Source organism: Bartonella taylorii 8TBB, from assembly GCF_902825155.1.
In the GTDB taxonomy this organism is placed as follows: Bacteria; Pseudomonadota; Alphaproteobacteria; order Rhizobiales; family Rhizobiaceae; genus Bartonella; species Bartonella taylorii_A.
This window is the reverse complement of record NZ_CADEAG010000007.1, coordinates 57,672-108,987: the sequence shown is the minus strand read 5'-3', so window position 1 is coordinate 108,987 and position 51,316 is coordinate 57,672. Positions and strand designations below refer to the sequence as shown.

Sequence of the window (51,316 nt, the reverse complement as noted above, 5' to 3'; positions counted from 1 at the left end):
TTGAAGAAGAGTTTTCTGCCTCATGGGTTTGTATGGAGCGTTTTGGAAGGTCCCCCAGTTTGCAATTTACCGGTTATGGCAATGATGCAAAAACCATTCATGGTGTGTTGTTTCCAGAAGAATTTGGTGATCGGGTAGCCATTGACGCCATCACCAGAACCATTCGCAGAGCCAAACCTGTCCAGATGCTTCGTTGGATCAATGATACCACCTATAGTGTCCTTCTCCATGGACCCGTGGTGATCACCAGTGTCAGTAAAGACCACGACTATATCAGCCGCTCTGGTCAATCCCAGCGCATTCGTTATTCCATTAGTCTTTTGCCCTTTTTTGGTGGGGGAAAACCCCAAGGATATACACAATGAAGATACCAGCAAAGCATGTTGTTGTAGAGTTAGAGGATATGAGTCTCGATCTCATCTGCTTTCACCATGCCATGGCTGTGTTAGGAGACCGTTCTCAAGTTGGGGCACTAAAAGGCTATTTAGAAGCCACCTTGGAAGCCAATCCAGAGATTGCTAAATATGGTGTATTTTTACCACGAGGTTTAAAGGTTACTCTGCCTGAATTTGTGTTGTCTAATCCCCAAAGCATGGTGAAGCGGCTATGGGATTAATGCGCACATACCCTTTTATTGTGGTCAAGGTGGGAGACAAACCTGTTCATGAGGTTTTTTACCAGCGTCTTTTAACCGCAACCATCACCGATCATGCCGGTAATGAAGCCGATACATTTGAAGCAGAATTTGATGATGGTGGCAATGACTTAGAGGTTCCGCAAACGGGCAACGCGCTGCAGGTGATCTTTGGCTATGAGAACAGCATCAGTGCTTTTATGGGGCGTTTTGTTGTGGAGTCGGTTGTAAGTTCAGGGAGCAGTGATGGAGAGATCTTGCGGCTTTGCGGCAAAAGTGCCTCGATGCGTAAAGAACTCAAAGAACAGGCGAGTGAGCATTTTGATCACAAAACTGTTGGGGAGATTGTTGAAACCTTAGCCAAACGCCATGGCTATCAAGCAAAGGTCAGTCCCCAGTTTAGCAAACAGACTTTGCCTTATGTGATTCGTACAGATCAATCAGCTGTTGATTTTTTAACCCGCCTTGCTGACCGCATGCGGGCACGTTTTTTAATCAAAGACAATAAATTTTTATTTTTAAGTGGAGACAATTTACCAGCCCTCGACATTCATAAACATGACTGCTCCAGCTGGGAGTTCACGTTAGAGCCACGTACGCAATATGGCACCATTGAAGCTGCTTATTTTGATCGCTCAAAAGGGCAGCAATGCCAAGTTAAGCATCAGACAGGGGTTAGCGGTCCCGTGCGGCGTCTGCGTGGTTGTTACACTTGTAAAGAAGAAGCACAAGCTGCTGCTGCCTCAGAATCAGACCGACTTTGCCGTGCTGTGGGCAGTGGTTCTTTGACCCTTGCGGGGCGACCAGAAATCATGGCCGACCAACCTCTTTTATTGCAAGGGTTTCGTGGGCAAATCAATGGTCCATGGAAAGCTTCCACTGTCACCCACTGCTATGAGAAGCAAAGCGGATACACCACAGAAATTACACTAGAAGCACCAGACAAGGGAAAAGAAAACAGCGAAGAATAGAGGCTGTTAGGAACAGATCATAAAAGAGGCTTTAAATACCCTTTGAAAGGTCTTTGAAGACCCTTTGAGAACCCCTTAAAAATCCTGTGAAAAAAAATAAATTGGTACAAAACCTAGTGTCAAAATATACAAAACCTGCTGGCAAGCTACAGCCGACAAGCTACAGCTGGCAAGCTACACACGACAAAAGTGCTGTGGCGGAGGGGGTGGGATTCGAACCCACGGTACAGTCTCCTGCACGCCGGTTTTCAAGACCGGTGCCTTAAACCGCTCGGCCACCCCTCCAAACTAAGTATGCCTTTTTACAAAGTTCTTGCAAAAGGTCAATCATTTAAATAGATTTCTGAACGCTTTTAATAGAACCACTTATATCTCAATCGAAATAAGTTCTTTTGAAGATTTTTTCATATCAATAATCACATTATAGTGCGAACAGCTTTTTCAGAAAGAAACAAAATATTTAATGGGATTTTACATCCCATTACTCACTGAAGCAATAGTAATTCTTGGGCAAACTCAATTCTTTTTCCAAAATAGTTTCCTCCTTTTCTATAAGATGGCTATATAATAGCTTCAAATGAACTATTTTCCTTTAAAACCATGAAGAAACATCTCATTCTTAATTATAACGATTCAAGATTCAGGAGGAATTCGATTCGCAGGAAAGTTGTAATATCTTATTCTTTAACCTCAACATTAGCCCTTAATCTTAAAAAAGCAAAGGTAAATACTATAAAGGAGGCAAAGCTAAATGGTGGGCGATGAGAGACTCGAACTCCCGACATCCTCGGTGTAAACGAGGCGCTCTACCAGCTGAGCTAATCGCCCGATGCAATGATCAGCAATTGAGTAGGCACTCTTTAAGGAAAAATTTTTACAAACGCAAGAATAAAGATAGTGTTTGATGATTTTTTTGAAAAAATGTATAAGTCTGCTTGACATAAATGAATGAACACCTTACACGACGGCTTATACCAATAATAAATTGGTTTGAAAAAATGCGCGGGTGTAGCTCAGTTGGTTAGAGTGCTGGCCTGTCACGCCGGAGGTCGCGGGTTCGAGCCCCGTCACTCGCGCCATTTTCTGATACCTTTATGAAATTTCTGTTTTTAAGCATATATATCGTATGTGCGAGGCATATAGCCATGAGAGTACAGACTTTAGTGTGTTTCTTAGAATGTGGCTTTTCCTCCTTTTTAGGTGGTTTATAAGAATAGGGCTTGCGTCTTTGTTTGCTCTGCGTTACCTATGCCGATAAGAAAAGCATCGCTCGATGTGCTTTTCAAGCAGTACGAGCGAATTTAATAGAGCGGTTATATATTTATCTGTTTGATGTAATAATGTGAAGTGATTGCGTTAAATCAGGTCATTTCATTAAGGTGGAAGAGGATTATGACTCATTTATTGAGCTCTTATTTACCGGTTTTGATCTTTATCATTGTTTCTGCAGTTATTGCGGGGGTTCTTTTAATTACGCCTTATATAGTTGCTTATCGTTCCCCCGATCCTGAAAAATTATCAGCTTATGAATGCGGATTTAATTCATTTGATGATGCGCGCATGAAGTTTGATATTCGTTTTTATTTAGTATCGATTTTGTTTATTATCTTTGATCTTGAAGTTGCGTTTCTTTTTCCTTGGGCAGTTTCATTTGGCTCAATAGGTATGTTCGGCTTTTGGTCGATGATTGTGTTTTTAGCGCTTTTGACAATTGGTTTTATATATGAATGGAAAAAAGGAGCTCTTGAATGGGATTAATATCTAACAATTCAACGATTACTGCTCCAAACCCAAAAGGGATTATTAATCCAAATACAGGTGAGTTGATAGGTTCTGACGATAAATTCTTCGGTGATATTAATGCTCAATTATCGGATAAGGGTTTCTTAGTTACCTCAGCAGATGCTTTGATCACTTGGGCACGCACCGGTTCTTTAATGTGGATGAGTTTTGGTTTGGCTTGTTGTGCTGTCGAGATGATGCAGTGTTCAATGCCTCACTATGATAATGAGCGTTTTGGATATGCGCCACGCGCGTCACCTCGCCAATCAGATGTAATGGTGGTAGCGGGCACTCTGACAAATAAAATGGCACCTGCGTTAAGGAAAGTATACGATCAAATGCCGGAGCCGCGTTATGTGATTTCTATGGGGTCATGTGCGAATGGTGGCGGGTATTACCATTATTCTTATTCAGTTGTACGTGGATGCGATCGTATTGTGCCTGTGGATATTTATGTTCCGGGGTGTCCTCCTACGGCGGAGGCATTGCTATACGGTATATTATTGCTGCAGAAAAAAATCCGTCGTACTGGTTCCATAGAGCGATAGGACTTTCATTATTATGGTGAATGAATCATTAGTTGAACTTGCTACCTATTTAAAAAACAAATTAGGAGATAAGCTTGAGGAGACCATTCTTGCATTTGGTGAATTAACGATTGTATCGCGTTTGGATGCAATTACGGATGTCTTAATGTTTGTTCGTGATGATTCTCGCTGTCAGTTTATTAATATTACGGATATTAGTGGTGTTGATTATCCATCTCGTGATAAACGTTTTGATGTCTCTTACCAACTCTTATCTCCTCGCGAGAATTTACGTTTGCGTGTGAAGGTACGTACAGATGAAAATACTCCCGTTGCTTCTGCTTGCTCGGTTTATCCTGGAGCAGAGTGGTATGAGCGTGAGACGTACGATATGTATGGAATTTTATTTTCAGGTCATCCTGATTTAAGGCGGATTTTAACTGATTATGGATTCGAAGGACATCCTTTGCGCAAAGATTTTCCTGTAACAGGGTTTGTTGAATGTCGTTATGACAATGAAGCAAAAAGGGTGATTTATGAACCTGTCGTCTTGAGACAAGAAATGCGTAATTTTGATTTTCTTTCTCCTTGGGAAGGAGGACAATATGTTTTACCGTGTGATAAAGAGTTAAATGTCAAAAAATAATATTGGAGCTTATAAGGCTTGAAATTAGAATAATCGTTTTTTTAAATAATTAAATATTTTTAGTATGATAAGATTCTTTAATAATAACATTTGATGTGAAGTTTTTTTGAAAAAATAAGGGGTTGATTGTGGCTGAGGTCAATGTTCGGAACTTTAATATCAATTTTGGACCGCAGCATCCTGCTGCGCATGGGGTTTTGCGCATGGTTCTGGAATTGGACGGTGAAGTTGTTGAGCGTGTAGATCCGCATATTGGATTATTGCATCGCGGTACCGAAAAATTAATGGAAACAAAAACTTACCTTCAGGCTGCTCCTTATCTAGATCGTTTAGATTATGTTGCTCCTATGAATCAGGAGCATGCTTTCGTACTTGCTATTGAAAAATTATTGGGTGTTGAGGTTCCCAAGCGAGGGCAGTTAATACGTGTTTTGTTTTCTGAAATTGGGCGCATACTTAATCATTTGCTTAATGTAACAACGCAGGCAATGGATGTTGGTGCTTTGACTCCACCACTTTGGGGATTCGAGCAACGTGAAAGATTGATGATTTTTTATGAGCGTGCATGTGGTGCACGCCTTCATGCAAATTATTTTCGTCCTGGTGGTGTGCATCAAGACTTACCAGAATCTTTAATTGAAGATATTGGTAATTTTATTGATCCGTTTCTTATTGCTCTTAGTAAACTGGATGCACTTGTGACGCCAAATCGAATTTTTAAGCAGCGTAACGTGGATATTGGCGTAGTGAGTATTGATGAAGCTTGGGCACGTGGTTTTTCCGGGGTTATGATTCGCGGGGCCGGTATGCCATGGGATTTGCGTAAAAGTCAACCTTATGAATGTTATGATGAAATGGATTTTGATATTCCTGTAGGTAAAAACAGTGACTGTTATGATCGTTATCTGATTCGTATGGAAGAAATGCGCCAATCAGCAAAAATTATGCGCCAATGTGTGAATCGTTTACTGAGTACTGAAAAAAATGGACCGGTTTCGAGCTTAGATCGCAAAATCGTTCCCCCAAAGCGGTGCGAAATGAAAAGTTCAATGGAAGCGCTTATTCATCATTTTAAACTTTATACGGAAGGTTTTCATACTCCTCCTGGTGAGGTATATGTTGCTGTAGAAGCTCCTAAGGGTGAGTTTGGAGTTTATCTTGTTTCTGATGGAACGAACAAGCCTTATCGTGTCAAGTTGCGTGCTCCTGGCTTTGCTCATCTTCAAGCCATGGATTTTTTAACCCGAGGTCATATGCTGGCAGATGCTACAGCTATTTTGGGATCGATTGATATTGTTTTTGGGGAGGTTGATCGCTAATGTCCGTGCGCCGTCTTGCAGATGATATTTACCAACCCGCTGAGTTTTCTTTCACAAGAGAAAATCAGATATGGGTCAAAAATACCATAGAAAAGTATCCTGTAGGGCGTGAGCAGTCTGCTGTAATTCCATTATTAATGCGTGCTCAAGAGCAAGATGGTTGGGTGACACGTGCCGCGATTGAACATATTGCTCAGATTCTTTCTATGGCTTATATTCGTGTTCTAGAGGTTGCGACTTTTTACACTCAGTTTCAGCTCCAGCCAGTCGGAACAAAGGCACATATTCAGGTTTGTGGTACAACTCCTTGTATGTTACGTGGTTCTGGTGAATTGATTAAAGTTTGCCAGAAAAAAATTCATCATGAGCCTTTTGTTACTAATCGAGATGGAACATTATCGTGGGAAGAAGTGGAATGCCTTGGTGCTTGTGTGAATGCTCCAATGGTTATGATTTTTAAAGATACTTATGAAGATCTTACAGCTGAGCGCCTTGAAGAGATTATTGATGCATTTGAAGCAGGTAAAGGTTCTGAGATAGCGGTCGGTCCGCAAAGTAGTCGTAAATCATCGGAACCGATTAGTGGTTTAACTTCTCTTATTGATACGGATGAAGAAAAAAAGAAATCACTCAAATTTCCAAAGAATAAAAAGAGTGATGAGAAAATGGGAAGGTAATAAATATTTTTCTTGAGAGGTTGTTTATTATTCTACCCATTAAAGCAGCATCTGATTAAAATAAAGAGTTTTGAGAAGTTATTTAAAAATTGCGTTTGAGGAAATACTAACAATGTTATGGGCTATAGAAAAGAAGGTGGGGTATGCTGGCGGATAAAGATCGCATTTTCACCAATATTTATGGTTTAAAAGATAAATCATTAAAAGCTGCAATGTCGCGTGGGCATTGGGATGGGACTAGGTCAATTATCGAAAAAGGCCGTGACTGGATCATTGATGAAATGAAGGCATCGGGTTTGCGTGGTCGTGGTGGTGCTGGTTTTCCTACTGGAATGAAGTGGTCTTTTATGCCTAAAGAGAGTGATGGTCGTCCCCATTATTTGGTTGTGAATGCAGATGAATCAGAACCTGGAACATGTAAAGACCGTGATATTTTACGACATGATCCTCATACTTTAATTGAAGGATGTGCACTTGCTACTTTTGCGATGGGAGCAAATGTCGCTTTTATTTATATTCGTGGTGAATATATTCGTGAGCGTGAAGCGCTTCAAGCTGCTGTCGATGAATGTTATGATGCGGGTTTACTTGGCAAAAAAACAAAATATGGGCATGCCTGCGATATCATTATTCATCATGGTGCAGGTGCTTATATTTGTGGTGAAGAAACGGCTCTTCTTGAAAGTCTTGAGGGGAAAAAGGGACAACCTCGGCTTAAGCCGCCATTTCCTGCAAACATGGGAATTTATGGCTGTCCAACAACAGTAAATAATGTAGAATCCATAGCTGTTGTTCCAACGATTTTGCGTCGGGGCGCTTCGTGGTTTTCCTCAATTGGACGTGCAAATAATGTTGGAACAAAATTGTTTATGGTTTCTGGGCATGTTAATGCACCTTGTACATTTGAAGAAGCTCTTGGTGTTTCATTCCGCGAATTAATTGAAAAACATACAGGCGGTATTCGTGGCGGATGGGATAATCTTTTGGCAGTTATTCCAGGAGGGGCTTCTTGTCCAGTCGTTCGTGGTGAGGATATGATCGATGCGATCATGGATTTTGATGGGATGCGAGATGTCGGATCTTCTTTTGGTACAGGTGGTGTGATTGTTATGGATAAATCGACCGATATTATCAAGGCAATTTGGCGTATAGCCGCTTTTTTTAAGCATGAAAGTTGTGGGCAATGTACACCGTGTCGTGAAGGGACGGGGTGGATGATGCGTCTTTTGGGGCGTATGGTTGAAGGAAGAGCGCAAAAACGCGAGATTGATCTTTTGTTTGAAGTATCTCAACAGGTTGAAGGACACACTATTTGCGCACTCGGTGATGCAGCCGCATGGCCTATACAGGGGTTGATACGTAATTTTCGTCCAGAAATCGAGCGTAGAATTGATGATTATACGCGAAATATAGTTCAAAGAAAAAATATTGCTTTGGAAGCAGTTGGGTAGAGAATTTTGTTTTTAGAGCAACAGAATGCAAGTTTTAAGTGGATTATCTGCAGGCTGGATGAAACATGATAAATATCAAAGTTGATGGTAAAGAGATTGAAGTTCCTGATTACTATACGTTGCTTCAGGCAGCTGAGGCAGCGGGCGCGGAAGTACCCCGTTTTTGTTTTCATGAATCTTTATCAATTGCTGGGAATTGTCGCATGTGCTTAGTTGAAGTCAAAGGCGGTCCTCCAAAACCCCAGGCTTCTTGTGCTATGGGAGTCCGTGATTTACGGTTAGGGCCTAATGGTGAAGCGCCAGAAATTTTTACCAACACAGAGATGGTGAAAAAAGCACGTGAAGGTGTTATGGAGTTTCTTCTCATCAATCATCCTTTGGATTGTCCTGTATGTGATCAAGGGGGGGAATGCGATCTTCAGGATCAAGCAATGCTTTATGGGCGTGATTGTTCTCGTTATACAGAAAATAAGCGTGCGGTAGAAGATAAGTATATTGGACCACTTGTGAAAACTGTTATGACACGATGTATTCATTGTACACGTTGTGTTCGTTTTATGACGGAAGTGGCGGGTATTTCTGAGCTTGGTTTGATAGGTCGTGGTGAAGATGCTGAAATTACGACATATCTTGAAAAAGCAATGACATCTGAGTTACAGGGAAATGTTATTGATCTGTGTCCTGTGGGGGCTTTAACTTCAAAACCCTATGCGTTTCATGCACGTCCATGGGAATTGGTGAAAACGGAATCAATTGATGTAATGGATGCACTTGGTAGTGCGATCCGCATTGACAGTCGTGGTCGTGAAGTGATGCGGATTATGCCGCGTACAAATGAAGATATAAATGAGGAGTGGATTTCTGATAAAACGCGTTTTATTTGGGATGGATTACGCACTCAGCGGCTTGATAAGCCGTATGTACGCAAAGATGGAAAGTTTCAACCTGTAAGTTGGACGGAAGCTTTTGCAACGATTAAAATGGTGGTTTCCAAAACCTTGCCAGAAAAAATTGGGGCAGTTGCAGGAGATCTTGCATCCGTTGAGGAAATGTATGCACTTAAAACATTGCTGCTTTCATTGGGATCAAAGTTTTTTGATTGTCGTCAAAGAGGAATGGCCTTATCCTCTGAATTAGGGCGTTCGAGTTACATTTTTAATCCAACAATTGTAGGCATTGAGCAAGCTGATGCATTGCTTATCGTGGGGTCTAATCCACGTCATGAGGCCGCTGTTTTAAATGCACGTATTTTAAAGCGCCAACGAAAGGGACAGTTTCCCATTGCATTAATTGGGGAAAGGGTCGATTTACGTTATCCATATTCTTATCTTGGAGATGGTACTGATGCATTGAGTGCACTTATTCGTGGAGAGGATGCGTTTTTAAATGTGTTAAAAGAGGCGAAAAGGCCACTTATTCTTATTGGAGAGGGAGCTCTTTCAGGTAAAGAAGGTTTATCTGTTTTAAAAAATCTTGCAAAATTAGCTGATAGTATTGGAGCTCTTAACGAAGAATGGAATGGGTTTGGTGTTCTTCACAATGCAGCATCGGCTGTGGGAGGATTGGACATTGGTTTTATTTCTGAATTGGGGGTTGCAAATATTATTAAAACCTGTGAAGTTTTATTTTTGCTTGGTGCGGATGAAATAGAATTAGCCAATACAAAAGCTTTTACAATCTATATTGGGAGTCATGGTGATAATGGTGCACACGCTGCTGATGTTATTTTGCCAGCATCGGCTTACACTGAAAAATCAGGACTTTATGTAAATACAGAAGGACGTGTTCAAATGACAAATCGGGCTGGGTTTGCCCCTGGTGAAGCAAAAGAAGATTGGGCTATTTTGCGTGCTTTATCGGATGTTTTAGGAAGAAGGCTTCCTTTTGATTCGCTTTCTCAATTAAGACAGAGTTTGTTTAATGATTATCCACATCTTTGTTCCATTGATGATATAGAGCCTTCTGGTATAAGCAATCTTAAAGCGCTTGGTTCACAAATGATTGCACTAGAGAGGCAAGCATTTACTTCTATGGTTAAAGACTTTTATTTAACAAATCCGATAGCGCGTGCTTCTGCGGTTATGGCTGAATGTTCATCTTTTGCCAAGAACCGTATTACGCAAGCCGTAGAGTAAGGGCAAAGGAGTAATGATGTATGATTTCTTTATGACTTGGTTATTGCCATTGCTCATTATAGTTGGAAAAACACTTCTCCTTTTAGTTGTTCTTTTGGTCTTAGTTGCGTATCTTCTTTATGCAGACAGGAAAATTTGGGCGGCTGTACAATTGCGTCGTGGACCAAACGTTGTCGGTCCATGGGGTTTATTACAGTCTTTTGCGGATTTAATTAAATTTGTTGTTAAGGAGCCTATTATACCTGCTGGTGCTAATAAGGGTGTTTTTCTTTTGGCACCTTTTGTTTCTGCTACGCTTGCTTTATCAACCTGGGCGGTTATTCCAGTCAATGAAGGCTGGGAAGTTGCAAAAATTAATGTTGGTTTGCTTTATATTTTAGCCATCTCATCTCTTGAAGTTTATGGCGTTATTATGGGAGGGTGGGCATCAAATTCAAAATATCCTTTCTTAGGAGCTCTTCGTTCGGCAGCGCAGATGGTTTCTTATGAGGTTTCCATAGGATTTGTACTTGTAACGGTCATTTTGATAAGTGGTTCACTGGATCTCACAACGATTGTTCATAAACAAAGTCATGGATTTGGGACGACTCTTGGTCTTCCTTTTAGCAGTTTTCTTGATTGGAATTGGCTCGTTCTTTTTCCAATGTTTATTATATTTTTTATTTCTGCACTCGCAGAAACAAACCGCCCTCCCTTTGATTTGGTGGAAGCAGAATCTGAACTTGTTGCAGGTCATATGGTGGAGTATTCTTCAACGCCTTATATGCTCTTTTTTCTTGGAGAGTATGTTGCTATTGTTTTAATGTGCGCATTAACAACCATCTTATTTTTAGGGGGGTGGTTACCTCCTTTGGATGTTTGGTGGCTTAATTGGGTTCCTGGTGTCATTTGGTTTGTTCTAAAAGTTTGCTTTGTATTTTTTTGGTTTGCTATGGTCAAAGCATTTGTTCCACGTTATCGCTATGATCAGCTCATGCGCCTTGGTTGGAAGGTGTTTCTTCCTCTTTCATTGGCGATGGTCGTGATAACTGCTAGTTTTTTAAAATATATTGGTTTTGCTTAAGAGGAGGTTTTACTGTGTCAGGTTTTATTCAAGCAGCAAAATCGCTCCTTCTTTTGGAATTTGTGAGTGCTTTTTTCTTAGCAATGCGTCAGTTTTTCTCACCAAAACCTACGATTAACTATCCTTATGAGAAGGGCTTTGTTTCTCAGCGGTTCCGTGGGGAACACGCACTACGTCGTTATCCGAATGGTGAAGAGCGGTGTATTGCTTGTAAATTATGTGAAGCGATTTGCCCTGCGCAAGCTATTACAATTGAAGCAGGGCCGCGGCGCAATGATGGTACACGTAGAACTGTTCGTTATGATATAGATATGGTTAAGTGTATTTATTGCGGTTTTTGTCAAGAAGCCTGTCCAGTTGAAGCTATTGTAGAAGGTCCAAATTTTGAGTTTGCAACAGAAACGCGTGAGGAACTTTATTATGATAAAGAGAAGCTTTTAATGAATGGAGATCGCTGGGAGCGAGAAATTGCTCGAAATATATTGATGGATGCACCTTATCGTTAAGTGTATCATTGAGTGAGGTGTCGGATAATATTTCCGATAAATTGTAATCTGGTATGAAATTTTATACCAATTTTTTGGTTAATTGAGGAGAAGCCTATGCTAACGGATCTAGCGGCGGCATTTTTCTATTTATTTGCTTTTATTATGCTTGCGAGTGGCTTTATTGTTATTACAGTGCGCAATCCTGTGCATTCAGTTTTGTTTTTAATATTAGCATTTTTTAATGCTGCGGCTTTATTTTTGCTTGCAGGAGCAGAGTTTTTGGGGCTTATTCTGCTTGTTGTTTATGTTGGTGCTGTGGCAGTCTTGTTTTTATTTGTAGTTATGATGCTTGATGTTGATTTTGCTGAGTTAAAAAGTGGTGCACTTCGGTACGCTCCTATTGGAGCTCTTGTTGGTGGTATTGTTGCTGTAGAATTGATTGTTGTTTTTGTGAGTAACCGTTTTTCTCCAGTCGTTAGAACACACATTACGCAACCCATGCCGGACTTACTGCAACGAACAAATACACAGGCATTGGGAGATGTTCTTTATACGGATTATGTTTTTTATTTTCAGATTGCTGGGATAATTTTGTTGACTGCAATGATTGGCGCAATTGTTTTAACACTCCGTCATAAATCAGGTGTCAAGCGACAATCTATTGCAGTGCAGGTTTCTCGAACAGTAGAAGATGCAATTGAAATCAAGCAAGTTGAATCAGGCAAGGGCGTTTAAGGGGGGGGCTATGCACATTGATATCACACATTATCTCATTGTTTCTGCTTTGATGTTTACAATCGGTATTGCTGGAATTTTTCTTAACAGAAAGAATGTGATTATTATCTTGATGTCCATTGAGCTTATATTGCTTTCAGTGAATCTCAATTTTGTTGCATTTTCAGCATTTCTTCATGATCTTGTTGGTCAAATATTCGCTTTGTTTATCTTAACGGTAGCAGCTGCTGAAGCCGCAATTGGTCTAGCAATTCTTGTCGTTTTTTTCCGCAATCGTGGTTCTATTGCTGTTGAAGATGTTAATGTAATGAAAGGCTAACCAGTGATGTATTATACGATTGTCTTTCTTCCACTTTTGGGCTTTTTAATTGCTTCTATAGGTGGGAAAACTATAGGAGATCGTGCGAATGAATTAATAACATGTAGTTTTATGGTAGTTGTTGCCGTATTCTCGTGGGTAGCATTTTTTAATATTGCTTTTGGTCATGCTCCAGTAGTTGATATATTAGTATTACATTGGCTCACTGTCGGTGGTTTAACTTTTGATTGGGCTTTACATATTGATACATTAACAGCTGTTATGCTTATTGTTGTAAATAGTGTTTCAGCATTAGTGCATATTTATTCAGTTGGTTATATGCATCATGATCCATCAAGGTCTCGGTTTTTTTCTTATCTTTCCTTATTTACATTTATGATGCTTATGTTGGTGACATCCAATAACTTGATTCAGATGTTTTTTGGATGGGAAGGTGTGGGTCTTGCTTCTTATTTACTCATTGGCTTTTGGTTTCAGCGAGATTCTGCTAATAAGGCCGCAATGAAAGCTTTTGTGGTTAATCGTGTTGGAGATTTTGGTTTTCTCTTAGGAATCTTTAGTATTTTTGTTTTATTCCAATCGGTTGATTTTGCTTCTATTTTTTTAAAAGCTGCAGACAATAGCTTTGTACAAAATATGACATTTTTAGGTTGGAAGTTTGATGGACAGACAGCAATTACTATTACATGTCTTTTGTTGTTTATTGGTGCGATGGGAAAATCAGCACAATTTCTTTTACATACATGGCTCCCTGATGCAATGGAGGGACCAACGCCTGTATCGGCACTGATTCATGCTGCAACAATGGTAACAGCTGGTGTTTTTATGGTTGCGCGTATGTCTCCAATTTTTGAACTTTCTTCTACTGCTTTGACAGTAATTATTATTGTTGGAGCAACGACTGCGTTTTTTGCAGCAACTGTGGGGTTAGTGCAGAATGATATTAAGCGTGTTATAGCTTATTCTACATGTTCACAACTTGGTTATATGTTTGTTGCATTAGGTGTTGGAGCTTATGGAGCAGCTGTTTTTCACCTTTTTACGCATGCTTTTTTTAAAGCCTTATTGTTTCTTGGCGCTGGCTCTGTAATTCATGCAGTGTCTGATGAACAAGATATGCGAAAAATGGGTGGGTTACGTAAGCATATAAAGGTAACTTATTGGATGATGATAATAGGAACCATTGCATTGACAGGTGTTGGGATTCCAGGAACACTTTTCGGGACCGCTGGTTTTTTCTCCAAGGATGCGATTATAGAATCCGCTTTTGCATCACATAATATTGCTTCAGGATATGCTTTCTATCTTCTTGTTTTTGCTGCTTTATTAACAAGTTTTTACTCATGGCGGCTTATATTTATGACATTTCATGGTAAACCCCGAGCCACTGTTGACGTTATGCATCATGTTCATGAATCTCCTCCAGTTATGTTGATTCCACTCTTTATTTTATCTGTTGGCGCAATGTTTGCTGGTATTGTTTTTCAACCTTACTTTTTTGGTGATTTTTATGACGCTTTTTGGAAGGGAGCGTTATTTACAAGCAGCCACAATCACATTCTTCATGATGCCCACCATGTGTTTAATTGGGTAAAATGGTCGCCATTTATAGCAATGGTTCTTGGATTTATGTTAGCCTATTTATTCTATATTTCTTTTCCTTCTCTTCCCAAAAAGTTGGCTGGAGTTATGCCAAGAGTGTATCATTTTCTTTACCAAAAATGGTATTTTGATCAATTATATCATTTTTTGTTTGTTCGTTCTGCTTTCAAAATTAGTTTCTTTTTTTGGAAGGTGGGTGATGGTAAAATTATTGATGGTCTAGGTCCAAATGGTATTGCAGCGCGTGTTGTTGATATTACAAATAGAGTTGTTCGGATGCAGACAGGCTATCTTTATCACTATGCATTTGCAATGCTTATAGGCGTTGCATTGCTGATCACATGGATGATGATCGGGGGCGTAAACTGATGATTGATTGGCCTATTCTTTCTACGGTTACATTTTTACCGCTTATTGGTGTGCTTCTGATTTTATTTATCAAAGACGATAGCGAAGTAGCACGGCATAATATACGCAATGTAGCATTTTTTACGACCGTATTTGTTTTTATTATTTCCTTAATTATTTGGGCAGGATTTGATAATACAAATCCTAGTTTTCAAATGGTTGAGAAATTTAATTGGTTAGGTAGTGGTATTCACTACCATATGGGCATTGATGGTATTTCTGTTCTTTTTGTGGTTCTTTCAGCTTTTCTTTTGCCTTTCTGTGTTTTAGCAAGTTGGGAAAATATTAAAGATAGATTAAAAGCTTATATGATTGCGTTTCTTCTTCTTGAGGTTGCTGTTATTGGAGTCTTTTGTGCTCTTGATGCGATGCTGTTTTATGTTTTTTTTGAAGGCAGCCTTATTCCAATGTTTATTATTATAGGTGTTTGGGGTGGTACACGTCGTGTTTATGCAAGTATAAAATTTTTCCTATACACTTTACTTGGTTCAGTTCTTATGCTGGTTGCTCTTATGGCTATGTACTGGAAAGTTGGAACACTTGATATACCGACTTTACTAAATTATCAGTTTCCCGCGCATATGCAAATGTGGTTATGGCTTGCTTTTTTTGCTTCTTTTGCGGTTAAAATGCCGATGTGGCCGGTTCACACTTGGCTCCCTGATGCTCATGTAGAAGCACCGACAGCCGGTTCGGTTATTTTGGCTGGTGTCTTACTCAAATTAGGCGGTTATGGTTTTCTTCGTTTTTCTTTACCAATGTTTCCTATTGCCTCAGCTGATTTTGCACCTTTAGTTTTCACATTATCGCTTATCGCTATTATTTATACATCACTGATTGCACTTGTACAAAATGACATAAAAAAACTTATTGCGTATTCCTCAATAGCACATATGGGATACGTGACGATGGGTATTTTTGCTGCAAATGCACAAGGTATCCAAGGTGCTATTTATCAGATGTTATCGCATGGGATTGTTTCAGCAGCTTTATTTCTTTGTGTTGGGGTTATTTACGATCGTTTACATACACGTGAAATTTCAGCTTTTGGCGGTTTAGTAAATAACATGCCCAAATATGCGGTTGTCTTTTTGATCTTCACTATGGCCAATGTAGGCTTACCTGGAAGTTCAGGATTTTTGGGTGAATTTTTAACTTTAATAGGTGTTTTTCAAGTGAATAAATTGGTTGTTGTTTTTGCTACAACTGGCATTATTTTATCGGCTGCCTATGCGCTTTATCTTTATCGGCGTGTAGTTTTTGGTTCCTTGGACAAAGAAAATTTAAAAGTACTCATTGATCTTTCTTCAAGAGAAAAATTCATCCTGTATCCGATGGTTATTCTTACAATATTTTTTGGTATCTATCCAACGCCTATTCTTAAAGCGACGGCGTTTTCTGTAGAAGCCCTCATCAATAAACTGCATTAGATAAGGGAAGAATGCACATGCAAACCGAAATAATAGCCCAATTAGTATTAATTATTCCAGAGATTTTAATAGTATTGGGAGGAATAGTATTGCTTTTGATTGGTGTTTATTCCAATGCACGTTCCTCTTTAACTGTGATTGGTTTGGCCATTGCTCTTCTTGTAGCAGCTATTGTTATTATCGTTGTTTTTCCGAAAAGTGGTGTATTTCAAACCAATGCGCTCATTATAGACTCTTTTGGCCGTTATATGAAAATTTTAACGCTTATTGGTGCACTCTTTGCTCTTATTATGTCTGTTGGTTTTACTTGTGCGCAAAAGCTTGATATATTTGAATTTCCAGTGCTCGTTCTTTTAGCAACCCTTGGCATGATGCTGATGATTTCAGCTGGTAATATGTTATCGCTTTATATGGGATTAGAACTACAATCCTTAGCTTTATACGTTTTAGCTGCAATCAATCGTGATAATATCAAATCTTCTGAAGCAGGTATAAAGTATTTTGTTTTAGGGGCGTTATCTTCAGGATTACTGCTTTATGGCATTTCTTTGCTTTATGGTTTTACCGGTCAAATTGGTTTTCGCGAAATTTCTATTGCTTTAAAAGGTGAAAATTTACAATTGGGAGTTATTTTTGGAATTGTTTTTATTTTAGCGGGTTTGGCTTTCAAAATTTCTGCAGTTCCATTTCATATGTGGACACCTGATGTTTATGAAGGAGCGCCAACACCTATTACAGCATTTTTTGCGGGTGCTCCTAAAGTTGCTGCGATGGCACTCATTATTCGTGTTATTGTTGCGACCTTTATTCCACTAGGTGGTACTGATGGTTCTATGCCTGCATGGCAGCAAATTTTGGTGTTCATGGCGATTGCGTCGATGATACTTGGTGCATTCGCTGCAATTGGCCAGAGCAATATTAAGCGTTTAATGGCTTATTCGTCAATCAGTCATATGGGGTATGCACTTGTTGGTTTAGCTGCTGGAGATATTCTTGGGATAAAAAGTGTTATTCTTTATATGACTATTTATCTTGGCATGACGCTTGGTTCATTTGCTTTTATTCTTGGAATGCGGTCTAGTGTTGGAAATGTTGAAAATATTTATGATCTTTCAGGGTTAATAAAGACTAATCCGTTTATGGCTGTTGTGATGACAATACAACTTTTTTCTTTAGCGAGTATCCCCCCTATGGCTGGTTTTTTTGGGAAATGGTATACATTTTCGGCTGCTGTTCATGCTGGACTTACTTCGCTTGCTATCGTTGGGATGATAGCGTCTGTTGTTGGGGCTTTTTACTATTTGAGAGTTATTAAAATTATGTGGTTTGATGACGCAAAAGCGCATTTTGTTGTTTTATCGAATGAACTTAAATTTTGTCTCGGTCTTTCTGCATTTTTTGTTTTATTTTATACGCTTTTTGGAGTTTGGTTTGCTGAGTTAGCAGAAAAAGCAGCCGCCGCATTGTTTTAATGAATATGGTTTATATTTTATCGGATTTTGCACAAAAACAAGGATACACTGTTGAAGCGTACAAAAGTGTTGATTCAACCAATTTTATTGCGCAAAAAAAAGCGCAAACTGGTCATCGAGGTTATCTTTGGATTGTTGCGCAGGAACAATCACAGGGAAGAGCGAGAAGAGGGAGGACTTGGTCTAGTCCGAAAGGGAACCTTTATTCTAGTCTTTTGTTAACTGATGATATTTTTCATAAAACTGCTGCTCAACTTGGTTTTGTTGCTGGAGTAAGTGTGGCAGAGGCAATAAAACAATTTATAAAGGGTGAAAAGCAAACAGACAGTATTGTTTGTTTAAAATGGCCAAATGATATTTTGCTAGGAGGGGCTAAAAGCTCTGGAGTTTTGCTCGAGATTTTTAAAGTGACACCACAAAAGTACGCATTGATTATTGGTATTGGAATAAATGTAAAGTATCACTATGAAGATGCGCCATATCCTACTTCAAGTTTAAAGAATATTGGTTTGCATATTGAAGTAGAACAGCTATTTACAGTTTTGACGGAGTGTTTTTCTAAAAATTACTTTCTTTGGAAACAACCAAAAGGATGTGAAATAATCCGAAAAAAATGGCTTTTATATTCTGCTCACCTTGGACAGCATGTCAAAGTAGTGAATGATGAAAAAATCATTGAGGGTATTTTTGATGGTCTTGATAGTGATTTTAATTGCATCATAAAGCAAAAAAATGGTCAGGCAGTCATTATAACAGCTGGAGATGTTCATTTTGGTTCGGCTGCTTCTGTTAATGCAGGTCGTTATTAAAAATTTTTATTTCACCATCAGATTACCTTAATGATTTGGGAGATGTTTATGGTTGCAGCCAGTGAGAATGAATTAGTTTTTTTACCTTTAGGAGGAGTCGGTGAAATAGGGATGAATCTGGCTGCTTACGGATTTGGTCCCAAAAATCTTCGTGAATGGTTACTTGTTGATATGGGGGTTAGTTTTGCTGGTCCTGAATTACCGGGAGCAGATCTTATTTTACCTGATATTCGTTTTCTAGAAAGTGAAAAACATAATATATCTGGTCTTGTTTTGACTCATGCTCATGAAGATCATTATGGTGCTGTCCTTGATTTATTACCAAAGCTTAAAGTTCCGCTTTACTGTACTTCTTTCACGGCGGGATTATTGGAGAGTAAAAGACAATCAGATTTTGAATCTCCTAAAATTTCACTCAATATTTTTCAAGCTGGTGATTGCTTTCAGGTTGGTTCTTTTTCAATTGAGGCTATAGCCGTTAATCATTCGATTCCAGAATCTGTATCTTTGGCACTTACAACATCTTTAGGCACTGTGATTCATACTGGTGATTGGAAAATAGACCATACACCTTCGCTTGGTCCTGTAACAGATGAAAAACGGTTTCGTGCTTTAGGGAATCAAGGTGTTTTAGCCTTACTTTGTGATTCCACAAATGCATGTCGGGATGGTATATCACCATCAGAACAGCAAGTTCAGAGAAGCCTTTCTGAAATTATTTCGAAAGCTGAAGGGCGTGTTGCGTTTGCAACTTTTGCCTCTAATATTGGTCGGATACGTTCAATTGCTCTTGCTGCTGAATCTGTTGGTCGCAAAGTTCTTGTCATTGGGCGCTCTCTTAAGCGAAGTATTATGGTTGCGGAAGAGCTTGGTTATATGAAAGGCTTGGCACCATTTATTACGGAAGATGATTATGCACATATTCCGCGGAAAAATATTATTTTAGTTGTGACGGGGAGTCAAGGTGAACCGTGTGCGGCCCTAGCTAAACTATCGCGAAATGGAATGGGAAAGATTATGCTTTCTGCTGGTGATACCGTTATTTATTCATCACGAAGTATACCAGGAAATGAAAAAGCTATTCTTGAAATACAAAATCGTTTCATAGATCTGGGAATTAAAACGATCACAAATGAAGATGCACTTGTTCATGTTTCTGGTCATCCTCGTCGTTCAGAACTTTTACAGATGTATGATTGGATAAAACCAAAGATACTTGTTCCTGTGCATGGTGAGGCAATGCATCTTACTGCTCACGCGACTTTAGCGCGTCAAGCAGGTATTAAAATTGTTAGGGATATTAGAAATGGTAGTATACTACGTCTTGCTCCAGAGCCTGTAGAAGTCATTGATCAAGTTCCTGTTGGTCGCATCTATAAAGATGGTTGCCTTATTGGGAATGAAGATGAATTAGGAATTCGCGAACGTCGCAAACTAAGTTATGCTGGTTACATTGCCATTTCCCTCCATATGAACAGCAAAGATGAGTTATTAGATGATATTGGTTTAATCACATACGGATTACCTGAAAAGAATGGAAAAGAGAAAAGTTTGAGAGATATTCTTTTAGATATTGTAGAAAATACACTTTATAACATTCCTCGCAATAAACGAAAAAACAATGAACTTATTCGGGAAGCGACGCGGCGTGCAGTGAGAGCAGCTGTTAATGAAATTTGGCGAAAAAAACCTATCTGTACGGTTTTTTTACATCGGTCAAAATAAAGCGTTTTAATATTAGGTTATTTTCTTTTTAATGAAAGGAAGAGACAATAAAATTGTCAGATCATTTTATCGCTAAAAATAAGCCCAATAAGGAATAGAGCACATAAATTTTTCAACAATACGATCGTTATGTTTGCAAGCATGCAGAATGTAGTTATAGATAAGCATATATTATATTTAAATTATTCCAATATGATGGGTCTGATTAGGAGTTAATTATTTCAATGCGTCTTTCTCAATATTTCCTTCCACTTTTAAAAGAGAATCCTAAGGAAGCGGAGATTGTTTCTCATCGATTGATGTTGCGTGCAGGTATGATTCGCCAACAAACATCAGGGATTTATTCTTGGCTTCCCTTAGGCAAAAAGGTACTTGATAAAGTTTGTAAGATTATTCGTGAGGAACAAGAACGAGCTGGTGCTATAGAAATATTAATGCCTACAATTCAATCTGCAGAGCTTTGGCGTGAAAGTAATCGTTATGATGATTATGGTTTGGAAATGCTCCGTATTAAAGATCGTCAAAAGCGTGATTTGCTTTATGGTCCGACAAATGAAGAGATGGTAACAGATATTTTCCGTTCTTATGTCCATTCTTACAAAGATCTCCCACTCAATTTGTACCATATTCAATGGAAGTTTCGTGATGAAATCCGTCCACGTTTTGGTGTGATGCGTTCACGAGAGTTTTTAATGAAAGATGCTTATTCGTTTGATCTTGATTATGAAGGTTCTCAAACATCTTATAATCGTATGTTTATTGCTTATTTACGTACTTTTTCTCGTCTTGGCTTAAAAGCAATTCCTATGCGTGCTGATACAGGACCAATTGGCGGTGAACTCAGCCATGAATTTATTATTTTGGCTGAAACGGGAGAGAGTGCTATATTTTGTGATAAACAATTTCTTGAACTTACTGTTCCACACAGTTTGATCGATTTTAATGATAAAACTGTTTTAGCTAATATTGTTAAACAGTGGACATCTTTTTATGCAGCAACAGAGGAAATGCATAATGAAGAAGAGTGGGCTAAAGTTCCTGATAAAAATCGTCTTTCAGCGCGTGGTATTGAAGTAGGGCATATTTTCCACTTTGGCACGAAATATTCTGCTCCGATGAAAGCGAAAGTTATGGGACAAGATGGAAAAGAGCATGTTGTCTCTATGGGATCTTATGGCATTGGACCTTCACGCCTTGTTGCAGCAGCTATTGAAGCTTCTCATGATGAAAATGGTATTATTTGGCCAAGCTCTATGGCACCGTTTGATTTTGCTATAATCAATATGAAACCAGATGATGAGAAATGTACGCATGCGTGTGAAACTCTGTATCAGGGATTAAGACATGCTGGTTTTGACCCATTATTAGATGATAGAAATGAGCGTCCCGGAACCAAATTTGCAACAATGGATTTAATTGGTTTACCAACACAAATAATTGTTGGACCTAAAAGCATTGCACAAAATGAAGTTGAAATGAAAGATCGCAAAACGGGCATTAAAAAGTCTCTAACAGTTGAAGATGTACTCAAACAGTTTTCTGTGATTTGATAGGCAATATTATGAAGAGGTTGAGAAATAAATGGTTTTCATCTTATGAATGGATGATTGCTTTTCGTTATATGATTCCCAATAAAAAACATGTCGTTGCATCTGTTATTTCAATTATTTCTCTCATTGGAATTATGTTAGGGGTGTTTGCTCTCGTTGTTGTTATGGCAGTGATGAATGGTTTTCGTACAGAGCTTCTCAATCGTATTCTTGGCATGAATGGACACCTTATTGTTCAGGCAGTTCATTCTGGTTTTTCTGATTATAAGACACTTATTTCTTCTTTAGAATCTGTGAATGGTATAAAATTTGCTTTACCTGTTATTGAAGGTCAAGCGCTCGTTCAAGGTGAACTTGAAGGAGGGTCTGGTGCATTAGTTCGTGGTATGCGCAAACAAGATTTAGAAAAGCTTAAAGCAGTATCCCAAAATATTAGGTTAGGTTCGCTTGCTCAATTTGATAAAGAGGAAGGTGTTGCAATTGGAAGTGGTTTAGCATCAAAATTAGGCCTTACCGTTGGGAGTGATCTTCGTATTATTACACCAGATGGTGATGAGACTCCTTTTGGAGTTACGCCACGTGTTAAGGCTTATAAAGTGACTGCTATTTTTGAAGTGGGCATGTCTGAATATGATTCAATATTCGTTTTTATGCCTCTCCATGAAGCGCAAATGTTTTTTAATTTAGGAGATCAGGTTAAGTCTTTAGAATTATTTCTAAATAATCCTGATGTTGTTGAGAAAATAAAACCAGTTGTAGAAAAAATTGTTGAACAACAGATCTATTTAATTGATTGGCGTGAACGCAATCAGGCTTTTTTTTCAGCTTTACAGATTGAACGGAATGTTATGTTTTTTATTCTTTCTCTTATTGTTCTTGTTGCTGCTTTAAATATTATTTCAGGGTTAATTATGCTTGTAAAAGATAAAAGCCATGATATTGCAATTTTACGTACGATGGGCGCACAACAAAGTGCAATTCTTCGTATATTTATCGTCACTGGTATGATGATTGGATTTGTTGGAACAATATTGGGTTTAATTTTGGGTGTTATAGCGACCGCGAATATTAATCATATTCAGGATTTTGTATCTTGGTTATTTAATGTTAATGTCTTTAATCCTCAACTTTATTTTTTAACAAAATTGCCTGCGCAAATTGAGTGGGGACAAACAGCTATGGTTGCTGTAATGGCTTTATTTTTGTCATTTCTTGCAGCACTTGTGCCGGCATGGCGGGCTGCTAAACTGGATCCTGTACAAGCTTTAAGGTATGAATAATGACGGCTGTTTTAGAGCTTGTAGAGATTGAGAGACATTTTTTTGAAAGTAATAAACCTCTCATTATTTTAGATAAAGCGAATTTTATCCTTAATCGTGGGGAACTTGTAGCACTTGTAGCACCATCTGGTGCTGGGAAATCTACACTTCTTCATATCGCTGGATTATTAGAAAAACCAACGGCTGGAGATGTGATGTTACGGGGAATTTCTTGTGCAAAGCGCTCTGATAATGAACGAACAGCTATAAGACGAAATGATATTGGTTTTGTCTATCAATTTCATCATCTGCTTCCAGAATTTACGGCTTTAGAAAATGTTATGATCCCGCAAATGATAGCAGGATTTAAAAAATCTATAGCAGAAGATCGTGCACTTAAATTGCTTACATATCTGCGTGTTTCTCATCGCGCTAATCATCGCCCATCAGAATTATCGGGTGGCGAACAACAACGTGTTGCTATTGCACGTGCAGTCGCAAATGGTCCTTCAGTTCTTTTGGCTGATGAGCCTACAGGAAATCTTGATCCTGTAACTTCAGCTTATGTATTTCAAGCCTTATCTGCGCTTGTTCGTCAATCTGGCCTTTCTGCTCTTATTGCAACACATAATTACGCTTTGGCTAAACAAATGCATCGTCGAATTACGCTTAAAGAAAAAAGGATTATTGAACTTCCCTAGATTAAGGTGCAAAATTTATTTTACAAATTAAAAACTCGATTTATATCACTTTTTACTTAATTCAAGGAGACTTTTATGACAGTTTTTGTCGTTGACGAAGATCAACTGGACGTGCGCCGCCGCCGATTGGTTTTTCGTGCATGGCACCGTGGTATTCGTGAAATGGATTTAATTTTTGGACACTACGTAGATTCCCATATTGCTGGAATGAATGCTAAAACGATTTCTGAACTTGAGTATATTATGTCTTTTGATGATCGCGATTTATTTGCATGGGTTACGGGAGAAATTTCACCACCTTCTGAAGTTGATGGTCCACTTTTTCGTGACGTTGTAAACTACCATCTTTGCATAAATTTAAATTGATTTCTATGCCTATATTTAAAAAAATTGTCATTCCCAAAAACGTTTCTGCTCATATAATTTTTGATGGAATTACTGATGGATTTGAAGCTTTTGCACTTGCCAAATTGAGTTCAGAAATTGCACAAAATAAACCACTTATCTATGTTGTCCGTGATGGAACAAAAATTGTTCATTTACAGCAAGTTTTAAATTTTATTGAGCCAAATTTGCCTGTACTTCAATTTCCTGCATGGGATTGTTTACCCTATGACAGAGTATCTCCTGGGATTTCTGTTATGGCACGTCGGTTCTCAGCTTTGGCACATATAGCAAATTTACGTAAGAATCCACGTGCTGCAATTATATTAACAACAGCAAATGCAATTATTCAAAAACTACCTCCTCATGAAATGATTGAAAATCAAATGATTCATGTACGTGTTGGTCAGCGTGCTAACATGGGGCATTTAATTCAATTTTTAGAATCCAATGGTTTTGAACGCGTTACGGTTGTACGTGATGTTGGTGAATTTGCTGTGAGAGGAGGAATTCTTGATATTTTTTCTCCTATTGATACTGAACCTTTACGGCTTGATTTTTTTGGTGACACTTTGGAAACCATCCGCGTATTTGAAACGGCAACACAAAGAACAACAAATAAAAGAACTGATTTTTTTTTACACTCAATGAGTGAAGTTGTTCTTACACCTGAGCGTGTGAGTCGATTTAAAAGCAATTATATTCGTACATTTGGTGTGTCACAAAAAAATAACATGCTTTATGAAGCTCTTTCTCAAGGGCGACGTTTTGCCGGTATGGAACATTGGTTACCATTTTTTTACGAAAAACTTGACACTTTTTTTGACCATTGCGGTAATTTACCTATTGTCTTTGAACATCTCATAGAAGAAGTGCTTATTGAACGCTATCGCCTTATTGAAGATTATTATGATGCACGCAAAGAGCTTGAAACCGATAAAAAGAATCCTGCTTCTTACCATCCAATAGAACCTAATCTTCTCTATTTAACACCAGAGCGTGTTTTAGAGCGCGCGCAACAATCCGGACAGCGTGTTGATTTCACACCTTTTGATGTTCTACAAACTTTTGGACAAACTGTTGTTCACGCGAATATTAAACTAGGATATGACTTTGTAAAAGAGCGTAATGCGCAAGAAAAAAATGTTTTTTCAAGTGTGGTTCATCATATTGCTTCATTGCGTGCTGCTGGCAAGAAGGTTCTCTTAGCTTGTTGGAGCGAAGGATCAATGAATCGTTTGTTGCAGGTTCTCGATGAGTATGGATTGAAAAAAATAGAAATTGTCAAATCATTACAAACTGTAAGAGCAACACCCCGAGATCATATAACTGCGGCGGTTATAATGATTGAGCATGGTTTTGAAGTGGAAGATTTTGTTATTATAGCAGAGCAGGATATCCTTGGCGATCGGTTAATAAGATCACCACAGCGGCGTAAACACAATGCAAATTTTATCTCTGAAATTTCTGCTTTAAATTCTGGTGATATTGTTGTGCATATTGACCATGGTATTGGACAATTTGTTGGTCTTAAAACCATCACGACCACTGGAATTTTACGAGATTGTCTTGAAATTAAGTATGCTGACGGTGATAGACTTTTTTTACCCGTTGAAAATATTGAGCTTCTTTCACGTTACGGATCAGAGAGAACAGATGTAACGTTAGATAAATTAGGTGGTGTTGCTTGGCAAGCACGTAAAACACGACTAAAGAAACATTTATTGGAAATGGCAGGCCAGCTGATCCGTATAGCTGCAGAGCGTGCTACGCGGTCTGCACCTGCTTTGGTTCCACCAATTGGACCATTTGATGAGTTCGTTGCATGCTTTCCTTATGAAGAGACGGAAGATCAAATGGATGCAATTGATGCGGTTTTAGACGATTTGGCATCAGGAAAACCAATGGATCGCTTAATATGTGGTGATGTTGGTTTTGGAAAAACAGAAATTGCCATTCGAAGTGCTTTTGTTGCAGCATTAAATGGATATCAGGTTGCTGTTGTTGTGCCGACAACTTTGCTTTCACGACAACATTACAAAACTTTTATTTCACGCTTTCAAGGATTACCTGTTAAAATTGGCCATGCTTCAAGACTTGTGAAGACTAAAGAACTTACACAAGTGAAAAAGGGTATTGCAGATGGTACAATTGATATTGTCATTGGAACACATGCATTATTAAGCGATGCAGTTAATTTTTCACGATTAGGACTTCTTATTATTGATGAGGAGCAGCATTTTGGCGTAAAACACAAAGAGAGGTTAAAAAAGCTTAAAAGTGATATTCATGTTCTCACCCTTTCAGCGACTCCCATACCTCGAACTTTAGGGTTAGCATTATCAGGAGTACGTGAACTTTCATTGATAACGACTCCACCCATTGATAGAATGGCGGTACGCACTTTTATTTCACCATTTGATTCACTCGTTATACGCGAAACATTGCTTCGAGAATATTATCGTGGTGGACAAAGCTTTTATGTTTGTCCTCGCATTTCTGATCTTACTTCTGTAGAAGAATACCTCAAAACACATATTCCCGAACTCAAATTTATTGTAGCGCATGGGCAAATGCCAGCCGGACAACTTGATGATATTATGAATGCATTTTATGATGGGCAATATGATGTTCTCCTGTCAACTACCATTATTGAATCAGGTCTTGATATCCCAACAGCTAATACATTAATCGTACATCGTGCTGAGATGTTTGGTCTTGCAGCTCTCTACCAATTGCGTGGTAGGGTAGGGCGTTCAAAACAACGTGCTTACGCACTCTTTACCTTTCCTTCTGGTAAAGTTTTAACAACTGCTGCTGATCGTCGTCTTAAAGTTTTACAATCTCTTGATACCTTGGGAGCTGGTTTTCAATTAGCAAGTCACGATATGGATATTCGCGGTTCAGGTAATTTCTTGGGTGAAGAGCAATCGGGGCATATCAAAGAAGTTGGATTTGAACTCTATCAAAAAATGCTTGAAGAAGCCATTGCTGAGTTAAAAGATGGCGAACAAAATGAAGATAGGCAATGGTCACCTCAAATTTCACTTGGTACAACAGTGATGATACCAGAAAGTTTTGTACCTGATTTACCATTACGTATGGGGCTTTATCGTCGTTTAACAGAACTTGATGATTTAGAACAAATTGATGAATTTGCAGCAGAGTTAATTGATCGCTTTGGTCCTTTACCCCTTGAAGTTCAACATCTTCTTAAAGTCTTTTACATAAAAACATTGTGTCGAAAAGCGCATGTAGAAAAATTGGATACTGGACCAAAGGGTGTTGTTATACAGTTTCGCAATAATTATTTTGCAAATAGTGTTGCTCTTGTTCAGTGGGTTGGAAAGCAAGGCTCGATGGCAAAAATTCGACCAGATCAAAGTATCGTTCTTATTCGTGATTGGGCAACAGTCGATGAAAGACTTGCTGGAGCAGCGACTGTTATGACACAGCTCGTAGAAATGGCAGAACAACATTCTGCTTAGAAATTTTTCCATTCTTTTAAAGCTATCATCTATTTTTATAGAATTATATTATAACACACATTGATGCAATAAATGAAATAGATTAAACAGCGCATTCATAACACGAGAATGCACATATATGTGCTATTAATGGAATTTTGTAAATTTTCTAAAACACAAACAAAAATAGAGTAATATGATTTTTTCATTAAAAAGGTTGCTTACTATATTATAGCCTTTTTGTTATTCACTTTAATATGTGGCATAAAAAAATACTCATGCCGAAGCTTTTTTAACTGAGTTATCTCTTTCTGATTTAACACTTGATGAAAAATACCAGTATCTTAAAGAAAGATTGCAAGTTATTAAAAAAATAAAATTTATTGAAAAAACATTTACTGATTTAATGCTTTTCACAAATACGCGTTTCTAAGACACAACACGATCAACTTATACGGGAGCAGAACGATCTCGTTGAAGAACGCCTTAAACCTCAGTCTTAAATTTAAATCAAGTGATTTAGCTAAAGAAAAAGGAGAATTAGCATATAGAGTGCATAGAGCAAGGGGGTATGAAGTAGGGGAGTATAAAGAAAAAGTAAGTGAAGTAAGAAAATATATGAATCTCGATGCACTTATGAATTGAGATTAAATGGTGATGCAGAGGATATGATGAAGAGATTGATGAAATAAGAAAGAATTATCTCATTTTTATTATTAGTTGCAAAATTCAGGAGAGTATGTTGTACGGTGATGTAAAAAAAGATTTTAGTTGGAGACGAGAAGATTTTAGGTGGGCGAAGGATACAAGGACAGGATAAACGCGCAAACCCTTCGCTCGTAAAAAGCACGCCTCTATTGTGTAGAACTATGAGAAAAGTACACAATATAATGCTTCCAAATAAGAGAAAGACAATTATAAATCGTATGCTTTTTTATATTAAAGAGTTGTTTAAACAAAAGTAATTAATTCATTGTTTTTACGATATTTTCATGGTATACTTATATTCGATTATTTTATTATGAGATATTGTAAAAAAGTATAAAAATTAGGATAAAGCTCAAACTGCTGCGATGAAATCAGCATCTGAGTGCGTGTTAAGCATCGCATCTATAGTGTATACGATCAAACGCTCCAGAAAAATTAAAATTCCCTTTCAAATTTCTGGAATACGAACTTCAACGATTTATTTGTTCGTTTTTTGGTGAAAGAGAGTTTTTTTTAATTTCTTTATAATCAAGTAAAAATCAAACATTCCTAAGCGATATTGATATTGGCTATCATCAACGGTTCTTATTTCAGCATGGATACCAATGGGTGATAAAATGCTTTGAAATACAAGTGCAACTTTTTTTCTCCAAGAGATTGAGTCATAATTTCAAAATGGAAAGCCAAATCACGAGAAGCAATAATTCTGTTGTTTTTGGCTAAACCTGCTTCTTGTAGGAATTTCCAAGCTTTTTTGCAGTTGATCGGTCTATACTTGATTCATCTGTTTTGAAAATACACAATTTTATTCATAACTTCAGAAAGAATTGCATCAGGATAGAAGTTTTTTTGTAAATAAAACGCTTTCGACTATTATAGGATTTTCATCTGAAAAGCGTGCCTTTGGATTAAGAAAAAAAGTAATTTTAATGCATTCATTATGTATTCAACTTCTTCTGTTATGAAGCTATAAATGGCAGAAGCTTCACCATGAGAAATCTACAATTACTGTTATCATAATAAAACTAGGAAAATTCATCCAAAAACACTTCTTTTTCAGTTGTTCTAAAATTACAGATGAAAAAGGAATTTTGGTTTATCAAATGCTCCAACAACACCATAAGCAACTTTACCTTTTCTGTTTGCATTAGGAGAGGCATAAGAAAAATTTTCAATTTTGTCTGGAAATTTAAGAGCTCGATACATTGCAATGCCTGTTGCTAAAGCTGCATAGCTTAAAAAAACTATAAATATAAAGAAAATTTTAAATTAATAAACTATAGAATAACATAGTAATTTACTTTAGTTATATCGCAGTATTGATTCGTTTATACAATTTTACTTTGTTCCATTGCACTAGAGGCTTTTATCGATAGATTCATAAAAGGCCAATATTATAAGGGGGATGCTGTATATGAGTGCATAAGAATTTGATTAGCTATTTGTAGCTTTTTTCTCCAAATTTGACTTTTCTCTTTATATTGAAGTAAGAAGCGTAAAAGAGGGTGTCATTTCATTGGTTTAATTTAATACACTTAATTAAAATATATTTAATATTCCTAATGTTGGGGTTATTGTAAAAGCGCGTTGAAAGGATTCACTTAATCATGTCGCATAAAAATGTTTATTCTGTTGTTTCAGTATTAGCGGGAGCTGCTGCTCTTTTTCTTACAATTCACACTTCTACGAGTGCGCAGACTTTATCTCAAGGTTGGTATAAGGTTTGTAGTAAGCAGCATGATGTTGATGTTTGTAATACAATGAACACTGTTGTGTCAAATACTGGACAGCCTTTGACGGCTTTTAATCTCGTTGAAATAAAAGGGAAACAAAATGAAAAACGCATAGGCATTCAAGTGCCTACAGGTCGTTTTTTGCCAGAGGGTGTTCATATTCAAATAGGGGATAATTTCTCTAAGAAAATTCCTTATATTATTTGTAATGGGCCGAGCTGTATTGCCAACGATATCTTAGATGATAAGCTCATTACTGCTATGAAAAGTGGTTCAAAAATGGTTGTAACCACAATTAATTTCCGTGGTTCGGCTAATCCTATTGAATTTTCTCTTAATGGCTTCACAGCTGCATACACAGGTCCTGGTATGGAAGAAAAAGATTTTCAACAAGAACAAATAAAGCTGCAACAAGCTATTCAATCAAAGCAAAAAGAGATTGAAGATCGTATGCGTGCTGAACAAGAGAAAGCTAAACAAAACTAATCAATATACGACATAACAAGAGCATTTTTTGAAGTTTTGTTTATGTTTATTTATTTAAACCGCCACAAAATATTTGTGGCGTTTTTTTTATGTTTAGCTTTTAGAAAGACTTCTACGTTTCCACCAACCAATACGTTCAGTTTTGGGAGCATCATTAGGTGTTGATGGTATAACAACAGGGTGATCGGCTTTGAGTGGAGTTTGTTCGAAAGATTCTTCACTTACAGTTTTCTGCTTTGAGGTTTCTTTTGTTGCTATTGATTCTTTAGAGAGTAATTTTTTATATGTTTTACGTGTTGTTTTTTTGCTATTTTTAGGAGTTTTTTCGACCATCTCATGAGCAGATTCAGAGATTTTTTTTGTTTTAGCTTTATGTATCGAGTCGGTTGTAGATTTTTCTTCTGAAGATTCTGGTGCCGCTACATTCTGAGCATTTTCAATGGTTTGCTGATTTTGCACTGTTTTTGAAGAACGCACTTTACGTTTCTTGGGCTTAACAACCGTATCAACTTTTACCGTTTCATCTTGTTGTATACTCAAGTGTTGTATATCGCTTTTCGCTTCTTCCAATGGAACAGATTTTGCAACTGGAACACGGCGTTTGCGATACGCTGTTTTAATTTCTTCTAAGGCTTGTTTAGCAAAATCTCCTACCGGTTCTGCATAAGGAATACGAAGTTGATAAAAACTATTGTCCTGATTACGGCGACCGCCACGACGCCCCCGACGACGGACTCGACGACGAGAGTCATCATTTAGTGTATCGTCTTTTTTATGAGTGGTGGAAAGAGAATTGTCATTAATCTCATCGTGAGGATTTTTACGCCGACGTTTTTGGTTTGTTTCAACGGGTATTTTATTTTCGATAGAAAGGTTGTCTATTAAAATTGCATCCTCAACTTCTTCTTTATTGTTATCTTCAAAGGTCAATGGAGGTTGAGAAACTGCTTCTGCTATTGTACCTTTAGAAATAATAAGATGTTGCGTTCCAATGCTATCATCTGCTTCAATACTAATATTAAGTTTAAAGCGCGCTTCTAGATTAACAAGAATATTGCGTTTGTGGTTTAATACATAAAGCGCTGTTGTTACAGGCGTTCGTACAATAATGTTGTGTTGAGGATTATGAAGAAGATATTCTTCAATTGAGCGCATAACATGTAAGGCAATTGAGGATTCAGAACGGATATTTCCTGTTCCAGCACAATGTGGGCAGGGTTGTGTTGTACTCTCTAAAACTGATACACGAATACGCTGACGACTCATTTCCAAAAGGCCAAAGTGTGAAATATGGCCAACCTGAATACGGGCACGATCACTTTTTAAGCAATCCTTCAACTTTTTTTCTACCAGCTTCACATTACGCTCTTCAAGCATGTCAATGAAATCAATCACAATCAAACCAGCAAGATCACGTAAACGTAGTTGACGCGCTATTTCTTCCGCGGCTTCAAGGTTGGTTTGTAATGCTGTTTTTTCTACAGAAAGTTCTTTGGTAGAGCGACCAGAATTTACATCAATAGCAACAAGCGCTTCTGTTTGATTAATAACAAGATAACCACCAGATTTTAAAGAAACTTGTGGATGTAACATTTTATCAAGTTGAATTTCGATATTGTTGCGTGCGAAAATAGGGATAGGATCGCGGTAAGGTTGTACAACTTTTGCATGACTTGGCATGAGCATACGCATAAAGTCTTTTGCTTCACGATATCCTTGGTCACCAGAAACAAGAATTTCATCGATATTCTTATTATAAAGATCTCGTATAGAACGTTTTATGAGATTGCTTTCTTCATGAACAAGACACGGTGCCGTTGATTTGAGTGTCAAAGTGCGCACAGTATCCCATAGCCGCGTAAGATATTCATAATCACGTTTAATTTCAGCTTTTGTTCTATTCGCTCCAGCAGTTCGTAAGATAACGCCCATACCTTTGGGAACTGCTAATTCTTTTACAATTTCTTTAAGACGCTTGCGATCTTGTATATTTGTGATTTTTCGTGAAATACCACCACCACGTGCTGTATTAGGCATTAAAACAGAATAACGGCCTGCTAAAGATAAATATGTTGTAAGTGCAGCGCCTTTATTACCACGTTCTTCCTTGATGACTTGTACCAACAAAATTTGACGTCGTTTAATCACCTCTTGAATTTTATATTGACGTCCTTGTTTTCGTTGATAGGTAGGGAGTTCTTCACGCACATCGTCGGCACCAACCATTTCAATATCATCATGAGAAACACTTGCACTAAATACTTCTTCTGTTTCATCAACTGCTATTTCTTCAGATATTATATCATCTTCAATATCTGCTGCCATGACATTGTTACGCGCATCTTTTTTTGTTTTTCTGGAATGTTTTTTATGCTTGTTTGTTTCTTCAGTAGAACTATCTACATAGTTTTCCCCGATAGCAGCCTTCTCCTCTTCTTCAAGGAGAGCAAGACGGTCAGCGATAGGAATTTGATAATAATCAGGATGAATTTCAGAAAACGTCAAGAAACCATGGCGGTTACCACCGTATTCGACAAAAGCTGCTTGGAGTGATGGCTCTACACGTGTAATACGTGCTAGATAAATATTCCCTTTGAGCTGCTTTTTATGTTCTGATTCAAAATCAAGTTCTTCAATTTTGTTGCCGTGAACAACAACAACACGTGTTTCCTCCGGATGGGAGGCATCTATAAGCATTTTGTTTGACATAAGCTAAAATCCTGAAGGCGACATGCGCAACTTTATTCAAACGAATAGTATGATTATTCGCAAAGGTGAGAGGCGGTCTGCCATAAAAGGGAGGTACCAGCAAAACAGAATGGGACACTACGTGCAGATGCATGGTCGCATTTACAGTATTTCTAATCGTCATCTCCATTTGTTTTATATGACTCATAATTTTTTTAAGTCTCCGGTAAAACAATCTTTAAAATAGTTCGGATATCCGAACTCGCGAATCTTAAATAGCGCAATCTTAGCTTTTGTGACATAAAAAATTTTCATCCATAAAAAGCCTAAATGTGTAATGTGCAAAAAATCTTCTAAAGACAACTTAATATGGATTACAGATAATTCAGATGGTTACTATTTGCTAGAAAGCGTAAATATTCTTTTATGTTGATATCATGGTTTTGGCAAGTAACAATATAGATACATATCATTATAATGTCTTTATTGCCTTAATTTAGTTTTTTTTATTGCTTACCATTAAAAAATTCAGCATTTATTGAAGAAGATTGGGTAGATTTGAGCGTCGCTTTTATAGGGGTGATACGAGTTGTTTATAATGTAGGATATCAAATATTTCGCTTATGATAAGAGGGTTTTCTACCAAAAAGCTGAAAATGGTGTGGTGGGGTGTTTTGTTATGCATCCCATATTGTTTGTTGTTTTTTTTAATATTCCAAACAGATATCCGAGCTGCAGGTGCTCTTAAACTTATCAATTTGCGGGCTATTGGTGATAGTGCCCATACGCGTATTATTGCAGTTTTTAATGCTGAACCAAATGTTCGTTTGCAGATTTTGGATAAACCTGCGCGTTTAGTTATTAATTTACCTACAGTTGATTTTTCAGCACAAAGTACGCCTTTAAAGAAACAGAATATATTATCAGGCATGTTATCAAACGTGCGTTACGGTTTATCTGACGTACGGACTTCACGTATTATTTTGACAAGCAAAATTGCTTTTGTTGTTGAAAAGACTACAGTACGAAAATTAGAGAATGGTTTATGGCAACTGCTGATTGATATTAGTAAAAGTACACAAGAAAAATTCGACGAGATATTTAAAAAACAACAAAAAGTCAATCTCGATATAAAAACACAAAGAATGTCGACACGTAATTTTCGTGTTGTTCTTGATCCTGGACACGGTGGAATTGATGGTGGTGCACGAGGTATTAGCGGCATTTTAGAAAAAGATGTAACACTAGCCTTTGCACGTGTTCTACGAGATGAATTAAAAAAGGATTCTCATATCATGGTTACTTTAACACGCGATTCTAATATCTTTTTAAGATTAAGTGAAAGAGTTAAAAAAGCCCGAGAGTTCGGCGCTGATCTTTTTATATCCATTCACGCAGATACCATTAATGTACACTCTCTTCGCGGTGCTACAGTTTATACCATATCAGATAAGGCATCTGATGCAATTGCAAAGTCCTTAGCGGAAAGTGAAAATAAAGTTGATCTTCTGGATGGTTTGCCTGCAGATGAATCGCTTGAAGTTACAGATATTTTGATCGATCTTACCCGACGTGAAACGCATGCATTTTCGGTGAATTTTGCGAATAGTGTTGTTTCAAACTTATTAAAAAACAATATTAATCTGATAAATAACCCTCATCGGTATGCTGATTTTCAAGTGTTAAGGGCTTCAGATATACCGTCTGTTTTGATAGAGATAGGTTATTTATCGAATAAAGAGGATGAAAAATTATTAAGTAATCCTCAATGGAGAAAACAAATGGCAACTTCTCTTGCGTATTCTATTCGTCAATTTGCTGAGTATAGGCAGAAAATTATACAGCCTCTTTAAATTTATGAGAAAATAGAGTATCAATGTTGGCCTCTAGGTAAAAGAGAGAAAACAGCTTTTTCTTTAGCTCAGTCTAGCAGAGATATCCGCATGGTGTTAGTAAGATAACATATTTTTTCTCTGATCAATTTTAAAGAAAGCGATAGCCGTTTTGATGATGATTTTTTTTAGATATTTTCTTAGTTTTGTTATCACTGTTGTGGTTGGGGAAGCAGTGATACAGGGCGCGATAGCACAGGAGCAGACAAGTGCACTTCCTGATTATGAAGTTCTTTCCCTCTATGAACCATCTGTGATGACACGCGTCCATGCTGCTGATGGTAGTCTTATGGCAGAGTTTGCAACAAAACATCGCCTTTATTTACCAATTCAGTCAATACCAAAGATTCTTAAAGAGGCTTTTATTTCTGCTGAAGACAAAAATTTTTATCGTCATTTCGGCTTAGATCCCGAAGGGCTTTCTCGAGCTTTAATCAATAATATCCGGAATATTGGTTCTGGAAAACGCCCAGAGGGGGCGTCAACCATTACACAACAAGTCGCTAAAAACTTCCTTTTAAACTCAGAAACAACATTAGAGCGTAAATTAAAAGAAGCTATTCTGGCGATGCGTATTGAAAAGACCTATTCAAAAGATCATATTCTTGAACTTTATCTCAACGAAATTTATCTTGGCCGTGGTACTTATGGTATTGCAGCAGCTTCTTTGACTTATTTCAATAAATCCGTCAATGATCTTACTCTAGAACAGTGTGCTTATTTGGCTGCTCTTCCAAAAGGTCCGGCGAATTATGATCCGTTCAAAAATACAAAACGTGCTATTAGTCGGCGCAATTGGGTTATAGATCGCATGATTGCAAATGGATATATAACGCGTGAACAAGGTGAAAAAGCTAAAGCGAATCCCTTAGGAGCAACAATGCGTGGTAGTGATAGTTATGTTTTTGCTGCTGACTATTTTACTGAAGAGGTGCGTCGCCGTTTAATGTATCGTTATGGCGCTAAAACACTTTACGAAGGTGGGCTTTCAATTCGTACAACGCTTGATCCACATTTGCAACTTCTTGCGCGGCGAGCTTTACACAATGGGTTAATTAAATTTGATCATTCACAAGGTTGGCGGGGAGCTTATGATAATATTGATAAGAAAGATGATTGGGGTATAGAACTTGCAAATATCACAGGGTTAAGTGATGTTCCTGAATGGCGTTTAGCCGTTGTTCTTTCTACAAACGATAATAAAGTGGAGATTGGTTTACAGCCAGAGCGTGAAGCCTCAGGTTTATTATCAAAAAAACGGGAAACTGCTATTTTATCTGAAGCCGATTCAAAATGGGCACTAAATGTTGTGAAAGAGAATGGCCATCGAAGAGTTGTTCAGAATTTATCTCATGTCCTGCAAGTTGGAGATGTGGTTTTTGTTGAAAAAGTACCCAATACAAACAGCGTTTATCGCTTACAACAAATTCCAAAAGTTGAAGGTGCAGTTGTTGCTATGGAGCCTCACACAGGGCGTGTTCTTGCAATGGTGGGAGGTTTTTCTTTTGCTGCATCTGAATTTAATCGTGCAACACAAGCCTATCGTCAGCCTGGTTCAGCTTTTAAGCCCTTTGTGTATGCAGCGGCACTCGATAATGGATATACACCAGCATCTGTTGTTTTAGATGGCCCCATTGAAATTCGTCAATATAATGGCGATATTTGGCAACCTAAAAATTATGGTGGTACATTTGCTGGGCCTTCAACACTGCGTTATGGCATTGAACATTCCCGTAATCTTATGACAATACGACTTGCCTATGATATGGGAATGCCTCTTGTAGCTGAATATGCAGAGCGTTTTGGTATTGTAGATAAATTACAGCCTTATCTTCCTATGGCCTTAGGAGCTGCTGAAACAACAGTTTTACGAATGGTTACAGCTTATTCAGTTATTGCCAATGGGGGGCGCTCTATTAAGCCTTCTCTGATAGATAGAATTCAAGATCGTTATGGGAAAACGATTTATCGTCATGATGATCGTATCTGTGAGAATTGTCATGCTCAGTCATGGGATAATCAAAGTGAGCCTACATTGCTCGATGAGCGAGATCAAGTTCTTGACCCTATGACGGCCTATCAGATTACATCAATGATGGAAGGAGTTGTTCAGCGCGGTACAGCTGCACGTTTACGTTACCTCAATCGACATATTGCCGCTAAAACAGGAACCACCAATGATTCTAAAGATGTGTGGTTTATGGGTTTTACCCCTGATCTTGTCGTTGGTATTTTTATTGGTTACGATCAACCAGCACCATTAGGATACAACGGAACAGGAAGTTCATTGGCAGCACCTATTTTTGGTGAATTTGTGGGAGAAGCTCTGAAAGGAAAACCAGATGTACCATTCAAGATGCCAGAAGGTATGATTTTAATGCCTATTAATCGTAAGACAGGCATGCTCGCGGAAAGAGGAGATCATGATGTCATTATAGAAGCATTTAAGCCAGGGACTGGACCTGCTGATATATACCAGGTAATTGGTAGTACGGATTCTTTTCAAGAAGGTGTACCTTCAGGAACAACTTCTCCACAGGTCAACAAGGCTCTTGAAAGTGGTACGGGTGGGTTGTATTAATCGATAAAAGAATCCCTTGACATAAGTGGCAGAGGCAAATGTTTTTATCTGTTTTTTCGTAAGTAGCTACGGTAAATAGATTGATGAAACCATGTTGTTCATTTTTACAATCTATAAGTATGTATAAAATGCCTAAAAAGGATAAACTAAAAAGATCGTTTAAAAATAAAAACTATAGTGTTAAGTTATGCGAGCAGAAATAGAAACATTAGTCGATGAAATCCAAAAAGCAATTAAGTTGCTAAGGGGGCATCTTTGACTGGGATCAGTCGCTAAAACGTCTCGAATATCTCAATCAAAAAGCAGAAGATCCAACACTTTGGGATAATGCACAACAAGCGCAAGATATGATGCGTGAACGTCAACATCTTGATGATTCAATCAATGGCATTCGTTCATTTACAAAAACACTCGAAGAGTGCATTGAGTTAATCGCGATGGGTGAAGAGGAAGGCGATGTCGAAATTATCACTGATGCAGAAAATTCAATACGTAATCTTAAGAGTGAGATAGATAAGAGACAAATTGATGTGCTTCTTTCCGGAGAAGTCGATCCGAATGATACTTATCTGGAAGTTCATGCTGGTGCAGGAGGCACGGAAAGCCAAGATTGGGCTTCTATGTTATTACGCATGTATACGCGCTGGGCTGAACAGCATAAAATGAAGGTTGAGATATTAGAAATTCACGATGGAGAAGAAGCAGGAATAAAATCAGCGACTATTCTTGTAAAAGGGCATAACGCTTATGGTATGTTGAAAACAGAATCAGGTGTTCATCGTTTGGTACGTATTTCGCCATTTGATTCGAATGCAAAGCGCCATACCTCTTTTGCAAGCATCTGGGTTTATCCAGTCATTGATGATAATATTGAAGTTGATGTTTCAGAAGCAGATGTTCGTATTGATACATATCGTGCATCAGGAGCTGGAGGGCAGCATGTCAATACGACAGATTCCGCAGTGCGCATTACGCATATAAAAACAGGTATTGTTGTACAATGTCAAACGGAGCGTTCTCAACATAAAAATCGGGCAACTGCGTGGTCGATGTTGCGGGCAAGACTTTATGAAGAAGAACTCAAAAAGAGAGAAGAAGAAACAAATGCTGTTGAAGCTTCTAAAACAGAAATCGGGTGGGGACATCAAATTAGATCTTATGTTCTTCAACCCTATCAGCTTGTCAAAGATTTACGCACAGGTGTTGAAAATACTGATCCACAATCTGTACTTAATGGAAATTTAGATGCATTTATAGAAGCAACACTTGCTCAACGCCTTTATGGAAAAGGCCAAGAAATTGAAGATACTGATTAATCAGATACAATCTTTTTTAAGATCTTATAAGTTCATCACTTTGTGTATTAAATTCAATCCATATACCCAAATTCATTAAAGCCTATGGGAGGGTGGTTCTTACGCCTTATAGCCGCTCGAATAACAAAACTTATAAATCATTACGATGTAAAAGCGCAGCAGCAGCTAACACCTCTTCGGCATGTCTAGGTACGCTAACTTTACGCCATTCTTCTGCTATTTTTCCAGTTGTATCAATCAGAAAAGTGCTTCGTTCAACACCCATATATTTGCGCCCATACATGCTTTTTTCAACCCAAACACCGTAAGCCTCAAGTGTCGTTTTTTCTTCATCGGAAACAAGGATGATATCAAGCGCGTGTTTTGTTTTGAATTTATCATGTTTTCGAATACTATCTGGAGATATTCCAATAATAACAACTCCGATTTCATCAAATTTTTTTTTCAATCTGGTAAAATCAATCGCTTCACTCGTGCACCCACTAGTATCGTCCTTCGGATAAAAATATAAAACAACGATTTTTCCTTGAAGATCAGAAAGACATAATTTCCCTCCACCATCGCGTGGTAAATCAAAATTAGGAGCAGAGGAGCCTTTCATCAATCTTGTCATTTTTTGTCTTTCTTTTTTTCGTAAGCATTGCGTATAAAAATACAGAGAAGAAATCACTCTTCAACTTTATATCATAAAGGTTAAATTGAGAAAAGAAAGTTCGTGTGAAAAACCATAAGCATCAAGATATTATTACGTAACAAAAGAACATAAAGATTAGAGAAAGAAGACAAAGAATTATAAAGAAATTATACTGGTTTCAGTATCACGTGTTTTTTCTTACCGAAGGAAAGTTTAATCATTCCTGATATGTTGACATCTCCTTCAAAAACAAGATGTGTTTCATCTTCAATGATTTTATCATTGATACGCACACTTCCGCCTTGAACATGTCGGCGCGCTTCACTGTTAGATTTGGCTAATCCTGCTTGTACTAAAAGAGTTAGTAAGCCAACACCTGTTTTTAATTTTGCTGTATTAATATCAACAGTTGGAAGATTTTCCCCGTGTGCTTTTTCTTCAAAAGTTTTACGAGCGGTTTCTGCTGCTGCTTCCGCAAGACTACGTCCATGCAACATTGCTGTAATTTCTGTTGCAAGAATTTTCTTTGCTTCGTTAATTTCAGTCCCTTGCAATGTAGAAAGCTTAAGAATCTCATCCATTGGCAATGTGGTATAAAGCTTTAAAAATCGTATAACATCAGCATCTTCTGTATTGCGCCAATATTGCCAAAATTGATAAGGCGAAAGCATATCTGCATTAAGCCATACGGCGCCATTCAATGACTTACCCATTTTTGCACCGGAAGAAGTTGTCAGCAATGGCGAGGTTAATGCATACAACTGCGTTGTTCCTAACCGATGTCCTAACTCAATTCCGTTGATAATATTGCCCCATTGATCAGAGCCACCCATTTGCATACGAAGACCATAGCGCTTATAAAGTTCAACAAAATCATAAGCTTGTAGGATCATATAATTAAACTCTAAGAATGACAAAGAATGTTCACGTTCAAGTCTCAGCCTGACAGAATCAAACGACAACATACGGTTGACTGAAAAATGTTTTCCTACATCACGTAAAAATTCTAAGTAGTTTAAATTGCATAACCATTCAGCATTATTGACAATGCATGCATCGTTATTTTTATCACCAAAGGTTAAATAGTGAGCAAATACCTTTTTAATACTAGCGATGTTTGAAGCAATATCATCTTGTGTCAGAAGCCGTCGAGCTTCATCTTTGAAAGAAGGATCGCCGATCAGCCCTGTTCCTCCACCCATCAAAGCAATAGGGCGATGTCCGGTTTTTTGTAACCAATAAAGCATCATAATTTGAAGAAGACTTCCGGCATGTAGACTTGATGCTGTAGGATCAAATCCAATATAAGCGCTTACAACTTCTTTTGAAAAAAGATCATCTAAGCCTTTTTCATCCGAAATTTGGTGAATAAAGCCACGTTCGCTCATAATGTGTAAAAAATCAGATTTAAAGGCAAGCACGAATTTTATTTCCTGACTAATATTGCATTCGTTTATTAATGGATCGTTAGTGCATTTTCTCTACCATAAATAATGCGTATCTCACAAGAGAACAGACAATATTGGCAACGAAAGATAATACAGATACTATTTTGCTTGTATATTTTAGGGAAACATTCTTCTCATTGAGAGGGAAGGTGTTGTTTTTCTTCCTAAATGCAGGTGGATATAGAAAAGCTAGAAAACAATGTAAAAAACAAGAAGGCACCTTGCTATCAGAAAGATTTTTTTCATTTTTTATAAATTTCTAGCGCTTTTAAGTAAGTGAAAGTATTTCAGGGGGAGGAGTGAGGAATTCACCTGTAATATGATTGTCTAAATATTGTGCGCATCGTTCAATAAGTTCTTGATTGCACCCACTAAAAAAGTGATTAGCACCTTCCAGTATTTCTTGTGTAATGGTAATGCCTTTTTGTGTTTTCAATTTATCCACAAGCGTTTGTACATCTTTTGGAGGAGCAACTTTATCGATATCACCGTGAATAATAAGCCCAGAGGAAGGACAAGGGGCAAGAAATGAAAAGTCATAAACATTAGGTTGAGGAGCAACAGATATAAAGCCCTCAATTTCTGGTCGACGCATTAAAAGCTGCATACCAATCCAAGCACCAAATGAATATCCCGCTACCCAGCAATTTTTAGAATCAGGGTGCTGTGTTTGCACCCAATCGAGTGCAGCTGCAGCATCTGAAAGTTCTCCTATTCCATAATCAAATTCGCCTTGGCTACGGCCAATACCACGAAAGTTAAAACGTAATGACGTAAAGCCACGTTGTTGGAACATGTAAAAGAGATCATAAACAATTTTATTGTTCATTGTTCCACCAAATTGGGGATGAGGATGTAAAATAATCGCAATTGGTGCATTTCTTTGTTGTGAAGGTTGATAACGTCCTTCCAGCCGACCTGCAGGACCATTAAAAATAATTTCTGGCATTAAATGCTCCTTAAATGCTATAATGGCTTTCGTTAACCTTAGTCGACTTTTACCATAGAATCTTTTAATTAATCACTAGATATTCTTTTTTAAGTGCATTTTTCAAGAAAATTGCACTATTTTTTTAATCAATGCATAAGATGAATGGTTGTTATGTAAAATGGTTGTAAGACGCCGATATTTTGATCATAATGCGACAACACCGCTCAAGAAAACGGCACGGGTGGCATTACTGGAAGCCTTAGAGATCTTTGGTAATCCGTCATCTGTTCATGCAGAAGGACGTGCTGCTAAAGCTTTGTTGCAAAAAGCGCGCCGACAAATCGCTAAAAATCTTAACACACATCCAGACCATATTGTATTTACGTCTGGTGCGAGTGAAGCAGCAATGACTTTATTAACACCCTTTTATAACATGGGGAGCTCTAAAGTCAAATTTTCTCATCTTTACATTGGCGCTACTGAACATCCATCTGTTGCAGAAGGGGGACGTTTTTCTAAAGAATGCATCAGCACGGTTGCTGTTGATCAAGATGGTCTCATTCAACAAGATAAATTAGCCTCTCTCTTAAGCGTTCACGATAAAACAAAAGGCCTCCCTCTTGTTGCTATTCAAGCTGCAAATGGTGAAACTGGTGTTATTCAACAAATAAAAGAAATAGCTGCTATTGTTCGGGATTCTGGAGGCATTCTTATTGTTGATTTGACACAATATGTAGACAAAAACTTTGTTGATATTAAACAGATAGGAGGGGATTTTTTCATACTATCTGCGCATAAGATTGGTGGACCTAAGGGAGTAGGTGCTTTTGTTTCATGTGGGAACCTTTTGATGCCACATCCTCTTATTATGGGAGGTGGGCAAGAAAAAGGTTTACGTGGAGGAACAGAAGCATTGCCGCTTATTGCTGCTTTTGGAGCAGCGATGGCTGATTGTTTCACCCAAGAAGAGATAAAGCAACTAATGTGTTTACGCAATAAATTAGAAGATGGAATACAGAAAATGTGCAGTGATGTTGAAATTTTTGGCAAAAGAGTTCAGCGTTTGCCAAACACAACTTATTTCACTGTGCACAATATAAAAGCTGAAACTCTGCAAATTGGTTTTGATTTGGCTGGGTTTTCTGTATCTGCAGGTTCTGCTTGTTCTTCGGGAAAAGTAAAAAAAAGCAAAGTTTTGGAAGCAATGGGGCATCATGTTCCAAATGGAGCAATTCGCATTTCAATAGGACGGTGCACAACTTCTCAAGATATTGATGATTTTCTATTGTTTTTTTCTCAAATTATCAGTAATAGATAAAGAGTAGAATTTATCATTTGATACTTATAAATTAGAATTATTTTAAAAAATAAAATAAGCTTGATTGAAATTTTCCCACTTTATCTATAGCCTAGAGAATGGATTGCGCACTTTAATCTTGTGAAAAAAACAGGGCTTTTAGTCACCGGTTCTTGATGCCAAAAAATGGAGAAAGTTTATGCCGGCAGTACAAGAAACAATACGCCAAGTACGTGAAATAGATGTTGATCAATATAAATATGGTTTCGAAACCAATATTGAGACAGATAAAGCTCCCAAAGGTTTAGATGAAAATATTATCAGATTTATTTCTGCTAAAAAAGGTGAACCTGAATGGATGTTGACATGGCGTTTACAAGCTTTTCACCGTTGGTTGACAATGCAAGAGCCCAATTGGGCGCGTATTGAATACCCCAAAATTGATTTTCAAGAGCTTTATTATTACGCTGCTCCTAAAAATCATACAGGACCAAAATCTTTAGATGAAGTAGACCCAGAATTGTTGGCAACCTATGAAAAACTTGGCATTCCTCTCAAGGAGCAAGAAATTTTGGCAGGAGTAAGAAAACAATCTGATCCTTCTGCTTTTGATGATAGTATTTATACATCAGGACAAGTAGCTGTTGATGCGGTCTTTGATTCTGTTTCTGTTGTGACAACATTTAAAAAAGAGTTGGCACGTTCTGGCGTTATTTTTTGCTCTATTTCAGAAGCAATTATAGAACATCCTGATCTTATTAAGGAATATTTAGGAGCAGTTGTACCAGCGGGTGATAATTATTATGCTGCCTTAAATGCAGCTGTTTTTACAGATGGCTCATTTGTTTATATCCCAAAAGGGGTTCACTGCCCCATGGAACTTTCAACCTATTTTAGAATTAATGAACGTAACACAGGCCAGTTTGAAAGAACACTGATTATTGCCGATGAAGATTCTTACGTTTCTTATCTTGAGGGTTGCACAGCACCTCAACGTGATGAAAACCAACTTCACGCTGCTGTTGTTGAACTTATTGCGTTAAAAAATGCAGAAATTAAATACTCCACAGTACAAAATTGGTATCCTGGTGACAAAGAAGGTAAGGGTGGCATTTATAATTTTGTAACGAAGCGAGGAGATTGTCGAGGGGATAATTCTAAGATTTCATGGACACAAGTTGAAACTGGTTCTGCAATTACTTGGAAATATCCATCTTGTTTATTGCGTGGTGATAATTCACGTGGGGAATTTTATTCCATTGCCGTTGCAAATGGTTATCAACAGATTGATTCCGGTACCAAAATGATTCACTTGGGAAAAAATACATCAAGTCGTATTGTTTCTAAAGGTATTTCTGCTGGTTTTTCAAATAATACATATCGGGGGCAAGTTACAGCACATCGAAAAGCGCAAAATGCGCGTAATTTTACGCAATGTGATAGTTTACTAATTGGGAATGATTGTGGTGCCCATACAGTACCTTATATTGAAGCAAAAAACGCAACAGCACAATTTGAACATGAAGCGACGACATCAAAAATTTCTGATGATCAGCTTTTTTATGTTATGCAGCGGGGAATTCCCGAGGAAGAAGCAATAGCGTTAATTGTGAATGGTTTTGTAAAAGAAGTTATTCAAAAACTTCCAATGGAATTTGCTGTTGAAGCACAAAAACTCATTGGTATTAGCCTCGAAGGTAGCGTTGGGTAATTGTTTAGGTAAGAGCGTGCTTAACGTAAAACGGCCAAAACAGGATTTAATTATGTTAGAGATAAAAAATTTACGTGCCCGGATTGTTGGGACCGATACAGAAGTTATTCGCGGTTTGAATTTGACGATTCAAGATGGTGAAGTTGCTGCTATCATGGGACAAAATGGAGCTGGAAAATCGACTTTGTCTTATTTGCTTGCTGGTCGTGAGGATTATGAAGTGATAGAAGGTGATATTCTTTACAATGGACAATCCATTTTAGACATGGATCCAGCAGAACGTGCGGCATATGGTATTTTTCTTGCATTTCAATATCCAATGGAAATACCTGGAGTAGCAACGATGGAGTTTTTAAAAGTTGCGATGAATTCTCAACGCAAAGCACGTGGTGATGAAGAGCTTAAAATTCCTGAATTTATAAAATATGTTAAAGAGATTTCTTCAAAACTTGAAATAGATATGAACATGCTAAAACGTCCATTAAATGTAGGTTTTTCAGGTGGAGAAAAAAAACGAGCTGAAATTCTACAAATGGCACTTCTTGAACCTAAACTTTGTATTTTAGACGAAACAGATTCTGGTCTAGATATTGATGCGTTAAAAATTGTTGCAGATGGTGTTAATAAACTTCGAGATTCAAAGCGTTCATTCTTGGTTATTACTCATTATCAACGTCTGCTTAATTATATTATCCCTGATACGGTACATGTTCTTTATAAAGGACGCATTATTAAAAGCGGCGATAAATCGTTAGCACTTTATTTAGAACAAAATGGATATGCTGATATTATCCATGAAGCGGCTTGAGGTCATTGAATATGAGCGTGAACGCACAGCAAGAATTGTTAGAGGTTGAAAAAGATATACTCAATAATTTCAACCGATCTATAAGCAATTTACCCGGCGATAGGGCGGTGCGGGCAGTCCGTAAGAGAGCTATTGAATTGTTTCAAAATACACGGCTTCCTTCACGTAAAATCGAAAGTTGGCACTATACGAATCTTCGCACGTTATTAAAATCTGTTAATAATTTTTCAGAACTAAATGATGGGAAATTTGTTGATCCCTTATTTCCAGAAGGAATTGTTTTTTCTATTAAGAATGGAAAAACATCTACAGCGTCAAACATGGAAAGTATTACAGTAGAACGTCTTGCAGATGCATTAAAAGAAAATCCTGTAAAGATAGATCAAATTATTTCTAATGACGATTTTATTGGACAATTAAATACAGCTTTTGTTACGGATGGTTGGCTTTTTCACATTCCTGAAAATACGAAGTTAGCTGTTCCCATCGAATTACAAAATATTCAAATGGGTGGGCAATCCCACATTTTTTCAGACATAAAAATTGATAAAAACAGTCAAGCTGTGTTTGTTGAACATCAGATTGGTAATGATAAAGATACCTTTGTCAGTTCGATATTTTCTTTAGACATTGCGGCTTATAGTGATATTACATGGATAATTATTCGAAATCGTGGTTTCAGTTCTACACAGTTTGGCCGATTTCGTGCGGTTCTTGGTCAAGGAGCTAAATTATCGCTTTATGTGATTAATATAGGTAGTCAACTTAATCGACACGAAATTGATATTGAATTACAGGGAGAAGAGGCTGATTTTCAATTACGAGCAATAAATTTGCTATCGGGGCAAACGCATAGCGATCTTACAATGAACGTTCATCATGTTGAAGAAAAATCAACTTCAACTGAAATTATACGCAATGTGGTTACGGATAAAGCAGTTGGTGTTTTTCAAGGAATAATACGCGTTGCTCAAAAAGCGCAAAAAACAGATGCGCGCATGGCTTGTAATAGTCTTATTCTTTCAGATGATGCAGAATTTAATGCAAAACCTGAATTAGAAATTTTTGCTGATGATGTGGCATGTGGTCATGGTGCGACAGTTGCCAACATTAATCATGATCATCTCTTTTATCTCATGGCGCGCGGTATTCCTTTTAAAGCAGCTTGTGCACTTTTAATTAAAGGATTTGTCTTCGAGCTTATTGAAGACATTAAGCAGGATAATATTCAAACTATTTTGGAAAATATTATGAGTACGTGGTTAGAAAAAAATGTTTAAGGTACAAAATGGGAAATAACGTACAAACATTAAATTATGATGTAGAAGCAATTCGGCATGATTTTCCTCTTTTGCACCATAGTGTTTATGGTAAGCGATTGGCTTATCTTGATAGTGGTGCATCTGCTCAAAAACCGCAAGCTGTGCTTGATGCGATGAATAATTTCTATCAATGTCGTTATGCAAATGTGCATCGAGGGATACATTTTTTATCGAATGCAGCAACACAATCTTATGAAAATGCTCGCGAAACGGTTCGTGCTTTTTTAAATGCTCAAACTGTGAAAGAAATTGTTTTTACGAAAAGTGCGACAGAAGCTATTAATACCGTTGCTTATGGTTGGGGGATGTCAAAATTAAATAAAGGTGATGAAATTGTTCTCACTATTATGGAACATCATTCCAATATTATTCCGTGGCATTTTATTCGTGAACAAAAAGGTGTTAAACTTGTGTTTGTACCAGTGGATGAGAATGGTATCTTACATATTGAAGATTTTAGAAAGGCTTTAACTGATAGAACGAAGCTTGTTGCTATTACGCATATGTCCAATATATTGGGGACTATTACTCCTGTTAAAGAGATTGTTAAGCTAGCGCACCAAAATGGTATTCCTGTTCTTGTTGATGGTTCTCAGGCTGCTGTACATTTAACAGTTGATGTGCAAAACCTTGATTGTGACTGGTACGTCTTTACGGGACATAAGCTTTATGGTCCTACAGGTATTGGCGTTCTTTATGGTAAAGAATATAGGCTAGAGGAAATGCACCCTTTTCAAGGGGGAGGGGAAATGATTGAGGATGTAACTATTGATAAGGTTTTTTATAATGCTCCCCCTTATCGCTTTGAAGCGGGCACTCCTCCTATAGCTGAAGCCATTGGATTGGCGGCTGCTATTGATTATATAGAGAAAAAAGATAGAAATGCTATTCACGCACATGAAAAAGCGCTTTTATCCTATGCACATGAAAGACTTGAAACGGTTAAATCATTGTGTATTTACGGCCGTTCTCCTCATAAAGGCACTATTATATCTTTTGAAATAGAAGGCATTCATGCGCATGACATCGCTATGTTTATTGATAGGCAAGGTGTTGCTATACGTGCAGGAACGCATTGTGCACAACCTTTATTACAACATTTTGGTTTAATATCTGCTTGTCGTGCATCATTAGCCATGTATAGTAATCATGAAGACATTGACCAGTTAGTCGAAGCATTAGAAAAAGCAAGGACATTTTTTAATGGCTAAATCAATTGAAGAGCATCATTCTACAGAATCTGTTGAAACTGTAAGGGAAAATAAAAAATCCTATATATCAACAATTCCGGCAGATGAAATTGATCGTATGACCAATGATATTATTGCTGCTCTTAAAACAGTTTATGATCCGGAAATTCCTGCTGATATTTATGAGCTAGGATTGATTTATCGTATTGATATTGAAGATGATCGTTCAGTAAAAATTGAAATGACACTCACAGCACCAGGGTGCCCCGTTGCTGGTGAAATGCCAGGATGGGTAGAAAATGCTGTAAGCGCAGTTGAAGGTATTTCACATGTTGAAGTCACCATGACGTTTGATCCACCATGGACACCTGATTGTATGTCAGAAGAAGCGCAAATTGCTGTCGGATGGTACTGATACTATTCTTATTTAATGCATTTATAAGTAAATTTATTGATTTTCTGCAATCATTTAAATTTAAGGACAATCTACTATTATAGAGAATCTTATAGTTTCATAGTTCATCGTGATGTCAGTCTTATTCTTCTATAATACCACACGCCAAACGTGCACCACCTCCGCCAAGTGGTAATGGCTTATCGGATTGATTATCTCCCCCTATATGAATTATTAACGAGCGCCCTGTAATTTCTGAAAGTTTTTTAATTCGTGGAGCAAGAACACTCATTGTTGAATCGCCTTTATCATCGACGTAAAGTACAGGTAAATCACCCAAGTGACCATTCATATTATAAGGTCCAAGATGTTTATAAGTATGGTTCGGGTCATAGTGTCCACCTGCAGCACCACCAATCACACCCTCTTTCGTATCACATGAAGGATTTTCATGCACATGAAAGCCGTGCAAACCTTCCGGTAAGGTGGACAAATTTGGTGTAAAAATCAGACCATGTGCATTTTCTTCAATTTCAATTGTACCAATAGGGTTCTTTATGTTGTTCTTTTGTATCTCATAAATTTTTACTTTTATAGATTTTGCTAATACAGTATTATGATAAATGCAAAACGTTAGTAAAGCTAAGAATGGAAGGAAAATTTTATTTATAGAGTATTTTTTTCTATTCATTTTAAACAACTTTTATAAATTTAAAAATATTTATTTTGATAAAGTCTTTACATTAAGTATAAAATGTAAATGCAGTGCTATGCTTGATAAAGAGTGTTTTTGTATTATACGTGTTTTGCTATTTTCTAAAATAATTCTAACAATACTTTGCTTAAAAAGTATGATTAAGAGAGAAAACTTTATAAGTTCAAAGTCACTCTTTTTACACATTTCTAAGAATATCTAAAATAATATTTCATATCTCTTAAATAATGCAGCTTTTATAGACTGATAATTATATTTCACTTACATTTATTCAAGAGACGGTTCTAAAAAAACAGAGATTTTTAATGTCTCATGAGAAATCAAGTAAGTAATTTTAATAAATTAGCTAATACCTTGGTCATAAGGTAACGCGATTTTTTTATTATGAAGTTTATACAAAGAAATAATTATTGTGATGTGTATAAATTTCCCATGAAAACACAAAATGTACCGACCAAAATACCCATTATTGATCCTATCATTGCACCAATTATTATTCCGATCGAAAATGCTATACCTATACCCATTGCGATAATTGGACCAAATCCTGGCAGAGCAATATAACCATAAGTTGCAAGAATTGCTGCGATTGCTCCTGATATACTGCCATTTACACTTCCAATAAAAGCTGGTTCTTTAATAGAGTGAAAGATTTTTTTAAAAAAAGTTCTTTTATAGCTATTAGAAGCAACATTACTATAGATTTTAAAATCAATCACATTTTTTTCTTTCATTTTGAACGCTAACTGTTCCAGAATAATCAACTGATACGATAAAATAGCACTTTTTAAATTCTACTAAAGCACGCCAAATGCCTTTATCGTCTAAACGCAATCGTTTAACATTTGTGAAACCATTTTGCATGAAGCAGTTTCTAATTTGTGAAGCAGTAAACGAATTTTGTCCTGGTTTAGTAATGTCTTTAGTGAAGCTATATGCAGAAGTTTGACAATAGGGGGCATAAAAAACTTTACTTATTGAAGCCGTAACTATAGACGATAGACATATAACAATTATAAAAAAAATAATTAATTTTAAAATTCTACTTAATATCATCTTATTACCATATGTTAAAATACTAACTCATTAACCTTTATATTGATAACAGGTTCCCAATAATATTTTATTTTAATATTATACTTAACGAAGAAAACTTATGAAAATCTATATTGCTTAACCAAAGTCATTTTTTTCTTTATTTTTTTATGAAACAAAATAACGCAATTAACTATTTTAAAAGAATTTTTCTATCTCGTTATTTATTCAAATATACGATTTTACAGTACTCATATCATCAACTCTGATATAAAAAAATCTATTACGTAAGAATTCTTATCTAAGAGAATGTGAGATATCAGAATGTTTTAATAACTCCTGCATATAATTTCTTCTTTTTCCAATTTTATTTGTTTTTCAGAAGTGAAAAAAACAGTGTAAAAAATAAAACAGTGCTTAAGTTTAAATGTCTAAGTAAAATGTAAAAATCAGAAATATTTTTCTTATCAATAATTATTATGTTTTGGTGCTAAAATAATTTTTTCTTTTTTTGCTTTATGCACTGTATAAAATAATTTATATTTGCTTGATTTAATTAGTAAATTTATCTGCAAAATTAAATATTATTCTTGTTATTATTGTTCATTAGTTTACTTCATTGGTATCAGTTATTTTTTCATATTAATGGAATTTTTTAGGCTATTTAATCGGAAATATTTGTATAATTTCTTTGAATCCGTGACCAGGATACATTCCTTCTCGCATGAATAAATTACGTAACGGTGAGCAACTACGTAATAATCCGAGACCAAGGCTTCGTACGATATGAACAGGTAACATATTAGAAAGGAGAGTAGAGTTGAGCATATGAACAGATCCACTTCGGATCAATATATCAGGTTTTCGACACTT

The 51,316-nt window shown here is 37.2% G+C and carries 43 protein-coding genes and 3 tRNA genes (1 of these 46 running past the window's edge); 36 read left to right on the top strand and 10 right to left on the bottom strand.

The window, feature by feature from the left end; all coding sequences use genetic code 11:
• The 3 genes from J7R13_RS06680 to J7R13_RS06670 all read left to right on the top strand — a co-directional run.
• A partial coding sequence (locus J7R13_RS06680) for a phage tail protein (protein ID WP_208438003.1) occupies positions 1–365 on the top strand: 365 nt, incomplete at its 5' end.
• Positions 362–616, top strand: coding sequence for a tail protein X (locus tag J7R13_RS06675; protein ID WP_208438002.1), 255 nt, complete (start codon positions 362–364; stop codon positions 614–616). The genes J7R13_RS06680 and J7R13_RS06675, both read left to right, overlap by 4 nt.
• On the top strand, positions 616–1,605 hold the full coding sequence (locus J7R13_RS06670; RefSeq protein WP_208438010.1) for a phage late control D family protein: 990 nt from the start codon (positions 616–618) through the stop codon (positions 1,603–1,605). Before J7R13_RS06675 ends, J7R13_RS06670 begins: the two co-directional genes overlap by 1 nt.
• Positions 1,606–1,800: 195 nt before the next feature.
• Here the strand turns inward: J7R13_RS06670 and J7R13_RS06665 are convergent.
• Together J7R13_RS06665 and J7R13_RS06660 are read right to left on the bottom strand one after the other, a co-directional pair.
• Positions 1,801–1,890, bottom strand: a tRNA-Ser gene (locus J7R13_RS06665).
• A 467-nt stretch (positions 1,891–2,357) separates the two neighbouring features.
• Positions 2,358–2,433, bottom strand: a tRNA-Val gene (locus J7R13_RS06660).
• A 174-nt stretch (positions 2,434–2,607) separates the two neighbouring features.
• On the opposite strand from J7R13_RS06660, the gene J7R13_RS06655 reads away from it, so the two are divergent.
• The 24 genes from J7R13_RS06655 (at position 2,608) to J7R13_RS06540 (ending at position 30,481) form a co-directional block, all read left to right on the top strand.
• Positions 2,608–2,684, top strand: a tRNA-Asp gene (locus tag J7R13_RS06655).
• A gap of 313 nt (positions 2,685–2,997) precedes the next feature.
• Positions 2,998–3,363, top strand: a complete 366-nt coding sequence (locus J7R13_RS06650; RefSeq protein ID WP_208438001.1) for an NADH-quinone oxidoreductase subunit A — start codon at positions 2,998–3,000, stop codon at positions 3,361–3,363.
• A complete protein-coding gene (locus J7R13_RS06645; RefSeq protein WP_208438000.1) occupies positions 3,354–3,935 on the top strand; it encodes a NuoB/complex I 20 kDa subunit family protein in 582 nt (193 codons plus the stop codon). The genes J7R13_RS06650 and J7R13_RS06645 overlap by 10 nt, the downstream gene beginning before the upstream one ends.
• Positions 3,936–3,951: 16 nt before the next feature.
• A complete protein-coding gene (locus J7R13_RS06640) occupies positions 3,952–4,560 on the top strand; it encodes an NADH-quinone oxidoreductase subunit C (protein WP_208438009.1) in 609 nt (202 codons plus the stop codon).
• A gap of 128 nt (positions 4,561–4,688) precedes the next feature.
• Positions 4,689–5,879: an NADH-quinone oxidoreductase subunit D gene (locus J7R13_RS06635; protein ID WP_208437999.1), complete on the top strand. Its 1,191-nt coding sequence runs from the start codon at positions 4,689–4,691 to the stop codon at positions 5,877–5,879.
• Positions 5,879–6,556 carry an NADH-quinone oxidoreductase subunit NuoE gene (nuoE, locus tag J7R13_RS06630; protein WP_208437998.1) on the top strand — a complete coding sequence of 226 codons (678 nt, stop codon included), beginning with the start codon at positions 5,879–5,881 and terminating at the stop codon, positions 6,554–6,556. The genes J7R13_RS06635 and nuoE overlap by 1 nt, the downstream gene beginning before the upstream one ends.
• Before the next feature lie 143 nt (positions 6,557–6,699).
• On the top strand, positions 6,700–8,007 hold the full coding sequence (nuoF, locus tag J7R13_RS06625) for an NADH-quinone oxidoreductase subunit NuoF (protein ID WP_208437997.1): 1,308 nt from the start codon (positions 6,700–6,702) through the stop codon (positions 8,005–8,007).
• A gap of 65 nt (positions 8,008–8,072) precedes the next feature.
• Entirely contained in the window at positions 8,073–10,142 is a 2,070-nt protein-coding gene (gene nuoG, locus J7R13_RS06620; RefSeq protein WP_208437996.1) for an NADH-quinone oxidoreductase subunit NuoG, read from the top strand.
• Positions 10,143–10,158: 16 nt separating this feature from the next.
• Positions 10,159–11,205, top strand: a complete 1,047-nt coding sequence (gene nuoH / locus J7R13_RS06615; protein WP_208438008.1) for an NADH-quinone oxidoreductase subunit NuoH — start codon at positions 10,159–10,161, stop codon at positions 11,203–11,205.
• 14 nt (positions 11,206–11,219) lie between these two features.
• Positions 11,220–11,711 carry an NADH-quinone oxidoreductase subunit NuoI gene (gene nuoI, locus J7R13_RS06610; RefSeq protein WP_004860049.1) on the top strand — a complete coding sequence of 164 codons (492 nt, stop codon included), beginning with the start codon at positions 11,220–11,222 and terminating at the stop codon, positions 11,709–11,711.
• 96 nt (positions 11,712–11,807) lie between these two features.
• Positions 11,808–12,428, top strand: coding sequence for an NADH-quinone oxidoreductase subunit J (locus J7R13_RS06605; protein WP_208437995.1), 621 nt, complete (start codon positions 11,808–11,810; stop codon positions 12,426–12,428).
• A 10-nt stretch (positions 12,429–12,438) separates the two neighbouring features.
• Positions 12,439–12,747 (top strand): NADH-quinone oxidoreductase subunit NuoK, encoded by a 309-nt coding sequence (nuoK, locus tag J7R13_RS06600; protein WP_004860043.1) that lies wholly within the window; start codon positions 12,439–12,441, stop codon positions 12,745–12,747.
• 6 nt (positions 12,748–12,753) lie between these two features.
• Positions 12,754–14,718, top strand: coding sequence for an NADH-quinone oxidoreductase subunit L (nuoL, locus tag J7R13_RS06595; RefSeq protein ID WP_208438007.1), 1,965 nt, complete (start codon positions 12,754–12,756; stop codon positions 14,716–14,718).
• On the top strand, positions 14,718–16,187 hold the full coding sequence (locus tag J7R13_RS06590) for an NADH-quinone oxidoreductase subunit M (protein ID WP_208438006.1): 1,470 nt from the start codon (positions 14,718–14,720) through the stop codon (positions 16,185–16,187). The genes nuoL and J7R13_RS06590 overlap by 1 nt, the downstream gene beginning before the upstream one ends.
• A 17-nt stretch (positions 16,188–16,204) precedes the next feature.
• Complete coding sequence (gene nuoN / locus J7R13_RS06585) at positions 16,205–17,659, top strand: NADH-quinone oxidoreductase subunit NuoN (protein ID WP_208437994.1); 1,455 nt, start codon at positions 16,205–16,207, stop codon at positions 17,657–17,659.
• Complete coding sequence (locus J7R13_RS06580) at positions 17,659–18,468, top strand: biotin--[acetyl-CoA-carboxylase] ligase (RefSeq protein WP_208437993.1); 810 nt, start codon at positions 17,659–17,661, stop codon at positions 18,466–18,468. The genes nuoN and J7R13_RS06580 overlap by 1 nt, the downstream gene beginning before the upstream one ends.
• A gap of 48 nt (positions 18,469–18,516) precedes the next feature.
• Complete coding sequence (locus tag J7R13_RS06575; RefSeq protein WP_208437992.1) at positions 18,517–20,193, top strand: ribonuclease J; 1,677 nt, start codon at positions 18,517–18,519, stop codon at positions 20,191–20,193.
• A gap of 224 nt (positions 20,194–20,417) precedes the next feature.
• On the top strand, positions 20,418–21,743 hold the full coding sequence (gene proS / locus J7R13_RS06570) for a proline--tRNA ligase (protein WP_208437991.1): 1,326 nt from the start codon (positions 20,418–20,420) through the stop codon (positions 21,741–21,743).
• A gap of 11 nt (positions 21,744–21,754) precedes the next feature.
• A complete protein-coding gene (locus tag J7R13_RS06565) occupies positions 21,755–23,023 on the top strand; it encodes a lipoprotein-releasing ABC transporter permease subunit (protein WP_208437990.1) in 1,269 nt (422 codons plus the stop codon).
• Entirely contained in the window at positions 23,023–23,703 is a 681-nt protein-coding gene (locus J7R13_RS06560; protein WP_208437989.1) for an ABC transporter ATP-binding protein, read from the top strand. Before J7R13_RS06565 ends, J7R13_RS06560 begins: the two co-directional genes overlap by 1 nt.
• A 75-nt stretch (positions 23,704–23,778) precedes the next feature.
• Positions 23,779–24,069 (top strand): FAD assembly factor SdhE, encoded by a 291-nt coding sequence (locus J7R13_RS06555; protein WP_208437988.1) that lies wholly within the window; start codon positions 23,779–23,781, stop codon positions 24,067–24,069.
• Positions 24,070–24,074: 5 nt separating this feature from the next.
• Positions 24,075–27,575: a transcription-repair coupling factor gene (gene mfd / locus J7R13_RS06550; protein ID WP_208437987.1), complete on the top strand. Its 3,501-nt coding sequence runs from the start codon at positions 24,075–24,077 to the stop codon at positions 27,573–27,575.
• A 453-nt stretch (positions 27,576–28,028) separates the two neighbouring features.
• Complete coding sequence (locus tag J7R13_RS09675) at positions 28,029–28,199, top strand: hypothetical protein (RefSeq protein ID WP_246786302.1); 171 nt, start codon at positions 28,029–28,031, stop codon at positions 28,197–28,199.
• Between the two features lie 1,670 nt (positions 28,200–29,869).
• Positions 29,870–30,481, top strand: a complete 612-nt coding sequence (locus tag J7R13_RS06540; protein WP_208437986.1) for an invasion associated locus B family protein — start codon at positions 29,870–29,872, stop codon at positions 30,479–30,481.
• A gap of 93 nt (positions 30,482–30,574) precedes the next feature.
• Here J7R13_RS06540 and J7R13_RS06535 read toward each other — a convergent pair whose 3' ends face one another.
• Positions 30,575–33,190 carry an Rne/Rng family ribonuclease gene (locus J7R13_RS06535; RefSeq protein WP_208437985.1) on the bottom strand — a complete coding sequence of 872 codons (2,616 nt, stop codon included), beginning with the start codon at positions 33,188–33,190 and terminating at the stop codon, positions 30,575–30,577.
• Between the two features lie 602 nt (positions 33,191–33,792).
• On the opposite strand from J7R13_RS06535, the gene J7R13_RS06530 reads away from it, so the two are divergent.
• The 3 genes from J7R13_RS06530 (at position 33,793) to prfB (ending at position 38,958) form a co-directional block, all read left to right on the top strand.
• Complete coding sequence (locus J7R13_RS06530) at positions 33,793–35,022, top strand: N-acetylmuramoyl-L-alanine amidase (protein WP_208437984.1); 1,230 nt, start codon at positions 33,793–33,795, stop codon at positions 35,020–35,022.
• 154 nt (positions 35,023–35,176) lie between these two features.
• On the top strand, positions 35,177–37,642 hold the full coding sequence (locus J7R13_RS06525; RefSeq protein ID WP_208437983.1) for a penicillin-binding protein 1A: 2,466 nt from the start codon (positions 35,177–35,179) through the stop codon (positions 37,640–37,642).
• A gap of 187 nt (positions 37,643–37,829) precedes the next feature.
• A protein-coding gene (gene prfB / locus J7R13_RS06520) for a peptide chain release factor 2 (RefSeq protein WP_208437982.1) occupies positions 37,830–38,958 on the top strand; the annotation gives its coding sequence in 2 pieces (ribosomal slippage) (positions 37,830–37,898 and positions 37,900–38,958; 1,128 coding nt in all).
• A 130-nt stretch (positions 38,959–39,088) separates the two neighbouring features.
• Here the strand turns inward: prfB and J7R13_RS06515 are convergent.
• The 3 genes from J7R13_RS06515 to J7R13_RS06505 form a co-directional block, all read right to left on the bottom strand.
• Positions 39,089–39,571: a peroxiredoxin gene (locus J7R13_RS06515; protein WP_040296999.1), complete on the bottom strand. Its 483-nt coding sequence runs from the start codon at positions 39,569–39,571 to the stop codon at positions 39,089–39,091.
• 188 nt (positions 39,572–39,759) lie between these two features.
• On the bottom strand, positions 39,760–41,013 hold the full coding sequence (gene tyrS / locus J7R13_RS06510) for a tyrosine--tRNA ligase (protein ID WP_208437981.1): 1,254 nt from the start codon (positions 41,011–41,013) through the stop codon (positions 39,760–39,762).
• Positions 41,014–41,308: 295 nt separating this feature from the next.
• Positions 41,309–41,989: an alpha/beta hydrolase gene (locus J7R13_RS06505; RefSeq protein WP_208437980.1), complete on the bottom strand. Its 681-nt coding sequence runs from the start codon at positions 41,987–41,989 to the stop codon at positions 41,309–41,311.
• 160 nt (positions 41,990–42,149) lie between these two features.
• Here J7R13_RS06505 and J7R13_RS06500 point away from each other — a divergent pair, with 160 nt between their 5' ends.
• The 6 genes from J7R13_RS06500 to J7R13_RS06475 all read left to right on the top strand — a co-directional run bounded on the left by J7R13_RS06500 (position 42,150) and on the right by J7R13_RS06475 (position 48,714).
• Complete coding sequence (locus tag J7R13_RS06500) at positions 42,150–43,289, top strand: cysteine desulfurase family protein (RefSeq protein ID WP_208437979.1); 1,140 nt, start codon at positions 42,150–42,152, stop codon at positions 43,287–43,289.
• Between the two features lie 178 nt (positions 43,290–43,467).
• Positions 43,468–44,979: a Fe-S cluster assembly protein SufB gene (gene sufB, locus J7R13_RS06495; protein WP_208437978.1), complete on the top strand. Its 1,512-nt coding sequence runs from the start codon at positions 43,468–43,470 to the stop codon at positions 44,977–44,979.
• A gap of 52 nt (positions 44,980–45,031) precedes the next feature.
• A complete protein-coding gene (sufC, locus tag J7R13_RS06490; RefSeq protein WP_208437977.1) occupies positions 45,032–45,787 on the top strand; it encodes a Fe-S cluster assembly ATPase SufC in 756 nt (251 codons plus the stop codon).
• Positions 45,788–45,798: 11 nt separating this feature from the next.
• Positions 45,799–47,067 (top strand): Fe-S cluster assembly protein SufD, encoded by a 1,269-nt coding sequence (gene sufD, locus J7R13_RS06485; protein WP_208437976.1) that lies wholly within the window; start codon positions 45,799–45,801, stop codon positions 47,065–47,067.
• Between the two features lie 8 nt (positions 47,068–47,075).
• Entirely contained in the window at positions 47,076–48,320 is a 1,245-nt protein-coding gene (locus J7R13_RS06480; protein WP_208437975.1) for an aminotransferase class V-fold PLP-dependent enzyme, read from the top strand.
• Positions 48,313–48,714, top strand: coding sequence for an SUF system Fe-S cluster assembly protein (locus tag J7R13_RS06475; RefSeq protein WP_208437974.1), 402 nt, complete (start codon positions 48,313–48,315; stop codon positions 48,712–48,714). The genes J7R13_RS06480 and J7R13_RS06475 overlap by 8 nt, the downstream gene beginning before the upstream one ends.
• Positions 48,715–48,835: 121 nt before the next feature.
• Here J7R13_RS06475 and sodC read toward each other — a convergent pair whose 3' ends face one another.
• From sodC to J7R13_RS06460, 4 genes are all read right to left on the bottom strand, one after another.
• Positions 48,836–49,384, bottom strand: coding sequence for a superoxide dismutase family protein (sodC, locus tag J7R13_RS06470; protein ID WP_208437973.1), 549 nt, complete (start codon positions 49,382–49,384; stop codon positions 48,836–48,838).
• Positions 49,385–49,815: 431 nt separating this feature from the next.
• Positions 49,816–50,142: a hypothetical protein gene (locus J7R13_RS06465; protein ID WP_208437972.1), complete on the bottom strand. Its 327-nt coding sequence runs from the start codon at positions 50,140–50,142 to the stop codon at positions 49,816–49,818.
• Positions 50,120–50,464 carry a hypothetical protein gene (locus J7R13_RS09670; protein ID WP_246786301.1) on the bottom strand — a complete coding sequence of 115 codons (345 nt, stop codon included), beginning with the start codon at positions 50,462–50,464 and terminating at the stop codon, positions 50,120–50,122. Before J7R13_RS09670 ends, J7R13_RS06465 begins: the two co-directional genes overlap by 23 nt.
• A gap of 639 nt (positions 50,465–51,103) precedes the next feature.
• On the bottom strand, positions 51,104–51,316 hold the 3' portion of the coding sequence (locus J7R13_RS06460) for a UbiH/UbiF family hydroxylase (RefSeq protein WP_425523226.1). It continues 936 nt past the right edge of the window; only the last 213 of its 1,149 coding nucleotides appear in the window; its start codon lies beyond the right edge, outside the window; its stop codon occupies positions 51,104–51,106.

Bases quoted from the DNA above. Each gene is read 5' to 3' on its own strand.
- J7R13_RS06465 (WP_208437972.1), bottom strand. From the start codon at position 50,142: ATGAAAGAAAAAAATGTGATTGATTTTAAAATCTATAGTAATGTTGCT.
- J7R13_RS06500 (WP_208437979.1), top strand. From the start codon at position 42,150: ATGGTTGTAAGACGCCGATATTTTGATCATAATGCGACAACACCGCTC.
- J7R13_RS06650 (WP_208438001.1), top strand. From the start codon at position 2,998: ATGACTCATTTATTGAGCTCTTATTTACCGGTTTTGATCTTTATCATT.
- mfd (WP_208437987.1), top strand. From the start codon at position 24,075: ATGCCTATATTTAAAAAAATTGTCATTCCCAAAAACGTTTCTGCTCAT.
- nuoH (WP_208438008.1), top strand. From the start codon at position 10,159: ATGTATGATTTCTTTATGACTTGGTTATTGCCATTGCTCATTATAGTT.
- nuoK (WP_004860043.1), top strand. From the start codon at position 12,439: ATGCACATTGATATCACACATTATCTCATTGTTTCTGCTTTGATGTTT.
- J7R13_RS06675 (WP_208438002.1), top strand. From the start codon at position 362: ATGAAGATACCAGCAAAGCATGTTGTTGTAGAGTTAGAGGATATGAGT.
- J7R13_RS06480 (WP_208437975.1), top strand. From the start codon at position 47,076: ATGGGAAATAACGTACAAACATTAAATTATGATGTAGAAGCAATTCGG.
- J7R13_RS06505 (WP_208437980.1), bottom strand. From the start codon at position 41,989: ATGCCAGAAATTATTTTTAATGGTCCTGCAGGTCGGCTGGAAGGACGT.
- sufC (WP_208437977.1), top strand. From the start codon at position 45,032: ATGTTAGAGATAAAAAATTTACGTGCCCGGATTGTTGGGACCGATACA.
- J7R13_RS06555 (WP_208437988.1), top strand. From the start codon at position 23,779: ATGACAGTTTTTGTCGTTGACGAAGATCAACTGGACGTGCGCCGCCGC.
- nuoG (WP_208437996.1), top strand. From the start codon at position 8,073: ATGATAAATATCAAAGTTGATGGTAAAGAGATTGAAGTTCCTGATTAC.
- sufB (WP_208437978.1), top strand. From the start codon at position 43,468: ATGCCGGCAGTACAAGAAACAATACGCCAAGTACGTGAAATAGATGTT.
- J7R13_RS06605 (WP_208437995.1), top strand. From the start codon at position 11,808: ATGCTAACGGATCTAGCGGCGGCATTTTTCTATTTATTTGCTTTTATT.
- J7R13_RS06670 (WP_208438010.1), top strand. From the start codon at position 616: ATGCGCACATACCCTTTTATTGTGGTCAAGGTGGGAGACAAACCTGTT.
- nuoL (WP_208438007.1), top strand. From the start codon at position 12,754: ATGTATTATACGATTGTCTTTCTTCCACTTTTGGGCTTTTTAATTGCT.
- J7R13_RS06565 (WP_208437990.1), top strand. From the start codon at position 21,755: ATGAAGAGGTTGAGAAATAAATGGTTTTCATCTTATGAATGGATGATT.
- J7R13_RS06525 (WP_208437983.1), top strand. From the start codon at position 35,177: ATGATGATTTTTTTTAGATATTTTCTTAGTTTTGTTATCACTGTTGTG.
- J7R13_RS06645 (WP_208438000.1), top strand. From the start codon at position 3,354: ATGGGATTAATATCTAACAATTCAACGATTACTGCTCCAAACCCAAAA.
- J7R13_RS06590 (WP_208438006.1), top strand. From the start codon at position 14,718: ATGATTGATTGGCCTATTCTTTCTACGGTTACATTTTTACCGCTTATT.
- proS (WP_208437991.1), top strand. From the start codon at position 20,418: ATGCGTCTTTCTCAATATTTCCTTCCACTTTTAAAAGAGAATCCTAAG.
- sodC (WP_208437973.1), bottom strand. From the start codon at position 49,384: ATGAATAGAAAAAAATACTCTATAAATAAAATTTTCCTTCCATTCTTA.
- J7R13_RS06560 (WP_208437989.1), top strand. From the start codon at position 23,023: ATGACGGCTGTTTTAGAGCTTGTAGAGATTGAGAGACATTTTTTTGAA.
- J7R13_RS06580 (WP_208437993.1), top strand. From the start codon at position 17,659: ATGAATATGGTTTATATTTTATCGGATTTTGCACAAAAACAAGGATAC.
- nuoF (WP_208437997.1), top strand. From the start codon at position 6,700: ATGCTGGCGGATAAAGATCGCATTTTCACCAATATTTATGGTTTAAAA.
- J7R13_RS09670 (WP_246786301.1), bottom strand. From the start codon at position 50,464: ATGATATTAAGTAGAATTTTAAAATTAATTATTTTTTTTATAATTGTT.
- J7R13_RS06530 (WP_208437984.1), top strand. From the start codon at position 33,793: ATGATAAGAGGGTTTTCTACCAAAAAGCTGAAAATGGTGTGGTGGGGT.
- nuoE (WP_208437998.1), top strand. From the start codon at position 5,879: ATGTCCGTGCGCCGTCTTGCAGATGATATTTACCAACCCGCTGAGTTT.
- J7R13_RS06540 (WP_208437986.1), top strand. From the start codon at position 29,870: ATGTCGCATAAAAATGTTTATTCTGTTGTTTCAGTATTAGCGGGAGCT.
- J7R13_RS06535 (WP_208437985.1), bottom strand. From the start codon at position 33,190: ATGTCAAACAAAATGCTTATAGATGCCTCCCATCCGGAGGAAACACGT.
- J7R13_RS06515 (WP_040296999.1), bottom strand. From the start codon at position 39,571: ATGACAAGATTGATGAAAGGCTCCTCTGCTCCTAATTTTGATTTACCA.
- sufD (WP_208437976.1), top strand. From the start codon at position 45,799: ATGAGCGTGAACGCACAGCAAGAATTGTTAGAGGTTGAAAAAGATATA.
- J7R13_RS06475 (WP_208437974.1), top strand. From the start codon at position 48,313: ATGGCTAAATCAATTGAAGAGCATCATTCTACAGAATCTGTTGAAACT.
- J7R13_RS06575 (WP_208437992.1), top strand. From the start codon at position 18,517: ATGGTTGCAGCCAGTGAGAATGAATTAGTTTTTTTACCTTTAGGAGGA.
- nuoN (WP_208437994.1), top strand. From the start codon at position 16,205: ATGCAAACCGAAATAATAGCCCAATTAGTATTAATTATTCCAGAGATT.